Raw genomic sequence first — 57,029 nt, forward strand, 5'->3', positions numbered from 1 at the left:
GAGCACGGGGAGTCTGCGCCACCCACGGAGCCGGAACCCGTGGGAGGTTCCGGACTCTAACCGTCCGCCACCGCGGCGTGACCGCTCCGGAGGGAAACTTCCCTCCCCCGAGGGAACCGGCGCTCCCGTCACCTTCGACCGGCGCCCCGGTGGCTCACCAGTCGCCGCGTGACGAGGAGCTCCCCGTGAACTTGCGCACGACGTAGATCAGACCGCCGACCAGGGCGACGAATATCAGCGCCTTGAACAGCAGACCGATCACGAACCCGACCACCGTCGCTATCAGGCCGCCGAACACGACCAGGGCGATGACCGGCACCGCGACCCACTTCACCCACCACGGTAGCCCCGCGAAGATCTCTCGCATCGCCCTCGTCCTTTGCGTCTCGTGCGTTGTCGATGTTCCGCACTCGATGCTAGGGCCGCGGAGGGGCTCCGCGGGGGTCGCGCATCCCTTGTCCTCCCCTGACCCGTCCCCTAGGGAACCCTGGGAAGCGGGCTCACGCCTCGGGCGGAGAGAACACGACGAGCACCCGGAGGTCCTCGCTGATGTGGTGGAACTTGTGGGGGACCCCGGCCGGCACGTACACGACGCTTCCCCGCGCGACCTCGGTCGTCTCCGGTCCGACCGTGAGCGAGGCCCGGCCGCTGACCACGAGGTACACCTCGTCCTGGTGGTGCGGCTGCTGCGGGTCGTGCCCGCCCGCGTCGAGGGCGTACAAGCCGACCGACATGTTCCGCTCGCGCAGGAACTGTAGGTAGGCACCCTCGTTGGCGGCGCGTTCCGCCTCCAGTTCGTCCAGCCGGAATGCCTTCATCGCCGCTGCCGCCCTCGCCTCACTGCTCGCAGTTCCCCTGCCCGCCGTCGCACCGCCCGCCACTCGTCCGGCCGGGGCCCGTCCGGTCTGCCACGATCAGACACATGATGAATTTCCTAGTCAAGACGATCGTCAACGCGGGCGCGCTGGCCGTCGCGGTGTGGCTCCTCGACAAGATCACCCTGACCGGTCACAGCACGGCCGCGAAGGCCGGCACGCTGATCGTCGTCGCGTTGATCTTCGGCTTGGTGAACTGGCTGGTCAAGCCGATCGTTAAGGTGCTCACCTTCCCGCTCTTCATCCTGACCCTGGGCTTGATCACCCTGGTCGTGAACGCGCTGATGCTGCTGCTGACCTCCTGGGTGTGCGGCAAGCTCGACCTGAGCTTCCACGTGGAGGGCTTCTGGACGGCCGTCCTCGGCGGTCTGATCATCTCGGTCGTCTCCTGGGCGCTGCACGTCGTCCTGCCCGACGAGGACTGAGCGCGCCATGACCTACCGCGTCTGCTTCGTGTGCACCGGCAACATCTGCCGCTCCCCGATGGCCGAATCCGTCTTCCGCGCGCGCCTGGCCGAGGCCGGTCTGGCGGACCTGGTGACGGCCGACAGCGCCGGTACCGACGGCTGGCACGAGGGCGAGCCGGCCGACCCGCGCACCGTCTCGGTGCTGGAGGAGCACGGCTACGACAGCGCGCACATCGCCCGCCGGTTCCTGCCGTCGTGGTTCGCCCGCCTCGACCTCGTGATCGCCCTCGACGCCGGTCATCTGCGGGCCCTGCGGCGGCTCGCACCCACCGAGGAGGACGCGCGCAAGGTCCGTCTGCTCCGCTCCTACGACCCCGCCGCCGGTGACGACCTCGACGTCCCCGACCCGTACTACGGGGGCCGGGACGGCTTCGAGGAGTGCCTTGAGATGGTGGAGGGGGCGAGCGCCGGTCTGCTCACCGCCGTACGGAACGAACTGGAGGAACGGGCAGCATGAGCGATGGCACGAAGGACGAGGACCGTACCGGTGACGGCACGCGCGCGGTACGGGCCGGGCTGCCCGAGCCCGTCAAGCACGAGCCGACCCTGCCCGGACCGGTGTTCGCGGCCCACTTCCACCTGCCCGGCGAGGTGACGGGGCCGTACCTGTACGGGCGTGACGACAATCCGACCTGGACGCTGCTGGAGCGGGCCATCGGCGAGCTGGAGGCGCCCGGACGGGAGGACGTCGAGACACTGGTCTTCGCCTCCGGCATGGCGGCGATCTCCTCCGTGCTGTTCTCGCAGCTGCGGGCCGGGGACGCGGTCGTGCTGCCGTCCGACGGCTATCAGGTGCTGCCGCTGGTCGGGGCCCAGCTGGAGGCCTACGGCATCGAGGTGCGCACCGCACCGACCGGCGGCGACGCACAGCTGGAGCTGCTCGACGGGGCGCGGCTGCTGTGGATCGAGTCCCCGTCGAACCCGGGGCTCGACGTCTGCGACATCCGGCGTCTCGCGGAGGCGGCACACGCGTGTGGCGCGCTGGTCGCCGTCGACAACACCCTCGCCACCCCGCTCGGGCAGCGTCCGCTGGAACTGGGTGCCGACTTCTCCGTGGCCAGCGGCACCAAGCAGCTGACCGGGCATGGCGATGTCCTGCTCGGCTACGTCGCCGGCCGGGACACCGGGGCGATGGCCGCCGTGCGCCGCTGGCGCAAGATCGTCGGTGCGATCTCCGGACCCATGGAGTCCTGGCTCGCGCACCGGTCCATCGCCACGCTCCAGCTGCGCGTCGACCGGCAGAACGCGACGGCTCGCACGGTCGCGGAGGCGCTGCGGCAGCGGCCCGAGGTCGCCGATCTGCGCTATCCGGGGCTGCCCGACGACCCCTCGCACAAGGTCGCGGAGCGGCAGATGCGCCGCTTCGGCTGCGTGGTGTCCTTCACGCTGCCCACGCGCGCGCGTGCCGAGCGTTTCCTCGAGGCGCTGCGCCTGGTGGAGGACGCGACGAGCTTCGGCGGGGTGCGGTCCACGGCCGAACGCCGCCGCCGCTGGGGCGGGGACGACGTCCCGGAGGGATTCATCCGCCTCTCCGTCGGCGCGGAGGACCCGGAAGATCTCGTAGCCGACATCCTGCGCGCGCTGGACGAGTCCGCCGACTAGGCGTTCGCACGCTCGTCCTCGTCGCCATCGCCGTCGCCGTCGCCAGAACGGTCCGAGCCTCCCCCCTCGTGGCTCGGACCGCCTGCGGCTTTCGCATGCGAAAGGCCGTACGCACAAGGTTAGTTGACTCTGCGTCAGTGTCCAATCACTGTAACGACAGAAACCTGTCGACAATATTTTTTGGCCGGCGGCCGAGAGCGGGCCGGCCGACGGGCCCTCGTCGCGGAGGCTGAACCTGGCCGCCCCTCCGAGTCGGGGTGCACGCACTGCGGTCGGGTCGTGGCGCTTTGCGATGTTTCACGTGGAACCAACCGGGCCACATTTCTCCCATGACCGTCCGACCCGTGGTCAAGCGCACCGCCCGTGCCGTTCTCCTGGACGGTGACGACCTGATCCTGATCAAGCGCACCAAGCCCGGCGTCGATCCCTACTGGGTCACCCCCGGTGGCGGGGTCGAGCCCGGCGACTCGACCGTCGTGGACGCCCTGCACCGGGAGGTGTACGAGGAACTGGGCGCCAAGATCACTGACGTGGTGCCGTGCTTCGTGGACACCGTGGAGCACATCGGCGAGGACGGTGGTGCCACCGGCGTGAAGGTGCAGCACTTCTTCGTCTGCCGACTGGAATCCATGGACCCGGCCCTGCGCCACGGTCCGGAAGTGGAAGAGCCCACCGGTGAGTACGAGATCGTCCGCGTCCCGTTCACCCGTGTCGGCATCGCCTGCGTCCACCTCGTTCCGCTCTCCCTGCGCCACTACCTGGACGGGAACATCGAGGGAGTACGCGCCATGCACGCCCCTGACCTGGGCTGAGCGCGATCGCCCGTACCGACGGGGCTACCGCGCCGGCCCGACCAGCTCATATGCCTCCCACAGATCCCGTCCCGTGTAGGAGTGAGTCGCCAGACGCGTCAGACGGGCATCGGCGTTGACCGCCACGGACACCGGCACGACGGCGAACAGCTCCTGGTCCGAAGACGAGTCGCCGTACGCCACGCAGTCCGCTCGCGCCACGCCGAACTCCACGCACAACCGTTCCGCGATGGTCACCTTGGCCGCGGCGTTGAGTGCTCCGGTCGGGTCGATGGGCTCGGTGAACGGCACGGCCGGGAAACGGGAGCCGTGCGCCGCGTGGGCACCCCAGTCGAGAAGGCGCTCCACGAAGAAGGAGGGTGACAGGGACACCACCGCGCAGTATTCACCCGCGCTCCTGATCTCCGCCCAGACCTCGCGGATCCGGGCCAGCCACGGAGCCGCCTCGAACGCGGCCCGGGCATGAGCCTCGGTGAGGCCGGCCCACAGCTCGTACACCTGTGCCGCGTACTCCGGCGGCCCGATCCGCCCCTCCGCGATCGCCCGGTCCAGCGCCACCGTCTCGGTCTCCAGGCCCAGCTGGCGGGAAATCTCCACGGGAGCGGTGGTGCCGTGCAGCAGTGTGCCGTCGAGATCGAAGAGGTGAAGTCTTGTCATGGCCCTGAGGTTAGCGATTCGGCCGGTGGGCCGACTCCCGATGTTCCACGTGAAACATCGGTGGCCAAGAGTGGTGCACAGAGTCAGGAGATGACCAAAAGCACGTGCGTCCGTGTCGAAACGGGTGGACGACAGGGGCATCGTTCGGACAGCCTGACCTGCGTGCCGACTCCTTCCCTCGCCGCTCTGCCCATCCGCCGCCTGACACTTCGCGATCTCGCCGCCTGTGCCGACCTGTCCGAAGACCGGGGGTGGCCACGCGAGGAACACAAGTGGGGCTTCCTCCTCACAGCCGGGAAGGGGTTCGGCATCGACGACCCCGAGGGTGGCCTCGTCGCCGCGTGCGTGGTCACGGAGTACGGGGCGTGGGGACGGCCGGATCTCGCCGCCGTCGGCATGGTCCTCGTGGCCGGACGTCATGGCCGTCAGGGCGTGGGCCGCCGCCTGATGCGGCATGTCGTGTCGTCCATGGGGACCACTCCGCTGACCCTGCACGCCACACCGCACGGTCGTCCGCTCTACGAGGAGCTGGGCTTCAAGGTGACGGGCCGGGCCGAGATGCTGAGGGGCCGCTTCACTCCCGGCGGCCCGGAGTCCGGTCCCGCCACCCGCGCCGCCACCGCGGAGGACATCCCGGCGATCGTGCGGCTCGACGAGGAAGTGTTCGGCACCGACCGCACACCTCTCATCACCCGGTTGCCTGCCTTCGCCGACCAGCTGCGGGTCGCCGAGGAGGACGGTCGGCTCATCGGTTACACGGCGGCTTGGCCGAACATGGACACCCATGTCGTCGGCCCGCTGATCGCCCGGGACACCGAAACCGCCAAGGCACTCATCGTTTCGCTCGCGGCGCATACCGAGCGTCCCCTGCGCACCGACATCGACGTGCGTCACGAAGAGCTGCTGACCTGGGCTAAGGAACGGGGGCTGGCCTCCGTGGCCTTCAACTCGGTGATGACCTACGGCATCGCGGATCTGCCGGGGGACTGGACCCGGCGGTTCGCACCGCTGACGGTCGCCGCGGGCTGACCCCGCGGGACGCGACCGGCCCCGCCGCCGGGAGCGGCGGGGCCCAGGCCCGGTGACCGGCTCAGGCGAGTGCCTGTACGGCCGCGGTGGCGAAGCCGTGGTCCTGCTCCGGCGCGCCGCCGCCGACACCGACCGCACCGATCAGCCGGCCGCCCCGGTGGACCGGAACACCGCCCGCGATGAACAGCAGGGGCCGGTCGAGGGCCGTGGGCAGGGTGTGGAAGAGACCGCCGGGCTGGACGGCCTCGACGAGGTCGGCAGTGGGCGCGTTCAGCTGGAGGGCCGTGTACGCCTTGCGGGTGCTGGTCTCACCGGAGATCAGGACGGCCCGGTCGTCCCGGCGGAAGGCGAGCAGGTGGCCGCCGGCGTCCAGGACGGTGACGCTGACGGTGACTCCGGCCTCCTCGGCCGCCTGGCGAGCCGTGGCGACGAGCAGTTCGGCGTCCTCGGTGGTGAGCGGGGTGACGGCGGTGGTACTCATGGAGGTGTCTCCTTGGATGGTGCTGTGGTGGATGGCTGCCGTACCGGGGAAGCGTCCCGGTACGGACGTCTGGGGGGTACGGGTGGTGAGTCGTCCGGGGGACGGGCGGCTCAGTGGTGGACGGCCGTCCGCCGGTCCGCCGGCGTCCCGGAGGTGGCCACGGCGCTGAGCTCACCGTCACGGCGTTCCAGGGCGGCGGAGACGAAGGCGAGGACCAGTGCCGCCGCGGCGAGGGCGGCGCCCACCCAGTTGGGGGCGGTGTAGCCGAAGCCGGCCGCGATCACGAGACCGCCGAGCCAGGCGGACAGGGCGTTGCCCAGGTTGAAGGCTCCGATGTTCACGGCCGAGGCCAGCGTCGGAGCACCGTGCGCCTGGTCGAGGACGCGCTTCTGGAGCGGCGGCACGGTCGCGAAGCCCAGGGCGCCGATCAGGGCGATGGTCACCGCGGCGGCGATCTTGTTGTGGGCGGTGAGGGTGAAGAGCCCCAGGACGACGGCGAGGGCGCCCAGGGAGACGTACAGCATCGGCATCAGGGCGCGGTCGGCGAACTTGCCGCCGATGAGGTTGCCACCGACCATGCCGAGACCGAACAGGACCAGCAGCCAGGTGACCGAGCCATCGGCGAATCCGGCGATGTGGGTCATCATCGGCGCGATGTAGGTGATGGCCGCGAAGACGCCGCCGAAACCGAGGACGGTCATCGCCATGGCGAGCAGGACCTGGGCGTTCTTGAAGGCGGCCAGCTCGTGCCGCAGGTGCACGCCTTCGGGACGGGGCAGTTCGGGGACGAGCTTGGCGATACCGGCGAGGCCGACGGCGCCCAGGGCGGCGACGACGGCGAAGGTGACCCGCCAGCCGACGTGCTGGCCGATCAGCGTGCCCAGCGGTACGCCGATGACGTTGGCCACGGTGAGCCCCGTGAACATCATGGCGATGGCGCCGGCCTTCTTGTCCGGTGCGACCAGCTCGGCCGCGACGACCGAGCCGATGCCGAAGAAGGCACCGTGGGCGAGCGAGGCGACCACACGGCCGATGAGCATGACGGCGAAGACCGGGGCCACGGCGGAGAGCAGGTTTCCGACGATGAAGAGACCCATCAGCAGCATCAGCATGCGCTTGCGCGGGACCTTGGTGCCGAGCACGGTCATCAGCGGAGCGCCGATGACCACGCCGAGCGCGTACCCGGTCACGAGCAGGCCCGCCGTGGGGATGGAGACCCCGAAATCGCCCGCGACCTCGGGCAGCAAGCCCATGATCACGAACTCGGTCGTTCCGATTCCGAAGGCCCCGATCGCGAGGGCCAGAAGCGCGAGAGGCATGGAGGGACACCTTCCCAAAGGATTGCAGGAGCGCTTTGCGTGCGTTCACAATAGTTGCAGACGCGGGATAAAAGCAAGCGCCGACTATTGCGTCGGTGCTCTACCCTTGTGGTGGAGCCGCTCCGAGACGGAGGAAACGCCAATGACAGCGACGGACCCTGCGCTCACCGCTCTTGCCCAGGGCTGGTGCGCCCTTTCTGCGCTGCACGGAAGGATCGAGGCGCACATCGAGCGCGCCCTTCAGGGCAAGCACGATCTGAGCGTGCGCGAGTACTCGCTGCTGGACGTGCTCAGCAGGCAGCACGCCGGTCAGGGGGGACATCTCCAGATGAAGCAGGTCGCCGACGCGGTCGTGCTCAGCCAGAGCGCCACCACACGCCTGGTGACCCGGCTGGAGGACCGCGGCCTGCTGGAGCGGTATCTGTGCCCCACCGACCGGCGCGGCATCTACACCAATGTGACCGCGGCCGGACTGAGTCTCCTGGAGGAGGCGCGGCCCACCAATGACGCCGCACTGCGCGAGGCCCTGGACGACGCGGCGAAGAACCCCGAACTGGCTCCGCTGGTGAGGGTGGTGGAGTCGCTGAGTATGCCCGCATAGGGTGCCCGTATGGGAGACCTTGTCATACGCGCCGCGACCGCCGATGACCTTCCGGCGATCGTGGCGATGCTCGCCGACGATCCACTCGGCGCCCAGCGCGAGTCACCCGGCGACCTCACGCCGTACCGGGCCGCGCTGGAACGCCTGGCCGCCGACCCGAACCAGCACCTCGTGGTCGCCGTGCGCGAGGGACGTGTGATCGGGAGCCTGCAACTGACGATCATTCCCGGGCTCTCGCACCAGGGCGCCACCCGCGCGCTCATCGAGGCGGTACGGATCCACGCCGACGAGCGGGGCAGCGGCCTGGGCAGCCGGCTCATCGAGTGGGCGGTCGACACCTCCCGGCGGCTCGGCTGCCGGATGGTGCAGCTGACGTCCGACAAGACGCGCACCGATGCCCACCGCTTCTACGAGCGTCTGGGCTTCACCGCCTCGCACGAGGGCTTCAAACTGCGGCTCTGACCGGCTCCCTGAACAGGGGGTGTTTCACGTGAAACACCCCCCTGATACGGCCAGGGATCAGCCGAGACCCCGCCAGCCCTCCGGGTGCACACCCCCGGGCACCGGGGCCTCGGGGTCGTACGGCTGGCGGGTGAACACGAACGAACCGAGGTCCAGGTGGCTCACGGACCCGTCCGAGCGCCGTACGGGACGCAGCAGCTCACCCGCGTAGTAGCCCTCCAGGCCCGTCCAGGTGCCGTCGCCGTTCCTCTGGAAGCGAGCCCTGCGGCCGCCCCCGGTCAGCGGTGCAAGTGAGATCAGCCCGTCGGCGGTCGCGCGCAGGCCGAAGGCATGGGTGCCCCAGTACCACTGCCCCACCAGTTCCAGCACCGCCGGATCCACCTCGCGCAGCGGCCGCCAGGGCTCGGGGATACGGGGTTCCGCCTCGGCGACGATCCGGACGAGATCCGCCCCCACGGTGCCCAGGACCGGCCCGCTGGTGCAGTTGGCGAGTACCACCGCCGCGACGTCGTCCGCCACGCTGATGGTGAGGTTCGCCAGGAAGCCCGGCAGCGAACCGGAGTGCCCGACGAGCAGCCGGCCGTCCCGCCGCTGCATCTGCATGCCCAGGCCGTAGGTGACCCCGTCCACCACGTCCGCGGCCTCGGCCGGCGCCGCCGGGGTGCGCATCTCCTCCACCGACCGCGCGCTCAGCACCCGGTCGTCTCCCCGGGCCAGGAAGACGGCGAACCGCGCCAGGTCCCCGGTGGTCGACCAGAGCTGACCGGCCGGTGCCATCCGGCCCAGGTCCTCCAGCGGTTCGGGCAGCAGCGCGTCGGCCCACGGGTGCACGGCCCATCCGCCCACGTGGGGCGGCTTGGGCCGTGTGCTCGTCCGGTGCAGGCCGAGCGGCTCCAGGATCTCGTCGCGCAGCACCTCCTCCCAGGGAGCGCCGCGCACCTTCTCCACCAGAGCACCGAGCACCGTGTAACCGGGATTGGAGTAGTGGTGCCGCCTGCCGACGGGGTGCAGCAGCGGCTGTTCGCCCAGTACATCGGTGAGTTCGGGCCGCAGCGAGCCCGGTGTGCGCTCCCACCAGGGCGCCGGCGATTCGGCCGCCAGCCCTGCGGTGTGGGCGAGCAGTTCCGCGATCGCCGCCTCCCCCGCGCCCGTGCCCGGCAGGTGCTTCTCCAGCGGGTCACCGAGGTCGAGCAGACCCTCGTCGCGCAGCCGCATCACCAGCACGGCGGTGAACGTCTTGGTGATGGACCCGATCCGGTACTGCACGTCCTCGTCCGGCGCATGCCCGTCGACCGAGGTACGCGCTCCGTGCCACACGGCCCGCCCGTCGCGGACGACCGCGGCGACCAGCGACGGAGCCCGGCCTTCGGACTGCGCGACGGCGATCCGGTGCAGTAGGGCCCGCCGGGTGCCCGGGAGCAGGGCTTCCTGAGTTGTCGTCATGGCTCCAGTCCACCGGTTGCGGAGCCTGACGTCGAATCCATTTGCCGGGCACGGGTGCCCTTGACCTGCTGGAGGTTCTCAAGCCCTCCGTCCTGGGACGGTGCCGTGGTCCGGCCCCCACGCGCTGTTCTGCCGACGGGAGAAGACGGGCCCGGCCGGGCCCGGTCGTCACTACAGTCCCGTCCCATGACGACGGTCACCACACGCACGGTCGCCTACCCGGCCGACGGCCTGACGATGTTCGGACACCTCGCGCTCCCCGCCGGTACCGGCCGCCGGCCCGCGGTCCTGCTCGGGCCCGAGGGCCCCGGCCTGAACGACGTCCAGCGCCACCGGGCCGATGCCCTCGCCGAACTGGGGTATGTGACCCTGGCCTTCGACCTCCACGGCGGGCGCTGGTTCACCGATCCGCAGGAGATGCTGGAGCGCGTGAACCCGCTGCTCGCCGACCCCGACCGGATGCGGGGCATCGGCCATGCGGCCCTCGAGGTGCTGCGCGCCGAACCGCGGACCGACCCCGATCGGATCGCCGCCATCGGCTACGGCACCGGGGGCGCGATCGCACTGGAGCTAGGGCGCGACGGCGTCGATCTGCGGCTGATCGCGACAGTCAACGCACTGACCACGGGCCGGCCGGGCGAGGCGGCGCGCATGCGCTGCCCGGTGTGGGCCGGGATCGGATCGGAAGACCCGATCATGCCGCCCGCACAGCGGGACGCGTTCACCGCCGAGATGCAGGCCGCGGGCGTCGACTGGCGTCTCGTGGTCTACGGCGGAGCCGAGCACGCCTTCCACCACCCACCGGTCGACCACGCCGTTCCTCCCGGAGTCGGCTACCACCCGCGGCAGGCGGAGCGGGCCTGGCGCGACATCGTCGGCCTGCTCGCCGAGTGCGTGCCGCTGGCACCCTGACGGCCGCAGAGGCCGCGCGTTTCCCGATGCGACTCGGCTTCACCGTCAGGGCAGCAGGACGACCTTTCCGAGGTTGGCACGGGCTTCGATGATCTCGTGCGCTCGTGCCGCCTCAGCCAGCGGAATCCGGGCGTGGACGACCGGTTGCAACTGTCCGGACATGGTCAGCTTCCACAGCTCCTCGCCATGCTGGTCATAGAGTTCACGCTGCGTGTCGGCGAACCTCGCCATGGTGAGCCCGGTGATGGTTTTCGACCCTGCCAGGAGGTCGAAGGCGGGAACGGTGCCGCCGCCCGAGTTGAAGAAGACGAGTCGCCCGCCGGGTGCGAGGGCCGAGAGGGCGCGTGGGAGCAGATCTGCGCCCACTCCGTCCAGGACCACGTCGACCGGCTCCCCCCAGTGCTCGCTGTCGTAGGTCACTATTTCGTCGGCACCGAGACCGCGGAGGAACTCCGCCTTGGCGTCCGAGCTCACGGCCGCGACGACCCGTCCAACGCCCTGAAGCTTGGCCAGTTGGACCGCGAGATGACCCACTCCGCTCGCGGCGCCCGTGATCAGGACCGACTCGCTCGCAAGAGGGCGGGCCGTGGCGAGGGCGGCGAAGGCGACGTGTCCACTGCGCACCAGCGCGACGGCTTGGATGGCGCTCGCTCCGTCCGGTATGCGGCTCGCCATGAAGCTGGGGGAAATCACCAGTTCGGAGTACGAGCCGCCGCGGAAAGTGAGCGACGTGACGCGGTCGCCGACTTCGAAATCCGTCACGTCCGGGCCGAGTGCGATCACCGTTCCGGCGATCTCGCCTCCAAGCACTCCCGGCAGCGGCGTGTTGCCGTCTTCGCCTCGAACCTTGCGTACGGAGGGAAGGGTTACCCCGATGGCTTCCGTACGAACCAGCAGTTCCCCAGGGCCGGGCTCGGGAGCCTCCGCGTCTTCGACGCGCAGCACTTCCGGACCGCCGTACTCATGGAAACGAACGCGCCGCATGCAGACCTGCAAGTCATTGGGAGACCCAACGATACTGAAGGATCATAGGGGCTCCCAATGAATTTCTGGCTAGTCTGGCTCCATGTCCGAGACCACCCGCGCTCCCGCCCGTATTCGCTCCCTCCCCAGCTGGCTCCTGGGCCGTGCCGCAGCTCGGGGGCACCGGCTCGTCGCCGAGGCTCTCGCTCAGGTGGGCATGCGGATGATGCACCATGCCGTCCTGTCGGCCGTCGCCGAACTGGGCCCCGTATCGCAGGCCGAGCTGGGCCGCAGCCTGAGCATCGATCCCAAAGACATGGTCGCGATCCTCAATGACCTCCAGAACGACGGCCTCGTGACCCGGGCGCCGGACGCCAAGGACCGTCGCAAGAACGCCATCTCCCTTTCGCCGGGCGGGCAACGTCGCCTGCTGCGAACGGAGGAACTGGGCCGTCAGGCGAACGACGAACTGACCGCCGCCTTGACGCCTGCCGAGCGAACCCAGCTCATGGGTCTCCTCGCGCGCATCGTCCAGCAGGAAGAGCCCTGCGCCGAGACATCTCCAAGGGGCGAATAGCGGCTTCGTCACTCCTGGGAAGACGGCGAGGCAGCCGCTCCGCCCTCAGGCCGGCCGGCGCCCCGGGTGCGGCCGCCGTGCCCGGAGTCCGGCACCCACAGCCCGGCGGATCAGGTCTGGGCCATGTCCACGAAACGGGAGTAGTGGCCCTGGAAGGCGACCGTGATGGTGGCCGTGGGGCCGTTTCGGTGCTTGGCGACGATCAGGTCGGCCTCGCCCGCGCGGGGGGACTCCTTCTCGTACGCGTCCTCGCGGTGCAGCAGGATGACCATGTCGGCGTCCTGCTCGATGGAACCGGACTCGCGCAGGTCGGAGACCATCGGCTTCTTGTCGGTGCGCTGCTCGGGACCACGGTTGAGCTGGGAGAGCGCGATCACCGGGATCTCCAGCTCCTTGGCGAGCAGCTTGAGGTTACGGGACATGTCCGAGACCTCCTGCTGACGGCTCTCCGCGCGCTTGGAGCCACCGGACTGCATCAGCTGGAGGTAGTCGATGACGACCAGCTTGAGGTCGTTGCGCTGCTTCAAACGCCGGCACTTGGCCCGGATCTCCATCATCGACAGGTTCGGGGAGTCGTCGATGTACAGCGGTGCGGCCGACACGTCCGGCATACGGCGGGCGAGCCGTGTCCAGTCCTCGTCGGTCATCGTGCCGGACCGCATGTGGTGCAGGGCGACGCGTGCCTCGGCGGACAGCAGACGCATCGCGATCTCGTTGCGGCCCATCTCGAGCGAGAAGATCACGCTCGGCAGGTTGTGCTTGATGGAGGCGGCCCGCGCGAAGTCCAGCGCGAGGGTCGACTTACCCATGGCGGGACGGGCCGCGATGACGATCATCTGCCCGGGGTGGAGGCCGTTCGTCAGCGAGTCGAAGTCGGTGAAACCGGTGGGCACGCCCGTCATCTCGCCGCTACGCGAGCCGATCGCCTCGATCTCGTCGAGAGCGCCTTCCATGATGTCGCCGAGCGGGAGGTAGTCCTCGCTGGTGCGCTGCTCGGTGACGGCGTAGATCTCGGCCTGGGCGCTGTTGACGATCTCGTCCACGTCCCCGTCGGCCGCGTATCCCATCTGGGTGATGCGCGTACCGGCTTCGACCAGGCGGCGCAGGACGGCCCGCTCGTGGACGATCTCCGCGTAGTACTCGGCGTTCGCCGCCGTCGGCACCGTCTGGACGAGGGTGTGCAGATACGCGGCACCACCGACCTTGTTGATCTCACCGCGCTTGGTGAGTTCGGCGGCGATGGTGATCGGGTCGGCCGGCTCGCCCTTGGCGTAGACGTCCAGGATCGCCTGGTAGATCGTCTCGTGCGCGGGCTTGTAGAAGTCGTGGCCCTTGAGGATCTCCACGACGTCGGCGATGGCGTCCTTGGACAGCAGCATGCCGCCCAGCACGGACTGCTCGGCGTCCAGGTCCTGGGGCGGCACCCGCTCGAAGGAGGAGGAGCCGCCCTCCCAGGAGCCGTTGTCCCGGCCCCGGTCGTGCTGCTCATCCCGCCCCCGGCCGCCGTCACCCCGCCGGCGGGAGGCCGGCAGACGATCGCTGGGTCCGCTGTCGGCCCACGGATCGTCCAAGGGCTCGGAAATACTCACCGAGCCACCTCCTCCCGTCCGCACGGCGGACCTCGCCGTGGCCTCTTTTGTACGGCACGACACTGACAAACAAGAGGCCCGACTCCGCTACTGACGCATCGGATTCATGACGGTTCCCGGGCCGGAAGAAGGACACCTGCCGGGCCGCGGGAAGGAGCGGGCGCCGGACCACGGTAGGCCCGTCGGCACCGTCAGCCAATCTGGTTATCCACAGGCCATGTGGACGACCGGCCGGATGCTGTGGAGAACTCGCCGAAACCTGTGCACGACCCGGTGGACAGCCCTGTGAACAAGCCCTCCCTTCCCCCAGGGCCACGTCGCTGACCTGCGCTTATGTGATCCACCGGCTGTGCAGAAGAAAAACTTTCCCACTCGGGGCAAGATCACTTCGAACGGTGCGCGAAAGGACACACCCTGAGACGAAAAGTAAGGACCACAGGTCAATTGCATCTATTACCTGTGGACGATTACATTGATGCCCATGACACAGGCTCCAGAGATCCCCCAGGCCACCCGGCGGCGGCACGACCGAGAGATCGTCGCGCTGGCCGTCCCGGCCTTCGGTGCTCTCGTCGCCGAGCCTCTCTTCGTCATGGCGGACAGTGCGATCGTCGGCCATCTCGGGACTGCTCAGCTCGCCGGTCTGGGCGTCGCCTCGGCGCTGCTGACCACGGCCGTGAGCGTCTTCGTCTTCCTCGCCTACGCCACCACGGCCGCCGTGGCCCGCCGGGTCGGTGCCGGCGACCTCGCGGCGGCGATCCGGCAGGGCATGGACGGCATCTGGCTGGCCCTGCTGCTCGGTGCCGCCGTCATCGCCGTCGCCCTGCCCCTGGCCCCCGGGATCGTGGACCTCTTCGGCGCGTCCCCGACCGCAGCTCCCTACGCCACCACCTATCTGCGCATCTCCGCGCTGGGAATCCCCGCCATGCTCGTCGTCCTGGCCGCGACCGGGGTACTGCGGGGGCTCCAGGACACCAGGACCCCCCTCTACGTGGCCGTCGCTGGCTTCGTCGCCAACGCGGCCCTCAACGCGGGACTCGTCTACGGGGCCGGACTCGGCATCGCGGGTTCGGCCTGGGGCACGGTCATCGCACAGTGCGGCATGGCAGCCGTCTACCTCACGGTGGTCGTACGCGGGGCCCGGCGGCACGGCGCGTCCCTCCGGCCCGACGCGGCCGGTATCCGGGCTTCCGCCCAGGCCGGCGTTCCCCTCCTCGTCCGAACGCTGTCCCTGCGAGCGATGATCATGATCGCCACAGCGGTCGCGGCCCACCTCGGGGACGTCGACATCGCCGCGCACCAGATCATCCTCTCCTTGTGGAACCTGCTGTCCTTCGCGCTCGACGCCATTGCCATCGCTGGGCAGGCCATCATCGGCCGCTATCTCGGTGCGGACGATGCCCAGGGAGCGCGTCAGGCCTGTCGCCGCATGATCCAGTGGGGGATCGCGACCGGCGCCGTACTGGGACTGCTCGTCGTGGTCACGCGACCGCTCTTCCTGCCGCTGTTCACCAGCGACCCGGGGGTGACGGACGCGGCGCTGCCTGCTCTGCTGCTCGTGGCTCTCTCGCAGCCCATCTGCGGGATCGTCTTCGTCCTGGACGGGGTGCTGATGGGCGCGGGCGACGGCCCCTATCTGGCCGGAGCGATGGTCGTCACCCTGGTGGTGTTCGCTCCGGTGGCCCTGCTCGTCCCCACCCTCGGCGGCGGACTCACCGCGGTGTGGGCCTCGATGACATTGATGATGGCGATCCGCATGCTGACCCTGTGGCTGCGGGCCCGCTCCGGCCGGTGGATCGTGACGGGCGCGACCCGCTGACCGTTTCACGTGAAACAAGCCGCGATGACCGCCCCTGGTCACGGGCATCGGACATGCGAGAGGGCCGCACCCTCGACGGGTGCGGCCCTCTCAGCGGCTCAGACGAGCACAGCGATCACGCGGCGATCAGGCCGCGACGACCTCGATGTTGACCTTGGCGGCAACCTCGGGGTGCAGACGCACGGACGTCTCGTGGGCGCCCAGGGTCTTGATCGGGACGACCAGCTCGATGCGGCGCTTGTCGACCTCGGGGCCACCGGAAGCCTTGATCGCGGACGCGATGTCGGCCGGGGTGACGGAACCGAAGAGACGGCCGGCGTCGCCGGAGCGGACGGCCAGACGGACCTTCACGCCCTCGAGCTGAGCCTTGACCTGGTTGGCCTGCTCGATGGTCTGGATCTCGTGGATCTTGCGAGCGCGGCGGATCTGCTCGACGTCCTTCTCGCCGCCCTTGGTCCAGCGGATAGCGAACTTCCGCGGGATCAGGTAGTTGCGAGCGTAACCGTCCTTGACGTCGACGACGTCGCCCGCGGCACCGAGGCCGGAAACCTCGTGGGTGAGGATGATCTTCATGAGTTGGTCACCCTTCCCTTAGCGCGCGGTGGAGGTGTAGGGCAGCAGCGCCATCTCACGGCTGTTCTTGACGGCCGTGGCGACGTCACGCTGGTGCTGCGTGCAGTTGCCGGTCACGCGACGGGCACGGATCTTGCCGCGGTCGGAAATGAACTTCCGCAGCATGTTCGTGTCCTTGTAGTCCACGTACGTGACCTTGTCCTTGCAGAAAGCGCAGACCTTCTTCTTAGGCTTGCGCACAGGCGGCTTCGCCATGGTGTTTCTCCTGTGTGATCAAGAAGTTCGGGTAACGACCCACCCTCGACCGGGCCCGGTCCCGACGGACCGGATCACGGCTTAGAAGGGGGGTTCGTCCGAGTAGCCGCCACCGCCGCCGGAGCCGCCGCCCCAGCCGCCGCCACCCTGGTTGCCACCGGCGGGAGCGCCGGTCGCCCACGGGTCGTCGGCCGGAGCACCGCCGCCCTGACCGCCGCCGGAGCCACCGCCCCAGCCGCCGCCCTGGCCGCCACCGCCGCCGTAACCACCCTGGCCACCCTGGCCGCCGCGACCGCCACCGGCGGTCTTGGTGACCTTCGCCGTGGCGTTGCGCAGGCTGGGGCCGACCTCGTCGACGTCCAGCTCGTAGACCGTGCGCTTGACGCCCTCACGGTCCTCGTAGGACCGCTGCTTCAGCCGGCCCTGCACGATGACGCGCATGCCTCGCTGGAGCGACTCGGCGACGTTCTCCGCCGCCTGACGCCAGACCGAGCAGGTCAGGAAGAGGCTCTCGCCGTCCTTCCACTCGTTCGTCTGGCGGTCGAAGGTACGGGGAGTGGACGCGACACGGAACTTCGCGACCGCCGCACCGGACGGGGTGAAGCGCAGCTCGGGGTCGTCGACAAGATTGCCGATGACCGTGATGACGGTCTCGCCTGCCATGGGGGAACCTCTCGGCGGGTTTGCTGCTCTGGCTGCTGGTTGCTGCTACTCGAATCCCGAGATCAGCTGAGCGGGAAAGCTCAGTGGGTCTCGGGGCGGAGGACCTTGGTCCGGAGGACCGACTCGTTCAGGTTCATCTGGCGGTCGAGCTCCTTGACGACCGCAGGCTCGGCCTGAAGGTCGATGACCGAGTAGATGCCCTCGGGCTTCTTCTTGATCTCGTAGGCGAGACGACGACGGCCCCAGGTGTCGACCTTCTCAACCTTGCCGCCACCGTCACGGACGACGGACAGGAAGTTCTCGATCAGCGGGGAGACCGCACGCTCCTCGACATCGGGGTCGAGGATGACCATCACCTCGTAGTGACGCATGTGGAACCCACCTCCTTTGGACTCAGCGGCCACGGTCGTTCCGTGGCAGGAGGGTTGTGATGCGTACGCAACGGTATCGGCCACCACTGACAATCGGGGTTCCCTCGGGAAGCCGGGCAGTGTGACCTTGACAGGTCTGGGCAGACACCAGTGCAGACGGTAAAGACTACCCGCACACCCGCTTCCGGTTGAAATCCGTCCGTCGGGAACGACAATCTGTACACAAAGGGTATGTACGGCGCTACGATGCGCCGCCTTCCGCAGGAGGTGCCCATGGCACAGGCATTGCGACCCAACACCGCCGGTTCCCTCTTCGCCACGGACGGCAGGTCCCATCCGCTTCAGGACGCCCTGATGGCGGTGACGCTCGCCCTGGGCCTGCTGTCCTTCATCACGTCCTTCTTCCACAGCCTCCACCTGCTGACCTCGTGGGCCGGCCTGGTGGCGCTGATCACCGGCGTCTGGGGGCAGTGGATCTCGGTGACGACGCGGGAGCGGTTCGGCCTGATCCTGGGTCTCGGTGCCGCGGGGATCGGTTTCCTCATCGGCATGGCGCACGGCGGCCTGTTCGGCGGGATCATCGGCTGACCCGACCGGCCCCAAGCCCCGTACGCCCAGTCGGGGCGCTCGGAAGGCGCAGTAGGCTTCGGCGCGAGAGCCGGAGCCCCTGAACCCATGGGGACACACCAGCCCGAGGAGCGCCCCGAATGAGCCTGACCCTGAGGACCATCAGTCGCGAGCAGCATCTGGCCTTCATCCAGAGCATGCCGGCGGCGAGCCACATGCAGGTCCCGGCATGGGCCGATGTGAAGGCGGAGTGGCGCTCGGAGAACCTCGGCTGGTTCGACAAGAGCGGCCAGTTGGTCGGCGCGGGCCTGGTTCTCTACCGCCAGCTTCCCAAGATCAAGCGCTACCTCGCCTACCTGCCCGAGGGCCCGGTCATCAACTGGTACGCGCCGAACCTGGACGACTGGATCCAGCCGATGCTGGCGCACCTGAAGCAGCAGGGCGCCTTCTCGGTGAAGATGGGCCCGCCGGTGATCATCCGCCGCTGGAACGCGGACACGATCAAGCGGGGCATCCAGGACCCGGACGTGAAGCGGCTGCGCGACCTGGAGGCCGACTTCATCGAGCCGCGCGCCTTCGAGGTGGCCGACAAGCTGCGCCGCATGGGCTGGCAGCAGGGCGAGGACGGCGGCGCCGGCTTCGGCGACGTGCAGCCCCGCTACGTCTACCAGGTGCCGCTGGCCAACCGCTCCCTGGAAGAGGTCCACAAGAACTTCAACCAGCTGTGGCGCCGCAACATCAAGAAGGCCGAGAAGGCCGGCGTCGAGGTCGTCCAGGGCGGTTACCAGGACCTGTCCGAATGGCAGCGGCTCTACGAGATCACGGCCGTCCGTGACCACTTCCGCCCCCGCCCGCTGTCGTACTTCCAGCGCATGTGGACGGCCCTCAACACCGAGGACCCCAACCGCATGCGGCTGTACTTCGCCCGTCACAACGGCGTGAACCTCTCCGCGGCCACGATGCTGATCGTCGGCGGGCACGTCTGGTACTCCTACGGCGCCTCCGACAACATCGGCCGCGAGGTGCGCCCGTCGAACGCGATGCAGTGGCGGATGCTGTGCGACGCCTACGCGCTCGGCGCCACCGTCTACGACCTGCGCGGTATCTCCGACTCGCTGGACGAGACCGACCACCTCTTCGGTCTGATCCAGTTCAAGGTCGGCACCGGCGGCCAGGCCGCCGAGTACCTCGGCGAATGGGACTTCCCGCTGAACAAGCTGCTCCACAAGGCGCTCGACATCTACATGTCGCGCCGCTGAGCCGCGCGGCCGTTTGATTCCATAGCCTTCACAGCTTTCCACCTCTGATCCACCCAGCCACGAGAAAGGTTCCGGGTCCGGCCATGGCGCTCACGCTCTACGTCGACACCGCGCGCTGGCGGGCGCACCACAAGCACGTGCAGGAGCAGTTCCCCGGGCTCGTCCCGGTCTGCAAGGGCAACGGCTACGGTTTCGGACACGAACGGCTGTCGGAGGAGGCCACACGGCTCGGTTCCGACATGCTCGCCGTCGGCACGACCTACGAGGCCGCGCGCATCAAGGACTTCTTCAGCGGCGATCTGCTGGTGCTGACGCCGTACCGGCGGGGCGAGGAGCCGGTCCCGCTGCCCGACCGGGTCGTCCGCTCGGTGTCGTCCATCGACGGTGTGTACGGGCTCGTGGGGGCCCGTGTCGTCATCGAGGTGATGTCCTCGATGAAGCGGCACGGCATCAGCGAGCAGGATCTGCCGCAGCTGCACCAGGCCATAGAGAACGTCCGGCTGGAGGGCTTCGCCATCCACCTGCCGCTGGACCGCACCGACGGCTCGGACGCCGTCGAGGAGGTCATCGGCTGGATGGACCGGCTGCGCGCGGCGCGGCTGCCGCTGCACACGATGTTCGTCAGCCACCTGAAGGCGGACGAGCTGATCCGGCTCCAGCAGCAGTTCCCGCAGACCCGGTTCCGGGCCCGTATCGGCACCCGGCTGTGGCTGGGGGACCACGACGCCACCGAGTACCGCGGTGCCGTCCTGGACGTCACGCGTGTGGCGAAGGGCGACCGGTTCGGCTACCGGCAGCAGAAGGCGGCCTCGGACGGCTTCCTGGTGGTCGTGGCGGGTGGTACGTCGCACGGGGTGGGCCTGGAGGCCCCGAAGGCCCTGCACGGCGTCATGCCGCGCGCCAAGGGCGTCGCACGGGCCGGGCTCGCCACGGTCAACCGGAATCTCTCTCCGTTCGTGTGGGGCGGCAAGCAGCGCTGGTTCGCCGAGCCGCCGCACATGCAGGTGTCGATCCTGTTCGTGCCCTCGGACGCCCCCGAGCCGAAGGTCGGTGACGAGCTGGTGGCCCATCTGCGGCACACCACGACGCAGTTCGACCGCCTCGTGGACCGCTGACCCCGTCCAGGACAGCCGGAAGGCCGTATCCGGAGTACCCGGATACGGCCTTCCACGCGTCCGGCGGTCCGCCGTGCCGCGAGCATCATGCCAGTTCGCTCAGAGCGAACGGTCGTCGTGGGTCAGGGTCTCGGGGCGGCCCCAGTCCACCTGCGGCGCCTCGAACGCGGCGGTGTGTTCCAAAGGCGGCGGGGCCGCCGCGCCGAACACGAACGCGTCCTCCGCGCCGTCGAGCACCCCGCCCGAGGGATCGTCGTCGCCGGACCGGCGCACCACGTCCCGCTCCGGCATGAGGATGTCCCGTACGACGAGGGCGCACAGGTACAGCGTGCCCAGCAGGTGGATGACGATCGCCCAGTGGTAGCCCTGCGTCGGCAGGCCCTTGTGGGCGTCTCCGCTGGTCGTGTAGGCGAGGTACATCCAGATACCCAGGAAGTACGTCACCTCGCACGCCTGCCAGATCAGGAAGTCCCGCCACTTGGGCCGGGCGAGGACCGCCAGCGGCACCAGCCACAGGACGTACTGCGGGGAGTAGACCTTGTTGGTGAGCACGAAGGCGGCCACCATCAGGAAGGCCAGCTGGGCGAAGCGCGGCCGGCGCGGGGCCGTGAAGGTGAGCACGGCGATGCCGAGGAAGCAGAGCACGACCAGCACCGTCGCCGCGTCGTTGACGAAGCCGGTGGTGGGAGGGTGGCTGGAGTTCTGCGCCCAGATCAGCCAGAAGGAGCCGAAGTCGACACCCCGCTCCTTACTGAAGGTGTAGAACTTCGCCCAGCCTTCGCGGATGTGGAACCCCGTCGCATCGTGCGCGAGCATCACGGGCAGGTTCACCACGAGCCAGGCGCCCACCGCGCCGCCGGCGGCCTGGACGTACGCGCGCCACTTGCCGGCCCGCCAGCACAACACCAGCAGCGGACCGAGCAGCAGGACGGGGTACAACTTGGCGGCCGTGGCGAGCCCCAGGAGGACACCGAAAGCGAGAGCCCGGCCCCGAGACCACATCAGCATCGCGGCGGCCGTGAGCGCCACCGCCAGCAGGTCCCAGTTGATGGTCGCGGTCAGGGCGAGGGCAGGAGCCAGGGCGACCAGCAGGGCGTCCCAGGGGCGCCGGCGATGGGTGCGGGCCACGCAGACGGCGATGACGGCGGCGCACACCATCAGCAGCCCGGCGTTGACGAACCAGTACCACCGCTCCTGGTGCTGGATGGAGCCGCTGTGCGGGGTCAGCCAGGAGGCCACCTCCATGAACACGCCGGTGAGCACGGGGTATTCGAGGTAGTCCATGTCGCCGGGGAGCTTGTCGAAGTACGGCACGAGGTGGTCGGCGAATCCACGGCCCTGGTAGAGGTGCGGGATGTCCGAGTAGCAGGCGTGCGTGTACTGGCTGCTCGCGCCGAAGAACCAGGCGCTGTCGTAGCAGGGTGCCTTCTGGACCAGGCCGAGGGCGAACATGCCGATCGCCACGAGCGCCACGACCCGGACCGGGGTCCACCAGGAGGTGCCGAGCAGGGCATGTCGTCCCAGAGGCCCGCCGATCAGCTCACTGCCGGCGGCGGCGACCTCGTCCTCCCTGGTCGGCTGCACCGGTTCTGCCGCGGCGGGCCGCACGGGCTCGGGCTCGTGCTGACTCGCGGGCATCATCTCTGCACTGGGCATGGGGCACATCCTGCCGTACCGGTCCGGGAAGCCGTACCCGTCTCGAATCACGCCGAGGGCCGCCGCACCGTGTGGGTGCGGCGGCCCATGTTTCACGTGAAACGCCTCTGGCGGGCCAAAAGGCCGCCAACCGGGTGGATCACCGGGTCAGCCGTTCTGGCCTCCGAAGAAGCCTCCGTTGCCATTGCCGTTGCCGTTGCCATTGCCCTGAGTGGGATCGGTCCCGGTCGTCTCCGTTCCCGTGGGCGTCGGAGTCGTGCCTCCGTCGACGCCGCCCGTGTCCGTGCCACCGATGTCGGTGCCGCCGCCGTTGTGGCCGCAACCGTTGCCCCACCCGAAGCCGCAGGACTCGCTCGCCGAGGGCGACGGCGTGGTCGTCGTCTTGCTCGGTGTCGGGGTCGGCGTGTCGCTCGGCGACGGGGGCGGCGTGTAGGTGGCGCTCGGGGTCGGGGTGGGGGCACCCACCTCGTCCTTGACCGTGCCGATCTCGGTGGCCTTCGGGAATCCGGGGTCGTTCTCGCCCTGGAGAGCGGCCTTCATGTACTCGGTCCACACCAGCGTCGGGATGTCACCACCGTGGATGGAGTCCGTGTTCGCGGTGCCGTTCATGGACAGCAGCTTGTGGTCCTTGGGGTTCTCGCGGAACATCGCCACCGAGGTGGACAGGTGCTGGGTGTAGCCGACAAACCAGGCCGACTTGTTCTCGTCGGTGGTACCGGTCTTGCCCGCCGCCGTACGGCCGAGAGCCTTGGCGTTCTTGGCCGTACCGTTCTGGATCACGTTCTCCAGGACGTCCGTGATGTTGTTGGCGATGTTCGGGTCCAGTGCTTCCTTGGGGGCCGGCTTCGGCTTGACGAAGCTGGGCGCGTCCGAACCGTTCACCTTCACGCCGGTCACGGAGTACGGCTCGACCTGCTCACCGGACGCGGCGAAGGTCGCGTAGGCGTCGGCCATACGGATCGCGCTGGGGGTGGACGTACCGATGGCGAAGGACGGGTTGAGGTCCGGCGCCATGCTCTGCTTGAGGATGCCGGTGGATTCGGCCACGTCCCGGACGTGCGTCATCCCGACATCGACACCGAGCTGCACGAACGGCGTGTTGACGGACTGCTCCATCGCCTTCCGGAGCGTGATGTAACCCCAGGGGTGATCACTCTCGTTGTTCTGGAAGAAGTACGAGTTGTCCTTGTTGAGGTAGTACGTACCGTCCGGCTTGCGGACCTTGAGGTGGTCGTTGCCGTTGTACTTGCTCAGCGGGGAGACACCCTCGCCGCCGGAGTTGTAGGTGCCGTACTTCATGGCGGCGGCGAGCACGAACGGCTTCCAGGTCGAACCCACGGGGACACCGGAGGTGTCGGCGTTGTTGGTGAAGTGGCCGTTCTCGTAGCCGTCACCGCCGTACAGCGCGACGATCGCCCCGTCCCTGGGCTTCACCGAGGCCGCGCCGAACTGCACGAACTTGTCCAGATCGCGCCGCTTGGGGTCGAGACGCTCCTCCTGGACGTTCTTCACGGCCTTGGCCAGCGCGTTGACCTTGCTCTTCTCGAAGGTCGTGTAGATCTGGTAGCCGCCCTTGTCGAACTGCGCCTCCGTGATGTCGGAGTGGGCGAGGACGTACTTCTTCGCCGTGTCGACCAGGTAGCTGACCTGCCCGTTCATGCCCTTGGTCGCCTTGCGGCCGTCAGGCTTGGGGTACTGCTTGATGGCCTTCTGGTACTGGGCGTCGGTGAGGTGCTTGTCCTTGTGCATCTCGCCGAGGATCCAGGCCCAGCGGCGCTTGGAGCGCTCAGTGTTGGCCTGCGGGGTCGCCGACTTGTCGAGATCCTGGTTGCCCGCGGGGTCGTAGTACGTCGGACCCTTGAGCAGCGCGGCCAGGACCGCGCACTCGCTCGGCTCCAGGTCCACCGCGTTCTTGCCGTAGTAGGTCTGCGCCGCGGCCTGGATGCCGTACGCGCCCCGGCCGAAGTACGAGGTGTTCAGGTAGCCCTGCAAGATCTTGTTCTTGTCGAGCTTCGCACCCACCTTTATGGAGATGAACATCTCCTTGAACTTGCGCGTGAGCGACTGTTCCTGGCTGAGGTAGGTGTTCTTCACGTATTGCTGGGTGATCGTCGAGCCACCCTGAGTCTGGCCGCCCTGCGCCATGTTGACCATGGCGCGCGCGATGCCCATGGGGTCGACGCCCGAGTCGTCGTAGAAGGACTTGTTCTCGGCGGAGATCACCGCGAACCGCATCGCCTCGGGGATCTGGTCGATGCTGACGTTCTGCCGGTTGATGCCGGTACCCGTGGCCACCATCTGGGTCTTGTCGGCCCAGTAGTAGACGTTGTTCTGCGACTTGGCCGCGTCGTTCTCGTTCGGGATCGAGACCATCGCGTAGCCGACGCCGACCATCACCACCAGGCTGCCGACAAAGCCGATGAACAGCCCGCTGACCAGCTTCCATGACGGTACCCACCGCCGCCAGCCGTCCTTACCGGCCCTGGGGTAGTCGATGAAACGCTTCTTGCCGGGAGCCGTCGTCGCGCGGCCCCTGCCGCGCCCCGGGCCGGTCGGCCCGCCCGGACCGCCGCGCCGGCCACCGGGACCGGTGTTGTCGGCCGTTCTGCGCCGGCCGCCTTTCTGCGCCGCGCGGCGGGCCTCCGCACGGCCACCGTAGGGACGCTCCTCACCTTCCGACCCCCTGGAGTCCGCCCCTTGGGAACGGGACCCATAGGAGTCGGCAGGAGATCCGGTGGCGCCTCGCGGTGCCGCACGGCGGCCGGAGGACGAGCCGGGTTGGCCGCGTCGGGCCGCGGCACGTCCGCCTTCCTGCGGCTGCGGCGGTTTGCGACGGTGCTCGCTCATCGAACGATTACTCCTCGGGCAGGCGCACCCGTGCGCGCCTGGAACGGCGGCTGGTTTCCGGTCCCCCCGAAGTACGGATGTGGTCGGTTCCGCATTCACCCGTACTGCACCGGGGAGGAGGACGCTCCCCAGGCGTCACGCGGTTCCCGGTGGTGTCCATGCCGCACAGACTACGCACCGCCAAAACCCACCGAGCCTCGAAGTTCACCCCAAATCAGGCAACTTGCCTCGTATGAATCGGTGATGTGATCCCGTTCACCGCCCTCCCCCTTGTCGCGTGCGAGAGGCCGTTCTATCGTCGTGATGTATCGAACCGATACATCAGCGCGAGATAAAAAGCTGACAGGCACTGCGAGACCTGCGGAACCGACCCGCGGGGCCGAGAGGAGGCGACGATGAGCCGGCGCTCCGGCATCCTTGAGTTCGCCGTGCTCGGCCTGCTGCGGGAGTCCCCGATGCACGGCTACGAGCTGCGCAAACGGCTGAACACGTCGCTGGGTGTGTTCCGTGCGTTCAGCTACGGGACGCTGTACCCCTGCCTCAAGGCCCTGCTCGCCGAGGGCTGGCTGATCGAGGAGCCCGGGAACACCCACGACGACGCACTCGCCGCTCCCCTCGCCGGACGTCGCGCCAAGATCGTTTATCGGCTGACGGCGGAAGGCAAGGAGCATTTCGAGGAACTGCTCTCGCAGACCGGCCCGGACGCCTACGAGGACGAGCACTTCGCCGCGCGGTTCGCCTTCTTCGGGCAGACCTCGCGCGATGTGCGCATGCGTGTCCTGGAAGGCCGGCGCAGCCGACTGGAGGAGCGCCTGGAGAAGATGCGCGCCTCGCTGGCGCGCACCCGGGAGCGCCTCGACGACTACACGCTTGAGCTCCAGCGCCACGGGATGGAGTCCGTGGAGCGCGAAGTGCGCTGGCTGAACGAGCTCATCGAGAGCGAGCGGGCCGGGCGGGATCTGCGGAGTTCCGCGTCCGGGGAGTCCGCTCAGCAGGACACCACCACTGGATCGACGGGCGGCCTGCCCCGTCACGGGGACACCCCCGGGACGGATACGCCCGGAGACACCGCCACGTGAGACCCGGTCAGGGCCTCACTCGTACACACAGGGAGCAACCGGAATGGGTTCGGTTCGCGTAGCCATCGTCGGCGTGGGCAACTGCGCCGCCTCGCTGGTGCAGGGAGTCGAGTACTACAAGGACGCCGACCCGGCGTCCAAGGTCCCCGGCCTGATGCACGTGCAGTTCGGTGATTACCACGTGCGCGACATCGAGTTCGTCGCCGCCTTCGACGTCGACGCCAAGAAGGTCGGCCTGGACCTCGCGGACGCCATCGGCGCCTCCGAGAACAACACCATCAAGATCTGCGACGTGCCCAGCACCGGTGTCACCGTCCAGCGCGGCCACACCCTCGACGGCCTCGGCAAGTACTACCGCCTCACCATCGAGGAGTCGGCCGAGGAGCCGGTCGACGTCGTCCAGATCCTGAAGGACAAGCAGGTCGACGTCCTGGTCTGCTACCTGCCCGTGGGCTCCGAGGACGCGGCGAAGTTCTACGCCCAGTGCGCCATCGACGCCAAGGTCGCCTTCGTCAACGCCCTCCCGGTCTTCATCGCCGGCACCAAGGAGTGGGCGGACAAGTTCGCCGAGGCGGGCGTCCCGATCGTCGGTGACGACATCAAGTCCCAGGTCGGTGCCACCATCACGCACCGCGTCATGGCGAAGCTGTTCGAGGACCGCGGTGTCGTCCTCGACCGCACCATGCAGCTGAACGTCGGCGGCAACATGGACTTCAAGAACATGCTCGAGCGCGAGCGCCTGGAGTCCAAGAAGATCTCCAAGACGCAGGCCGTCACCTCCCAGATCCCCGACCGGGACCTCGGCGAGAAGAACGTCCACATCGGCCCGTCCGATTACGTGGCCTGGCTGGACGACCGCAAGTGGGCCTACGTCCGTCTGGAGGGCCGCGCCTTCGGTGACGTCCCGCTGAACCTGGAGTACAAGCTCGAGGTCTGGGACTCCCCGAACTCCGCGGGTGTCATCATCGACGCCCTGCGCGCCGCGAAGATCGCCAAGGACCGCGGCATCGGCGGCCCGATCCTGTCGGCCTCCTCGTACTTCATGAAGTCCCCGCCGGTCCAGTACTTCGACGACGTGGCCCGCGAGAACGTCGAGAAGTTCATCAGCGGCGAGGTCGAGCGCTGAGACGCTGAGCACCGCTCGCACGAGAACGCTCCTGCCAGGGCTGTGAAGGTCCCCGGGTCCGTCGACCCGGGGACCTTCCGCATGTGTGAGGCTGTCGCCCATGCCCGTCGTGCGTGACCTGCGTCTGCTGTGGTGCCTTCGGCACTTCCGGCACCTGCTGTGCGTCCGTCTGCTGTCCCAGGGTGCCGACGGTGTCTACCAGATCGCGCTCGCCGCGTACGTCGTCTTCTCCCCGGAGAAACAGACCTCGGCCGCCGCCGTCGCCTCGGCGATGGCGGTTCTGCTGCTCCCCTATTCCCTCGTCGGCCCCTTCGCCGGAGTCCTGCTGGACCGCTGGCGGCGCCGACAGGTCTTCCTGTACGGCAATCTGCTGCGCGCCCTGCTCGCCGCGGGCACCGCCGGGCTGATGCTCGTCGGCGCCCCCGACTGGCTCTTCTACGTCTCGGCCCTGTGCGTCACGGCCGTCAACCGGTTCGTCCTCGCCGGACTGTCCGCCGCGCTGCCCCGGGTGGTCGTCGCCGAGCGCCTGGTGCTCGCCAACGCGCTCTCACCGACCGCCGGCACGCTCGCCGCGACCGTCGGGGGAGGTCTGGCCTTTGGCGTACGGCTCGTGGCCTCGGACTCCGACGCCGCGGTGGTGCTGCTCGGCGCCTGTCTGTACCTGTGCGCGAGCCTCGCCTCGCTCCGTCTGCCCCCCGGCCTCCTCGGTCCCGACCGGCACCCGGTGCGACCGCGGCTGAGGGCGGCGCTCGCCGCGACCACACACGAGCTGATCGAGGCCGTCCGGCACCTGGTCGCGCCCCGGCGCAGGGCCGCGGCCTGGGCATTGGGCGCGATGACGCTGATGCGCTTCTGCTACGGCGCGCTCCTCGTCCTGCTGCTCATGCTCTGCCGCTACGCCCTCTCCACCAGCACCGAGGAGGGGCTCCGGCTGCTGGGGCTGGCGCTGGGCCTGTCCGGCGCCGGCTTCTTCGCGGCCGCCGTGGTGACCCCATGGGCGGCGGGACGGCTCGGGCCCGCCCGCTGGATCGTGGTGTGCTCCGCCACGGCGGCGGTCCTGGAACCGGCCCTGGGGCTTCCGTTCGCCACGGCTCCGCTCATGGCCGCGGCCTTCGTGCTGGGTTTGATCACCCAGGGCGCCAAGATCGCCACGGACACCATCGTGCAGGCCGGTGTCGACGACGGGTTCCGGGGACGGATCTTCTCCGTGTACGACGTGCTCTTCAATGTCGCGTTCGTCGGCGCCGCCGGAGTGGCGGCCCTGATGCTGCCGCCGGACGGGAGATCAGCGGTACTGGTGATCCTCGTCGCCCTCGTCTACGGCACGGTGGCGGTGACTCTCGCCCGCGCCGGACGGCGCTGAAACAGAACGAAGGGCGACGTTTCACGTGAAACATCGCCCTTCGGCGCTGCCGGTTCGGTGATGTTTCACGTGAAACGTCACCGGCATCCTGCTCAGCCCTGCGCGGCCCACCACTCCTTGAGCGCGGCCACCGCGGCGTCGTGCCCCATGGGGCCGTTCTCCAGGCGCAGCTCCAGCATGTGCTTGTACGCCTTGCCCACGGCCGGACCGGGACCGACCTCCAGGATCTCCATGATCTGGTTGCCGTCGAGGTCGGGGCGGATGGCGTCCAGCTCCTCCTGCTCCTTCAGCTGCGAGATGCGGTCCTCCAGGCCGTCGTAGGCCCGGGACAGCATCGCCGCCTTGCGCTTGTTGCGCGTGGTGCAGTCGGAGCGGGTCAGCTTGTGCAGTCGGTCCAGCAGCGGACCCGCGTCACGGACGTAGCGGCGGACCGCCGAGTCCGTCCACTCCCCGGTGCCGTAGCCGTGGAACCGCAGGTGGAGTTCGACCAGCTGCGAGACGTCCTTCACCAGCTCGTTGGAGTACTTCAAGGCGGTCATGCGCTTCTTGGTCATCTTGGCGCCGACCACCTCGTGGTGGTGGAAGGAGACCCGGCCGTCCTCCTCGAAGCGGCGGGTGCGCGGCTTGCCGATGTCGTGCAGCAGCGCGGCCAGACGCAGGGTGAGGTCCGGTCCGTCCTGCTCCAGCGCGATCGCCTGCTCCAGGACGATCAGCGTGTGCTCGTAGACGTCCTTGTGCCGGTGGTGCTCGTCGCTTTCCAGACGCAGCGCCGGCAGCTCGGGCAGGACGCGATCGGCGAGCCCGGTGTCGACGAGCAGCGTCAGGCCCTTGCGCGGGTGCGCGGAGAGGATCAGCTTGTTCAGCTCGTCCCGGACCCGCTCGGCCGAGACGATCTCGATGCGCTCGGCCATCTCCGTCATGGCGGTGACGACCTCGGGCGCGACCGTGAAGTCCAGCTGCGCGGCGAACCGGGCGGCCCGCATCATCCGCAGGGGATCGTCCGAGAAGGACTCCTCGGGCGTGCCCGGCGTCCTCAGCACACGTGCGGCGAGATCCTCCAGGCCACCGTGCGGATCGATGAACTCCTTCTCCGGCAGCGCCACGGCCATCGCGTTGACCGTGAAGTCGCGTCGGACCAGATCCTCCTCGATGGAGTCGCCGTAGGAGACCTCCGGCTTGCGCGAGGTGCGGTCGTACGCCTCGGACCGGTAGGTGGTGATCTCGATCTGGTAGCCGCCCTTGTGCGCGCCGACCGTGCCGAAGGCGATGCCCACCTCCCAGACGGCGTCCGCCCAGGGACGGACGATCTTCAGTACGTCCTCGGGGCGGGCGTCGGTGGTGAAGTCCAGATCGTTGCCGAGCCGGCCGAGCAGCGCGTCGCGGACCGATCCGCCGACCAGGGCGAGCGAGAACCCTGCGCCCTGGAATCGGCGGGCGAGATCGTCGGCGACGGGGGCCACCCGCAGCAGTTCGGCGACCGCGCGCTGCTGCGCCTGGCTCAGGGCGGAGGAATTGTCTTCGTTGGCGTTCGGCACAACAGAAGAGGGTACGTGGCTCGCGCGACCGGGGCGCCCGCAGGAAGGCGGGGGACAGCTCCCGGCATACCCGCCGCAAGCGCTGCTCTTGCGGCGTTCGGCCGCTCTCCGCTCGATACTGGATATAGAGGACGGACCACGGCCGTCCTCACGATCTTGTGGAGGAGACCGCGGCACTTCCGTTCAGCGCGCATCGTTACCATGCGTGGACGCACATTCCGACGACCACTGACGACGAGGGACGGGCGAGCGCGTGGCCGAGGCGGCTGACTTCCAGGGGACCAGTGCCTCACCTGCCCGCTGGTGGCTGCGGCGCGCCGGAGCGTTGCTCACCGGAGCGCCGCTGCTGGCCGGTCTGCTCCAGCTGCCCGCCGCCGCCCCCGCGCAGGCCGCGTCCTCGGACGCGGTGTCCGTCTCCGTGGACTCGCTCAGCCCCAGCGCCCCCACGGACGGCGACACGCTGACCGTGTCCGGCACGGTGACCAACAACGGCAAGCGGACCGTCACCCAGGCCCATGTGGGTCTCCAGGTGGGTTCCCCGCTGACCAGCCGCTCGGCCATCGACTCCGTGGCCCGCCACTCCGACGAGGTGCAGGGTGCCTCCGGGTCACAGGTCGGCGACAAGTACGAGGAGAAGTTCGCCAAGCTCGCCCCGGGCGTCGCCGAGCACTTCACCCTCTCCGTCCCCGTGGACAAGCTCGATCTCGGCGCGGACGGGGTCTACGAGCTCGGGGTCACCCTGTCCGGCCAGACCTCGGCCCGGTCCTGGGACCAGGTTCTGAGCATCCGGCGGACGTTCCTGCCGTGGCAGCCGTCGGACGCCGACACCAAGACGAAGACGACGTTCCTGTGGCCGCTGCTCTCCACGGTGCACATGACGGCCAAGACGGGTGCGGGCGACCTCCAGACGCCGGAGTTCCTCGACGACGACCTGGCCGAAGAGCTGGCACCCGGGGGCCGGCTGGCCCAGATGGTGGAGCTGGGCAAGGACCTCGACGTCACCTGGGTGATCGATCCGGACCTGCTGGCCTCGGTCGACGCGATGGCCGTCGGCAACTACCGGATCCAGGCCGCCGACGGCACCAGCACGCCCGGCTCACGGGAGAACCAGGCGGTCGCCAAGCAGTGGCTGGCCGGCCTCCAGAAGGCGGTGGCGGGCAAGGAGGTCGTCGCGCTGCCCTTCGCCGACCCCGACCTCGCCTCCCTGGCGCACAACGGCACCAGCGTCACCGGCTCGCTCAGCCATCTCAAGGACGCCACCGACGTGGCGGCGACCACCGTCAAGACCGTGTTGCACGTCACACCCAGCACCGACTTCGCCTGGCCGGTGAACGGCGCGGTCGACCGGTCGATCATGAAGGTCGCGACATCGGCCGGAGCCGACCGGGTGATCGCCCGCAGCGACAGCCTCCAGGAGACCGGCGGGCTGCCCTACACGCCGTCCGCCGCCCGCCCGGTCGGCGGCGGCACCACGGCCGTGGTCGCCGACGCCCGGCTGTCCACGGCGTTCCAGGGCGACCTGACGAAGGCGGGAACGGCCACCCTCGCCGTACAGCGGTTCCTGGCCCAGAGCCTGGAACTCAACGAGCAGACGGACAAGCAGCGCAGTCTCCTCGTCGCCCCGCAGCGCATGCCCACGGCGAGCCAGGCGCAGGCGATGGCGGCGGCGCTGAAGGCGCTCCAGGGCGGCACCTGGTCGCAGCCCCAGGACCTCACCGCGACCTCCAAGGACAAGCCGGATCCGGGTGCCACCACCCGCATCCCGTCGGCGTCCGCCTACCCCTCCTCGCTGCGCCGGCAGCAGCTGCCGAGGACGGCCTACGAGCAGATCGCCCGCACGCAGGACATGCTCGACAGCTTCCGGGTGATCCTCACCGACCAGTCCCGCGTGGTGACCCCGTTCGGGCGGGCCATAAACCGGGAGATGTCCACGTCGTGGCGTGGCCGCGGCGGTGCGGCGGAGGGATACCGCGGCGGTGTGGAGGCATGGCTCGACGAGCTGACCGACCAGGTCAAGCTGATCGACAAGTCCGAGACCAAGCTCTCGGGCCGCAGCGCCACCATCCCGGTGACGGTCCAGAACAACCTCGTCCAGCCGGTCGGCCACCTGGTGCTGCGTCTTGAGTCGACCATGCCGACCCGTCTGGAGATCGGCGGCAAGGCCTACTCCGAGCAGCGCGTGGAGATCTCCGGCGGACACAGCCAGTCGGTGAAGTTCACCACCTCGGCCAACGCCAACGGCCGGGTCGCGGTCACCGCCCAGTTGTACACGCAGGACGGCCGCGCGTACGGCGACCCCGTCACCTTCGACGTGAAGGTCACCGAGGTGACGCCCACCGTGATGCTGGTCATCGGCGGCGGCGTCCTGCTGCTCGTCCTCGCCGGCTTCCGGATGTACACCCACCGCAAGCGCGCCGCCGCCCGGCAGGCGGACGAGGGCGGCCCGGGCACGGCGGCCGAGGGCCCGGACGAGCCCGGGAACCCCGGAGCGCCCGGGGACCGTCTCACCGAGGAGTCCGACTGCGCCGCCGGGGCAGACGGCCCGGGGCAGCCGAGTGACCCTGCACCGGACACCGCACCGGAAAGCCCCGACCCGTCCGGGACGGGTGAGAGAGTGGACCGTTGAGCGATGTCGTGGCCGGTGGGCCCGGGACGATGAGGTGGGGTAAGCATGAACGCGCCGTACGACGGTGACCACGGCCAGGGCGCGGCCGGCTCGGGCCACCCCGCGCCACCGCCCGAGCCCGGCCAGGTGCCGCCGCAGCACGCTGCGGACATGTACTTCCAGGACGCCTACGAGCAGGACCCCTACCGGGCGCACGACCTGGCCGCCCAGGATCCGGTCGCCGAGGCGCTGTACGACCGCGCCGCGCACCCGCCGCCGCCCCCCGGGTCGTACGAGCCGCAGCAGCAGCCGTACGCACCGCCCGCCCAGTCGCCCTACGCCCCCGACCCGCGGGTGTGGGCGCAGACCCCGGCGCCTGAGCCGGGGGCCGCCTCCCCGTACCTGCCGTACGGCGACGACCCGCGCACCACGCAGTTCGTGGGCGTCGACGACCTGGTCGCGCACTCCGGCGAGGAGTACCACGAGCCGGACGCCTTCGCGCACCTCTTCAAGGACCAGCAGCACAGCGGCGGGCACCAGCCCATGGACCCGCCGGCCGCGGCCGGACCGGGCGGGGTGCACGGCGCCGCCGGCCAGTACCCGCCGGCGCAGGGCCACAGCCCGCGGCAGGGCTACCCGTACGCCGGTGCCGCCTACGCGGCGGGTCCTTCCGCCGCCGGGTACCCGGGGCAGTCGCCGGTCCCGGCCCCCGCCGCCGCTCCCGACCCCGCCGGTTTCGCCGGCTCCGTCGAGCCGGACGCCACCGCGGTCGCCGACGCCCCCGCGGCCCCCGCCAAAAAGGGCGGGCGGGCCGCCGGGCTGATGAAGTCCAGCGCCGTCATGGCGGCGGGCACGATGGTCTCCCGGCTCACCGGTTTCGTCCGCTCCGCGCTGATCGCCGCCGCACTGGGTCTCGGCTTCCTCGCCGACTCCTTCCAGGTGGCCTACCAGCTGCCGACGATGATCTACATCCTCACCGTCGGCGGTGGTCTGAACTCCGTGTTCGTGCCGCAGCTGGTCCGCTCGATGAAGGAGGACGAGGACGGCGGCGAGGCCTTCGCCAACCGGCTGCTGACCCTCGTGATGGTGGCGCTCGCCGCGCTGACCGGGCTCGCGATGTTCGCCGCGCCGCTGCTGGTGCGGCTGCTGGCCAATCCCGTGGCCAGCAATCCGGCGGCGAACGAGGTCGCGGTCACCTTCACGCGCTACTTCCTGCCCTCGATCTTCTTCATGGGCATTCACGTGGTGATGGGTCAGATCCTCAACGCGCGCGGGAAGTTCGGCGCGATGATGTGGACCCCCGTCCTGAACAACATCGTCATCATCGTGACGCTGGGCATGTTCATCTGGGTCTACGGCACCGCCGCCAACTCCCACATGGACGTCACCAGCATCCCGCCGGAGGGCCAGCGGCTGCTCGGTGTCGGTGTGCTGCTCGGCCTGGTGGTCCAGGCGCTGGCGATGATCCCCTACCTGCGCGAGACCGGCTTCCGGATCCGGCTGCGCTTCGACTGGCGGGGCCATGGCCTGGGCAGGGCCGCGATGCTCGCCAAGTGGACGGTCCTGTTCGTCCTCGCCAACCAGGCGGGCGCCATGGTCGTGACCCAGCTGTCGACCGCGGCCGGCGCGGACTCCGGCGTCAAGGGCACCGGTTTCGCCGCCTACGCCAACGCCCAGCTGATCTGGGGTCTGCCGCAGGCCATCATCACCGTGTCGCTGATGGCCGCCCTGCTGCCGCGCATCTCGCGCTCGGCCTCCGAGGGCGACGCGGGCGCCGTCCGCGACGACATCTCCCAGGGCCTGCGCACCACCGCGGTCGCCATCGTGCCCATCGCCTTCGGGTTCGTCTCGCTCGGCGTCCCGATGTGCACGCTGATCTTCGGCTCCGCCGGTACCGGCGCCGCCACCAACATGGGATACATGCTGATGGCCTTCGCCCTCGGCCTGATCCCCTACTCGGTGCAGTACGTCGTCCTGCGTGCCTTCTACGCCTACGAGGACACCCGTACCCCCTTCTACAACACGGTCATCGTGGCCGCGGTCAACGCCGGCGCCTCGGTGCTCTGCTACTTCCTGCTGCCGCCGCGCTGGGCGGTCGCCGGCATGGCCGCCGCCTACGGCGTCGCCTACGCCACCGGAGTGGGCGTCGCCTGGCGCCGGCTGCGCAAGCGGCTCGGCGGGGACCTGGACGGGGCCCGGGTGCTGCGCACATACGCCCGGCTGGGCATCGCCTCGGTGCCGGCCTCCCTGCTCAGCGGGGCGACCTGCTACGGCGTCGGGCACACCCTGGGCCTGGGCGTCGTCGGCTCCTTCGCCGCGCTGATCGCCGGCGGTGCCGTCCTGTTCGGCGTCTTCTTCGTCGCGGCCCGCCGGATGCGCATCGAGGAACTGAACTCGCTCGTGGGCATGGTGCGCGGGCGCCTGGGTCGGTGAGGCGGGGGTAGGCGCACAACCATCGTCCGACGCCGTGTGTCGTGCATAGCGGCGGACTGTGGGCACAATTGGTTTCGGCGTCGGACAGCGTGCAACGGATGGGGAGGCAGGGACGACGGTGGCGGAACGGAGCACGGCTGCCGTCGACGTGGCAGACAACAGCGGTGAGCAACCGCTGACCGCCAAGGCGGACCAGTCCACGGCCGACGGGGTGGCCAAGAACCCGGAGCGGGACACGGACAGCGACGAGACACAGGGAAGCGGCGGTACCGAGGGTCCCGGACGGAAGGCCTCCCCTCCGGAGTTGCACAGCGGTCACAAGCTCGCCAGACGCTACCGACTGGAGGAGTGCGTCACCCGTCTGGACGGATTCAGCAGTTGGCGTGCGGTCGACGAGAAACTGCGCCGCGCCGTCGGCGTCCATGTCCTGCCCGCGGACCACGCCCGGGCCCGTTCCGTCCTCGCCGCCGCCCGTTCCTCCGCGCTCCTCGGCGATCCGCGCTTCGTCCAGGTCCTCGACGCCGTCGAGGAGAACGACCTCGTCTACGTCGTCCACGAGTGGCTGCCCGACGCCGTCGAACTGTCCGCCCTGCTCGCCGGCGGCCCGCTGGAGCCGCACGACGCCTACCAGATGGTCAGTCAGGTGGCCTCCGCCATGGCCGCCGCGCATCGGGAGGGCCTCGCCCACCTGCGGCTGAACCCGAACGCCGTACTGCGCGCCTCCACCGGTCAGTGGCGCATCCGCGGCCTGGCCGTGAACGCGGCGCTGCGGGGCATCAGCTCCGAGACCCCGCAGCGCACCGACACCGAGGCGATCGGCGCCCTGCTGTACGCGGCGCTGACCCAGCGCTGGCCGTACGAGAACGACGCGTACGGCCTGTCGAGCCTGCCCAAGGACATCGGTCTCATCGCACCGGACCAGGTACGGGCCGGAGTCCACCGCGGCCTGTCCGAGCTGGCCATGCGTGCCCTCGCCAACGACGGAGCCACCGCGTCGCGGCACGAGGCGCCGTGCACCACTCCGGAGGAGCTGGTGAAGGCGATCGGCGAGATGCCGCGCATCCGCCCGCCGGAGCCGGCGTTCACGGCTCCGCCGGAGTACCAGCGCACGACCTACCAGCAGGGCACCTACGGCCGCCAGACACCGCTTCCCGGTGCCACACAGCCCATCGTGCCCCCGCCGCCCCCGCTCCAGAGCCGGACCGGCAAGGCGCTGAAGTGGGCGGTGTCCGCGCTGCTCATCGCCGCGCTGGGACTGGGCAGCTGGCAGCTGGCGGACGCGTTGATGGACCGGGCGGACAAGTCGGACGACACCAACAACACGCAGACGCAGGACAGCGGCGACAAGAGCCCCGCGAAGCCGGTGTCCGACAAGCCGATCGCGATCCGGAAAGCCCGGGACTTCGACCCGTTCAGCTCGGACGGTTCGGAGAAGCCGGGTGACATACCCAAGGCGTACGACAACAGCCCGGCCACCTACTGGCAGACGGACTTCTACCTGAGTCCGAAGTTCGGCAACTTGAAGTCGGGCGTCGGCATCATCCTCGACCTCGGCAAGACGCAGCACGTCGGCAAGGTGACGGTCACGTTCGTGGGCCAGACCTCGGTCGAGCTCCGGGCCGCTGGCGCCGACGCCAGTTCGCAGCCGACATCGTTCGACGCCTACGACAAGGTCGCCGACGGCTCGGGCACCACCGTGGTGCTCAAGCCCGGCAAGGCACTCCAGAGCCGGTACCTCCTCGTCTGGCTGACCGAGCTGCCGGCGGACACGGACGGCACCTGGCGGGGCCGGGTGGCGGACATCAAGGTGACCAGCTGAGACACGGAAAAGGGTGGGGCCTCCCCGGATGACGGAGGAGGCCCCACCCCTTTCCGTGTCCGGTCCGTCGACCGGCCGCCGGGCGGGTCGAGCGCCCTTGACTGCCCCCATCCGACAACAAAAACTGTTGCCGTCGGGGTAAGGCCGGGGCGAGAGGTGATCACATCGACACCGAGGTGACGGACGCGGACCTGCTCGCCCGCCACGTGCGAGGCGACCCCGAAGCCTTCGGCGAGATCGTACGGCGCCATCGGGACCGTCTCTGGGCCGTCGCCCTGCGGACCCTGGGGGACCGCGAAGAGGCCGCTGACGCGGTCCAGGACGCCCTCGTGTCGGCCTACCGGGCCGCCCACACCTTCCGAGGGCAGTCGGCGGTCACCACGTGGTTGCACCGGATCACGGTGAACGCCTGTCTGGACCGGGCCCGTAAATCAGCCTCACGGAAGACGGCTCCGGTCGACGACACCGAGCGGCTGGAGCACCTGCTGGAGCCGCACGAGTCCGCCTCGGCACCGGCCGAGCGCGAAGACCTGCACCGCCAGCTCCTCGAAGCACTCGGCACCCTCCCGCCGGAGCAGCGGGCGGCTCTGGTCCTGGTGGACATGCAGGGCTATCCCGTGGCGGAAGCCGCACGCATCCTCGACGTTCCGACAGGAACGGTGAAGAGCCGGTGCGCCCGTGGCCGGGCCAGGCTGCTGCCCCTGCTCACCCATCTACGGCCCGAAGGCTCCGGAGACGCACGATCGGGTGGTGCGGGGAGCGGGAGAGAAAGCGGTCCGGAACGGAACCTGGGCCGGAGGTCGTCCGTCCCACCGGCGCCGGGGTCACCGCACGGGCCCCCCGAAGACAGAGGACCGAACGATTCAGCCGTAGTGAAGGGTGGAGGTGGGCGAGCGTGACATCGACGACGGACACGGCCGGACACCCGGACGTCGTGGAGATCTCCGACCTCACCGAGGGCCTGCTTCCGCCGGGCCGCAGCAGGGACGTGCGACGCCATCTGGACGCCTGCGGCCTGTGCGCGGACGTGTATGCCTCGCTGGAGGAGATACAGGGCCTGCTCGGATCCGCACCGGAGCCGGAGCCCATGCCGGACGATGTCGCCCAGCGCATCGACGCCGTCCTCGCCTCCGCAGCCGCGTGCGGCGTCGGGGCCGGGAACAGGACGAGCCATGTTTCACGTGAAACATCGCTCTCCCGGGATCATCTCGCCGAGCGTCCTGCCCTGCCCACCGAGCGCCCCGCCGAGCTCTCCACCGACCGACCTGCCGGGCGTCCTCGCGCGGCGGCCGGACCAGGCCGGAAGGGCGCCCAGCGCGGCCGGCGTCGCGGCCGGTTCGTCCTGGGCGCCGTACTCACGGCAGCGGTTCTCGGTACCGGAGGTCTGCTCGTGGCGTCGTTCGGGGACGACCCCGGGCACCCGGCGGCCCACGGGACGTCGACCGCCTCCGCCGGCGCGTTCTCCGGTGACAGCGTGCAGAACCAGGTACGCGCCCTCCTCATCGCGAAGAAGGGGCTGCCTCAAGGCAGCGAGCAGCCTCGGCAGCCTTCCGACGGCCAGGCGAACCCGCCGGGAACGACCGGGCGGCCGAACACCCTGGTGCAGACCGCGGTTCCGGTCCCCGACTGTGTCCGGGGAGCGCTCCACCAGAACGCTGACGTCCTTGCCGCCAAGACGGGGACCTACGCGGGCACGGCCGCCTACCTCGTCGTCGTGGCCGACGCTCGCGACAGCGAGCGGGTCACGGCCTATGTGGTCGACGCGGCCTGTGTACAGCAGCAGACCGGGGCGGCCGGCCGGGTTCTGCTGAAGCAGTCCATGGCGCGTTCCTGAGCCTGTGGGAACGCTTTCCGGACGTCACTCCGTCGGACATTCCCGGGCGCGCGTGTGCCCGGACACACCGGGAATGCGGGGCCCGTAGGATCCGTTGGGTGGGGTGAGAGTCCCGAAAGGTGCTCCGCCCGGTCGACTGACGCAGACCAGAGACGAGGAATCAAGCCGTGAGCGACGTCCGTAACGTGATCATCATCGGCTCCGGGCCCGCAGGCTACACGGCGGCGCTGTACACCGCCCGTGCGTCGCTGAAGCCCCTGGTGTTCGAAGGCGCCGTCACCGCGGGTGGCGCGCTGATGAACACCACCGAGGTCGAGAACTTTCCGGGCTTCCGCGACGGCATCATGGGTCCGGACCTCATGGACAACATGCGTGCCCAGGCCGAGCGCTTCGGTGCCGAGCTGATTCCGGACGACATCGTCTCCGTCGACCTGACCGGTGAGATCAAGACCGTCACCGACACCGCGGGCACGGTCCACCGGGCGAAGGCCGTCATCGTCACCACCGGCTCCCAGCACCGCAAGCTGGGCCTGCCGAACGAGGACACGCTCTCGGGTCGCGGCGTCTCCTGGTGTGCCACGTGTGACGGGTTCTTCTTCAAGGACCAGGACATCGCCGTGATCGGCGGCGGTGACACCGCGTTGGAGGAGGCCACCTTCCTCTCGCGGTTCGCCAAGTCCGTGACGATCGTCCACCGCCGGGACACCCTCCGCGCCTCCAAGGCGATGCAGGAGCGCGCCTTCAGCGACCCGAAGATCAAGTTCATCTGGGACAGCGAAGTCGCCGAGATCCAGGGCGGACCGAAGCTCTCCGGCCTGAAGCTGCGCAACGTCAAGACCGGTGAGCTGTCCGAGCTGCCCGCGACGGGTCTGTTCATCGCGATCGGCCACGACCCGCGCACCGAGCTGTTCAAGGGCCAGCTGGACCTCGACGAGGAGGGCTACCTGAAGGTCGCCGCTCCGTCCACCCGCACCAATGTGACCGGCGTCTTCGCCGCCGGTGACGTGGTCGACCACACCTACCGTCAGGCGATCACCGCGGCCGGCACCGGTTGCTCCGCCGCTCTGGACGCCGAGCGATTCCTCGCCGCCCTCGCGGACGAGGACAAGGCGGAGCCCGAGAAGACCGCCGTCTGACCTTCCCCCCTTCCCCGCCCCACCGCGTAACCAAGGTAAGGAGCCCACTGTGGCCGGCAACCTGAAGAGCGTGACCGACGACTCCTTCGATCAGGACGTCCTCAAGAACGACAAGCCCGTTCTGGTGGACTTCTGGGCGGCCTGGTGCGGCCCGTGCCGCCAGATCGCCCCGTCCCTCGAGGCGATCGCCGCCGAGTACGGCGACAAGATCGAGATCGTCAAGCTGAACATCGACGAGAACCCGGGCACGGCCGCCAAGTACGGCGTCATGTCCATCCCCACCCTGAACGTCTACCAGGGTGGCGAGGTCACCAAGACCATCGTCGGCGCCAAGCCCAAGGCCGCGCTCCTCCGCGACCTCGACGAGTTCATCACCAAGTAATGCTTCGCGTGACCGACTGACGTTTCACGTGAAACACGGATGGGCCAACCCCTCGGGGTTGGCCCATCCGCATGGGACGGCCTGCCGTCCAGGACTACAACGGTCGCAGCGCGGGCTCCTTCTGGACCGCTCCCAGGAGCCGGTCCAGCGCCATCTCCACGTCTTCCTTCCAGGAGAGCGTGGAGCGCAGCTCCAACCGGAGCCGAGGGTGGGTGGGATGCTGCCGGACGGTCTTGAAGCCGACGGCCAGCAGATGGTCGGCGGGCAGCAGACAGGCGGGCTGCTCCCAGCGGGAGTCACCGAACGCCTCGACCGCCTTGAACCCCCGGCGGAGCAGATCCTTGGCGACCGTCTGCACCAGCACCCGGCCCAGGCCCTGCCCCTGATAGCCCGGCAGCACGAGCCCCGTCATCAGCTGGACGGCGTCCGGCGAGACCGGGCTCGTGGGAAAGGCCGTGGAACGCGGGACATAGGCCGGCGGGGCGTAGAGAACGAAACCCGCCGGTACGTCATCGACGTACACGATCCGGCCGCATGACCCCCAGTCCAGCAGGACGGCGGAGATCCAGGATTCCTTCTCCAGCGCGGAGGTGCCCGCCTTCAGCGCTGCCTCGCCGCTGACGGGGTCCAGTTCCCAGAAGACACAGGAGCGGCAGCGGTCGGGAAGATCCTGAAGATTGTCCAGCGTGAGCGGCACGAGCCGACGCCCCATGAAGGCTGTTCCTCGCTTCCTTCGCCCGCCGCATCGCGAGCGGCTCTCTCCACTCCCCGATGCTTCTGCTGTTCCGGTGGATGTGCCCTTCCTGATCGCATCGTATCCACGATCGGTTTCACTCGATACCGCCTCAAAGCAAAGAGCGGGCCGTGTTCCGGTACACACCGGACACGGCCCGCTTCACCGCTCTTCCAGGCTCGAGCGCACTGGGATCAGTCGTGCGTCTCCCCGTCGGTGCTTTCCTGAAGGCTCTTCTGGAGGGCCAGCTTCTCGCCCGGGGCGAGGGAGCTGAGGATCCTTTCCAGATCGTCCGCGGAGGCGAACTCGACGGTGATCTTGCCCTTCTTCTGCCCCAGCTCCACCTTCACCCGCGTCTCGAAGCGGTCCGAGAGCCGGGTGGCCAGTTCGTTCAGCGCCGGGGAGGGAACGGAGCCGGCCCGCGGCCCCCGGGAACGCGAAGCCTTCTGGGGCCGCGAGCCCATCAACGTCACGATCTCTTCCACGGACCGCACCGACAGCCCCTCGGCCACGATCCGGTGCGCCAGCCGGTCCTGCTCCTCGGAGTCCTCCACGGCCAGCAGCGCACGGGCGTGGCCTGCCGAGAGGACTCCTGCGGCCACCCGCTTCTGGACGGTCGGCGACAGCTTCAGCAGACGCAGCGTGTTGGAGACCTGCGGACGGGAACGCCCGATCCGGTCGGCCAGCTGGTCGTGCGTGCAGCTGAAGTCCTTCAGCAGTTGGTCGTAGGCGGCGGCCTCTTCGATCGGGTTCAGCTGCGCCCGGTGCAGGTTCTCCAGCAGCGCGTCCAGGAGGAGCTTCTCGTCCTCTGTGGCCCGGACGATGGCCGGGATGGCCTCCAGGCCGACCTCGCGGCAGGCGCGCCAGCGCCGCTCACCCATGATCAGCTCATAGCGGCCGGGCCCGGTCTGCCGCACCACGACGGGCTGGAGGAGACCGACCTCCTTGATGGAGTCGACCAGCTCCTGGAGGGCGTCCTCGTCGAAGATCTCACGCGGCTGGCGCGGGTTCGGCGTGATGGCGTCCAGGGGGATCTCGGCGAAATGGGCCCCCATCGGAGGCGCCGGCACCTCGAAGGCCGGGCCCTCGGGCTCCTGTGCGACGGGCGGCAGCGTGGCCACCTTCGCTGCGGCCACCCCTCGGTCGCTCGTCAGCACCGGGACGGCCGTGGGGGAGCCGGACGCCGCGCCACCCAACGCCGCCTGGGCCGGGGCCTTTTCGGTCGGGGCCGCCGGAATCAGCGCGCCAAGACCACGGCCCAGACCCCTCCGTCGCTCACTCACTGGATCCCCTCCACCATGTTCCGGTCGTTCTGAGCGCCGATATGGGCCTGGCTCGCGTCATAGCTGATGCCAACACCCCTCAGCGCGATTTCTCGGGCCGCCTCGAGATACGAGAGGGCACCGCTCGATCCAGGATCGTAAGTCAGCACCGTCTGCCCATAACTCGGCGCCTCGGAGATACGGACCGAACGGGGAATGCTCGTCCGCAGCACCTCGTCACCGAAGTGACTGCGCACCTCTTCCGCGACCTGGGAGGCGAGACGCGTCCGGCCGTCGTACATGGTGAGCAGGATGGTCGAGACGTGCAAGGTCGGGTTGAGGTGCCCCCGTACCAGGTCGACATTGCGCAGGAGTTGGCCGAGCCCCTCCAGCGCGTAGTACTCGCACTGGATCGGGATCAGCACCTCGGCACCCGCGACGAGCGCGTTGACCGTCAGCAGGCCGAGCGAGGGCGGGCAGTCGATGAGGATGTAGTCCAGCGGCTGCTCGTACGCCTGGATGGCCCTTTGCAGCCGGCTCTCGCGGGCGACCAGCGACACCAGCTCGATCTCCGCACCGGCGAGATCGATGGTGGCGGGGGCACAGAAGAGTCCTTCGACGTCAGGGACGGGCTGGACCACCTCGGCGAGCGGCCTGCTCTCCACCAGGACGTCGTAGATGGACGGCACATCGGCGTGGTGGTCGATCCCCAGGGCGGTGGACGCGTTGCCCTGCGGGTCGAGGTCGATCACCAGGACGCGACCACCGTGCAGAGCCAGCGAAGCGGCGAGGTTGACGGTCGTCGTCGTCTTCCCCACACCGCCCTTCTGGTTGGCGACCACGACGATTCGGGTCTGCTCCGGCCGCGGGAGGCCTTCGCCCGCGCGGCCGAGAGCCTCCACCGCCAGTTGGGCCGCACGACCGATAGGAGTGTCGTCCATCGGGGGCGGTGTTTCACGTGAAACATCCGCCCCCATCGACTCGGTACGGGGACCGGGGACCGGATCGGTCATCGGTCCCGCGATGTTGGCGTCGGACCGCAAGGATTCACTCTCCTCGACTTCAGGCTCGCGATGAACAGAGCCTCCCATGTCTTCGGGGTGGTGAACCAGTGAGGCCTGGTGTTCTGTGGAGAAATCCACCTCTGTGGACAACTCCGTACCTTCCGAGAGGGACAGGGCCTCCGGTGAGGCAGGGCCTTCTCCCAGGGCGCCGAGAGGCTTGCGGTCGCGAGGTTCGGCCGCAGCGCGGCCACGACTGATGATGCCGTGCAGCAGTGAGCGACGTTTCACGTGAAACACGATGCACAGCGGCTGCGACCGGACCTCTGCGACACTCCGGCTCGCGTGGTTCGGGCAGCTTGTGTGGAGTACGTCTCGTCGTCAGGACGGATCAGTGGGCCCGTCCTGACGACCGAGCGAACGATGGCGCTCTCGGCTCACCGACGCCGACGGGCGCGGCCGGTACGGGCGGCCTTGGCCCTCTTGGCGGCGAAACGCACACCACCCGGGCTCTCGCCGACCTCGACCCGCACCACGGTGGAGAGCGGATCCACCACGCCTTCACCCACATGCAGGATGGACGTCTCGACCGCGCCGAGCTTGCTGAGCGCGGTGGCGGAGGCCTTCAGCTCCTCCTCCGCGGTGTCGCCCTTGAGCGCGAGCATCTCGCCGTACGGGCGCAGCAGCGGGATGCCCCAGGTGGCCAGGCGGTCCAGCGGCGCCACGGCCCGGGCCGTCACCACATGGACGGGCGGCAGCTTGCCCAGGACCTCCTCGGCACGGCCGCGGACCACGGTGACATGGTCCAGACCGAGCAGTTCGACGACCTCGGTGAGGAAGTTGGTGCGCCGCAGCAGGGGCTCCAGCAGGGTGATGTTCAGGTCGTCGCGGACCAGGGCCAGCGGGATGCCCGGCAGCCCGGCGCCGGAACCGACGTCGCAGACCGTGACCCCCTCGGGGACGGCCTCGGAGAGCACCGCGCAGTTCAGCAGGTGCCGCTCCCACAGGCGGGGCACCTCCCGCGGGCCGATCAGGCCCCGCTGCACGCCCGCCTCGGCGAGCAGTTCCGCATAGCGGACCGCATCGGCGAAGCGATCACCAAACACTTCCCGCGCCTGCTCGGGCGCGGGGGGAAGCTCCGCTGCCTCCGTCACGGGGACCGTCCTTCCGTACAGCGCCGGCGCTTCGCGCGCCGACCACCAGAACTACCAGGCTGACAAAGTTCGGCCCCGCCTGTCCTGCTCAACAGACGGGGCCGGTGGAACCTAGGGGCCGATCAGGCGGGCAGCACGACGACGAAGCGCTGCGGCTCCTCGCCCTCGGACTCGCTGCGCAGCCCGGCGGCCTTGACCGCGTCGTGCACGACCTTGCGCTCGAACGGGGTCATCGGCTTGAGCTTCACGGGCTCACCCGTGCTCTTCACGTCGGCGGCGGCCTTGGCGCCCAGCTCGGACAGCTCGGACCGCTTCTTGGCGCGGTAGCCCGCGATGTCCAGCATCAGCCGGCTGCGGTCGCCGGTCTCCCGGTGCACAGCCAGGCGCGTCAGCTCCTGAAGCGCCTCCAGCACCTCGCCGTCCCGGCCGACCAGCTTCTGGAGGTCACGGCTGCCGGAGTCGCTGATGATCGACACGGAGGCACGGTCGGCCTCGACGTCCATGTCGATGTCACCGTCGAGGTCGGCGATGTCCAGCAGACCCTCCAGGTAGTCCGCCGCGATCTCACCCTCCTGCTCCAGGCGGGTGAGGGTGTCTGCACCCTCGGCAGCGGCGGAGGTGGTGCCTTCCGTCACGGGATGGGCTCCTTCTTACTTCTTGGACGGGGACTTGGGCCGCTGCGGGCCACCCTTGCGCTGGCCGGACTGGGCCTTGCTACGGGTGCCGGAGCCGGGCTTCTGGGGCTGCTGAGCAGCCGCGGGCTTGGCGTCCTGCGGCTCGGCGTCACGAGGCTCGTCGGACTTCTCCAGCGACGGGGAGTCGCCCGCCTGCCTGGTCCCGCCGGACTGACGCTGGGACTTGCTCTGCCGCTTGGGCTGCTGGCGCCGGGGAGCGGTGGCGGTGGCCGTGGTGGTGCCGTCGGCGGCAGCGTCCTCGGTCTGCGCCGGGGCCTGGGCCACGCTCTTCGTCACGGTGCCGTCGGCCTGGGCGGCGAGACCGGCCTTGCTCAGCGAGTTGATGAACTTGCGCTCGAACTCGTTGCGGTCACGGCCCTTGGCGACGATCGCCTTGACGATGGTCTTCTCGCTGCGCCGGCTGATCTTGCCGTGGTGCGTGACGTGCTTGGTCAGGCGCTCCAGGTAGGCGGCCTGGGCCTTGGAACCCGGGGTCGGGTTGTTGTGGATGACGTACATCTGCTGGCCCATGGTCCACACGTTCGTGGTCAGCCAGTAGATGAGGACACCGACCGGGAAGTTGATACCGAAGACGGCGAACATGATGGGGAAGACGTACATCAGCATCTTCTGCTGCTGCATGAACGGCGTCTTCACCGTGGTGTCGACGTTCTTCGTCATCAGCTGGCGCTGCGTGTAGAACTGCGACGCCGACATCATGACGATCATGATCACGGTCACGATCCGGACGTCGGTGACCGAGGCGCCCAGCGCGTGGATCGTGTCGGCGCCGTCCTTGAACTTCGCGGCGAGCGGAGCCCCGAAGATGTGCGCCTGACGGGCGCTGGCCAGCAGCGGGTCGTTGATGACACCGATGGTGTGGCCCGAGGCGATGCCGTTGAGCACGTGGTACAGGGCGAAGAAGAACGGAGACTGCGCCAGGATGGGAAGGCACGAGGAGAGCGGGTTGGTACCCGACTCCTTGTACAGCTTCATCATCTCTTCGGACTGACGCTGCTTGTCGTTCTTGTAGCGCTCCTGGATCTTCTTCATCTCGGGCTGGAGCGTCTGCATGGCCCGGGTCGCCTTGATCTGCTTCACGAAGAGCGGGATCAGGCAGATGCGGATCAGGATCACCAGGGACACGATGGACAGGCCCCAGGCCCACCCGGTGTCAGGTCCGAAGATCGCCCCGTACACCTTGTGGAACTGGACGATGACCCAGGAGACGGGCCAGGTGATGAAACTGAAGAGGCTGGCAATCGTGTCCACTAATCATGCTCCTTGGGCATGGGACGAGGTCTCTGCGGCCGGGCTCGGAGGAAGCTCGGAAGGAGACTTCGCTCCGGTGGCCGGTTCGGCGGCGGAGGGCCCGCCCTTGCGTGCGCTCCAGGCGTCGCGCAGCATTTCGTGCCACCGCGGGCGCTTGCGGGGTGGAACGTGGTCCACACCGCCCAGCGACCACGGATTGCACCGGAGGATGCGCCAGGCGGTGAGTGCCGTGCCCTTGATCGCACCGTGCCGGTCGATGGCCGTGTAGCCGTAGTGGGAGCACGACGGGTAGTACTTGCACACCGGCCCCAACAGCGGACTGATCGTCCACTGGTACAGCTTGATCAAGGCCAGCAGCGGGTACTTCATCGCGCGCCCCCTCCCAGCAGCCGCTCGAGGGCGGCGTCCAGGTCTCGGGCCAGCTGTGCGTGGTCTGCGTCGCCCGCTCCGGGCAGCGCTCGTACGACTACCAGGCTACCGGGGGGGAAAAGGGCGACTCGGTCACGCATCAGATGGCGCAGTCTGCGCTTCACTGTGTTGCGCACGACCGCACCACCCACAGCCTTGCTGACGACGAAACCCGCACGCGTCGGGGGAGCGCTCTCCCCTGGCGCGTGCGGGTCCGTGGCACCGCTACGAAGATGGACGACGAGCGTCGGGCGGCCTGCCCGGCGGCCCCGTCGCACCGCGGTCGCGAAGTCCTCGCGCCGCCTCAGCCGGTTCTCGGTGGGCAGCACGATGTCATGACCTGATCGGGATCAGGCGGACAGACGGGCGCGACCCTTGCTACGGCGGGACGCGAGAATCGCGCGGCCGGCACGGGTGCGCATACGCAGCCGGAAGCCGTGGGTCTTCGCGCGACGACGGTTGTTCGGCTGGAAAGTGCGCTTGCTCACTCGGGGGCTCCAGAAAGAATCGGTAGTGGCGGGGTGCCGTCCTGGCTGTCACCGTGCGCCCACGAGTAGCTCGCGTCACGCCCGAGTGCACCGCTTCCCGATCACCTGTAAGTGATCTGTGCCCATCGGAGGCAGGCGGCAGCAGCCATCGACAACTCGACCTGGTTACGGTACGCGGGGCTGCGCCATCCGGTCAAACCGAGGGTCGTCGGGGGACACTATCCACAGGCTGGGGACAACGACTTGAACCGTACCGGCCGCGCTGACTACCGTGGCTGAACTCCGATTCGTTCCCATATCCCCGCCCGACCTGATTTTCATCCCGACCCGTCCCTGAACCACACGTTCGTGGGACCTGTGAGAGAGCGTGCCCTGTGGCTGACGTACCTGCCGATCTTGCCGCAGTGTGGCCGCGAGTACTGGAGCAGCTCCTCGGCGAGGGCCGCGGACAGGGCGTGGAGGCGAAGGACGAGCACTGGATCCGGCGCTGCCAGCCGCTCGCGCTGGTCGCGGACACCGCCCTGCTCGCCGTACCGAACGAGTTCGCGAAAGGCGTGCTGGAGGGCCGTCTCGCGCCGATCGTCAGCGAGACCCTGAGCCGTGAGTGCGGCCGGCCCATCCGGATCGCCATCACCGTGGACGACTCTGCGGGCGAACCACCGGCCCCCGCCGCGCCGCAGCCGTCGCAGCCGTCGCAGGCGCCCCAGTCGCCGCAGTCGCGCTACGAGGAGCCGGAGCCGCCCTCGGGCCCGTACGAGGGCTACGGCCGCCACCGCGGCGCCGAGCAGCCCCCGGGCACCGAACCGCGCCCCGACCAGCTCCCGCCCTCCCGCCAGGACCAGCTCCCCACGGTCCGGCCGGCCTACCCGTCCGAGTACCAGCGCCCCGAACCCGGCGCCTGGCCGCGCCCCGGGCAGGACGAGTACGGCTGGCAACAGCCCCGGCTCGGCTTCCCCGAGCGCGACCCCTACGCCTCCCCGTCCTCCCAGGACGGCTACGGCTCCGGCGCGGACGCGTACGGCTCCTCGTCCCGGGACTACCGCCCGCAGGGCATGCACCGGCCGCCGTACGAGCAGCAGCGCGGTGACTACGACTCCGGGCGGGGCGACTACACCCCGTCCCGGGCCGAGTACGACCAGCGCGACCCGGTCCGCCGCGAGCTGCCCGAACCGCCGGCGCACCGCGGCACCGGCCGGCCGGACGCCCCCTCGGCGAGCGGCCCCGGCACGCCGGCCGCGCAGTCGGCGGCCTCGGGCGGCGCGGGCGAACCGACGGCCCGGCTGAATCCGAAGTACCTGTTCGACACGTTCGTCATCGGCGCCTCCAACCGGTTCGCGCACGCGGCGGCGGTCGCGGTCGCCGAGGCACCGGCGAAGGCGTACAACCCGCTGTTCATCTACGGGGAGTCGGGGCTCGGCAAGACCCATCTGCTGCACGCGATCGGGCACTACGCGCGCAGCCTCTACCCGGGCACGCGGGTGCGGTACGTCAGCTCGGAGGAGTTCACCAACGAGTTCATCAACTCGATCCGCGACGGCAAGGGCGACAGCTTCCGCAAGCGCTACCGCGAGATGGACATCCTGCTCGTCGACGACATCCAGTTCCTCGCGGACAAGGAGTCGACGCAGGAGGAGTTCTTCCACACCTTCAACACCCTGCACAACGCCAACAAGCAGATCGTGCTCTCCAGCGACCGGCCGCCCAAGCAGCTGGTCACGCTGGAGGACCGGCTGCGGAACCGTTTCGAGTGGGGTCTGATCACCGACGTCCAGCCGCCCGAGCTGGAGACGCGGATCGCGATCCTGCGCAAGAAGGCGGTGCAGGAGCAGCTGAACGCCCCGCCGGAGGTGCTGGAGTTCATCGCCTCCCGGATCTCGCGGAACATCCGTGAGCTGGAGGGCGCGCTGATCCGGGTGACGGCGTTCGCCTCGCTCAACCGGCAGCCGGTGGACCTGGGCCTGACGGAGATCGTCCTGAAGGACCTGATCCCCGGGGGCGAGGACTCGACGCCCGAGATCACCGCGACGGCCATCATGGCGGCCACCGCGGACTACTTCGGGCTCACGGTCGAGGACCTGTGCGGCACCTCGCGCGGCCGCCAGCTGGTCACGGCCCGGCAGATCGCGATGTACCTGTGCCGCGAGCTGACCGACCTGTCGCTGCCGAAGATCGGCGCGCAGTTCGGCGGCCGTGACCACACGACCGTCATGCACGCCGACCGCAAGATCCGCGCGCTGATGGCCGAGCGGCGCTCGATCTACAACCAGGTGACCGAGCTGACGAACCGCATCAAGAACGGCTGACCGGCGGCCGGCAGGCGGCCGCCGCACCGTCGTGCACCCACCGACGCCCAGGGCGCTCCCGGGACACCACGTCCCGGGGGCGCCCTGTCGCGTTCGCTCCCGCCCTGTGCCCACCCCGGCACCGGCAACGACGGCGACAGTGACAGCGACGGCGGCAGAGGGGCGGGCAGGGCGGGGACGACCGGGTGGGGACGACCGGGTGGGGACGACCGGGTGGGGAACCGTCCGCCGGGAGCTGCGGGAGCGTGCCCGGCCGGTTCCGGAGCCGCTTTCCGGGTGCCGGGCCCGTGTGTCCACGGGCTGTGGAGCGTCCCCCGTCCGCCACCGGCTGTTCGATTTCCCGCCGGGTTACGGCCACTCTCCACAGATTCGGTGACTTTCTTCCGTCCACATGCTGGGGACTGCGAAGTTGTCCCGATCTCTGTCCACAGGCAACCGGCCCGCGCGCTGTTCGCCCAGCTCAGATGCCTGTGGAATCGTGGACGAACGATCTCCACAAGCTGTGGACAACCGGTTGACCCCCAGGCTGTGGACAGAGTTGTCCACCGGTGACCCACAGGCTGGGGGCGGTTGTCCCCAGCAATCGCCGGCTTCTCCACATGGCTGTCCACTGTTCGGCAACCCGGCGCCCCCGCTCACCGCGTCGAGTGAAAGGCGTCACAGGAAGCTGCCGGATTGGGCTGTGGGAAACCGGGGTATTCCTGGGGACACAGCTGGGGAGAACTGCCCTCAGCCTGTGGGCGCTGTGTGCAGAACTTTCCGTTCTCCACAGACGACCCAGGTTGTCCACTGCCTCCACCCACAGGGCCAGTGGATAAAAAACCCGCGCTGAGCTGGGCAAACGTGGTTATCCACGGTATCCACAGGCCCTACTACTACTCCCGACTAGAGAGAGTTCGGCAACCGTTTCGAAGCGGGAGCTGTGCACAACTCGCCGTCTCGCGCCCGGCTGCCCCTCGGTCCGACTTGACCCCGACGGGCACCTACTGTCAGTGCCGTGCGTCAGACTGGTCCCCGGCGTCCTTCCCGTCCCAGTGGGCGGTGACGCCGAGTCGGAGGACTCAGTAGCAACAGCAGGAGGCGGCTTACGGTGAAGATCCGGGTGGAACGCGACGTACTCGCGGAGGCAGTGGCCTGGGCGGCACGCAGCCTCCCGGCCCGTCCGCCGGCGCCGGTCCTCGCCGGCCTGCTGCTGAAGGCCGAGGACGGCCAGCTGAGCCTGTCGAGCTTCGACTACGAGGTCTCCGCACGGGTGAGCGTCGAGGCGGAGGTCGACGAGGAGGGCACCGTCCTCGTCTCCGGCCGGCTGCTCGCCGACATCTCCCGCGCGCTCCCCAACCGGCCGGTGGAGATTTCCACAGACGGTGTACGGGCGACCGTGGTCTGCGGGTCCTCGCGCTTCACCCTCCACACCCTGCCCGTGGAGGAGTACCCGGCGCTGCCGCAGATGCCGAGCGCGACCGGCACGGTGCCCGGCGAGGTCTTCGCCGCCGCCGTCTCCCAGGTGGCCATCGCCGCCGGCCGTGACGACACGCTCCCGGTGCTCACCGGTGTGCGCATCGAGATCGAGGGCGACACGGTCACCCTGGCCTCCACCGACCGCTACCGCTTCGCGGTCCGCGAGTTCCTGTGGAAGCCGGAGAACCCGGACGCCTCCGCCGTCGCCCTGGTCCCCGCCAAGACGCTGCTGGACACCGCGAAGTCGCTGGGCGCCGGGGACAGCGTGACGCTGGCGCTGTCCGGCTCCGGTGCCGGTGAGGGCCTGATCGGTTTCGAGGGCGCCGGGCGGCGTACGACCACGCGTCTGCTCGAGGGCGACCTGCCGAAGTACCGGACGCTGTTCCCGACCGAGTTCAACTCCGTCGCCGTGATCGAGACCGCGCCGTTCGTGGAGGCGGTCAAGCGTGTCGCCCTGGTCGCCGAGCGGAACACCCCGGTGCGGCTGAGCTTCGAACAGGGCGTGCTGATCCTGGAGGCCGGGTCCAGCGACGACGCACAGGCTGTGGAAAGGGTCGACGCCCAGCTGGAGGGCGACGACATCTCGATCGCCTTCAACCCCACGTTCCTGCTGGACGGTCTGAGCGCGATCGACTCGCCGGTGGCGCAGCTGTCGTTCACGACCTCCACGAAGCCGGCCCTGCTGAGCGGCAAGCCCGCGGTGGACGCCGAGGCCGACGACGCGTACAAGTACCTGATCATGCCGGTGCGGCTCAGCGGCTGACCGTTCGTCCACAGGGTGTGCGCGGTGCCGGGTGCCTTCGCGGGTGCCCGGCACCGCGACCCACGGGGGCCGGGTCGCTCCCCCGAGGCGGGGTACGCGGTGGCCGCGGAGCACGGGCGGTACGCATGAGCGCGTATGCCCACAACCGTGCGTGAAGCGTGCGGTTTAGGCTCGGCTCGGCACCAAGGTGCCTGTCCCGCCACAGCGACCTAAGGAACACAACTGATGGAGCTCGGTCTCGTCGGCCTCGGCAAGATGGGCGGCAACATGCGCGAGCGGATCCGCCGCGCCGGCCACACCGTCATCGGGTACGACCGCAACGCGGACGTCGCGGATGTCCACAGCCTGGAAGAGCTGGTGGGCAAGCTCGAGGCCCCGCGCGTGGTGTGGGTGATGGTCCCCGCCGGTGAGCCCACCCAGTCGACCGTCGACCGGCTCGGCGAGCTGCTGGAGCCCGGCGACGTGGTCGTGGACGGCGGCAACTCCCGCTGGACGGACGACGAGAGGCACGCCGAGGAGCTGGCCGCCAAGGGCATAGGCTTCGTCGACTGCGGCGTCTCCGGTGGCGTCTGGGGCCTGGAGAACGGGTACGCGCTGATGTACGGCGGCGACGCCGAGAACGTCGCCAAGGTGCAGCCGGTCTTCGACGCGCTGAAGCCGGAGGGCGACTTCGGCTCGGTGCACGCCGGCAAGGTCGGCGCGGGCCACTTCGCGAAGATGGTCCACAACGGCATCGAGTACGCGATGATGCAGGCGTACGCCGAGGGCTGGGAGCTGCTGGAGAAGGTCGACTCCGTCACCGACGTCCGCGAGGTCTTCCGGTCGTGGCAGGAGGGCACGGTCATCCGGTCCTGGCTGCTGGACCTCGCCGTGAACGCCCTCGACGAGGACGAGCACCTCGAGGGCCTGCGCGGTTACGCCCAGGACTCCGGTGAGGGACGCTGGACGGTGGAGGCCGCGATCGACAACGCGGTGCCGCTGCCGGCGATCACCGCGTCGCTGTTCGCGCGGTTCGCCTCCCGCCAGGAGGACTCGCCGCAGATGAAGATGATCGCCGCGCTGCGCAACCAGTTCGGCGGGCACGCCGTGGAGAAGAAGTAATCCACAGGGTCGCTCCGCGATCCACAACCACCGAGGGAGGTCGGCGGGACGACCATGCACGTCACGCATCTTTCGCTGGCCGACTTCCGCTCGTACGCCCGGGTCGAGGTCCCGCTCGACCCGGGCGTCACCGCCTTCGTCGGCCCCAACGGGCAGGGCAAGACCAACCTGGTGGAGGCGGTCGGGTACCTGGCGACGCTCGGCAGTCACCGGGTCTCCTCCGACGCCCCGCTGGTGCGCATGGGCGCCGAGCGGGCGGTGATCCGGGCGCAGGTCCGGCAGGGCGACCGGCAGCAGCTGATCGAGCTGGAGCTGAACCCGGGCCGGGCCAACCGGGCCCGTGTCAACCGGTCCTCGCAGGCCAGACCGCGGGACGTGCTGGGCATCGTACGGACGGTGCTGTTCGCGCCCGAGGACCTGGCGCTGGTGAAGGGGGACCCGGGTGAACGGCGGCGGTTCCTCGACGAGCTGATCACCGCGCGCTCGCCGCGCATGGCCGGTGTGCGCTCCGACTACGAGCGCGTCCTCAAGCAGCGCAACACCCTGCTGAAGACGGCCGCCCTCGCCCGCCGGCACGGCGGCCGGTCCATGGACCTGTCCACGCTCGACGTGTGGGACCAGCACCTCGCGCGCGCGGGCGCGGAGCTGCTCGCCCAGCGGATGGACCTCATCGCCGCGCTCCAGCCGCTCGCCGACAAGGCGTACGAGCAGCTGGCACCCGGCGGCGGCCCCATCGCGCTGGAGTACAAGCCGTCGGCGCCGGGCGAGGCGCACACCCGCGAGGAGCTGTACGCCCAGCTGACGGCGGCGCTCGCCGAGGCGCGCAAGCAGGAGATCGAGCGGGGCGTGACCCTCGTCGGCCCGCACCGGGACGACCTGGTCCTCCGGCTCGGCCAGCTGCCCGCCAAGGGCTACGCCTCGCACGGCGAGTCCTGGTCCTACGCCCTCGCCCTGCGGCTGGCCTCGTACGACCTGCTGCGGGCCGAGGGCAACGAGCCGGTGCTGATCCTGGACGACGTCTTCGCGGAACTGGACGCCCGGCGCCGGGAACGGCTCGCGGAGCTGGTCGCGCCCGGCGAGCAGGTGCTGGTCACCGCCGCCGTGGACGACGACGTACCCCGGATGCTGGCCGGCACCCGGTACGCGGTGGCCGGTGGCACGGTGGAGCGCGGATGAGCACCGGGGACCCCGCGCCGCGGGACCGGAACCCGCAGGACCGCACCGCGAAGGGCGGGAACGCGAAGGGCCGGAAGGCCGAGGAGCCCTCCGGCGTCGACCTCGCGCGCGTGGCGTTGCGCGCCGCGAAGGAGCAGGCACGCGCGCGCGGGGACGCGGCGCGGCAGCGCAAGCAGGCGCGGCGGGGCGGCGGCCTGCGTTCCGGCGCGCGCGCCGACGGCCGCGATCCGCTGGCGCTGGGCGCGGCGATCAACCGGCTGATCACCGAACGCGGCTGGGAGACCCCCGCCGCGGTGGGCGGGGTGATGGGCCGCTGGCCGGAGATCGTCGGCGAGGACCTGGCCAAGCACTGTGTGCCGCAGCGGTACGACGAGGACGAGCGGGTGCTGACCGTCCAGTGCGACTCGACGGCCTGGGCGACGCAGTTGCGGGTACTCGCGCCGACGCTGGTGGCCCGGCTCAACGAGGACCTCGGGCACGGCAGCGTACGGATGATCAAGGTGCTCAACCCCGGCGGCCAGCCTCGCCGGTACGGCCCGTTGCGTGCGCCGGGGAGCACCGGACCCGGTGACACCTACGGCTGAGGGGCCCGTCCGGCCGCCCGGTGACCGTCCCGCGCCCACCTCGGTGCCCGGCTCGGCGCCCGGCTCCGGGGCCGTCCGGCGGGCCGTCGGCGCACGGCTGACATGCCGCCGACACCGGGCCGACGCGGGGGTGACGTACCTCACTTCACAGGGGACCGTCGGGGCGCCTCCGCACCTGCGCGCACCGGCGCGGACAGCGGCCGGACGGCTTCCGCACCGCCTTCTGACCCGCCGGTAGCCACGGGTTGACGGCTCGAAGCGCTGAGTGCCGCTGTGAGCCCCTTGGAGCCCCCATCCGTATATCGGGACCCGGCGGAGACCGGTTGAGGGCGGCACATGCGGTCTCAGGTACCCGCAAACCCCCATCGATGTCAGTGCTACCGGTAGACTGGAAGCCAATCCCGCCCCAATGTGGGGACCGCCCGGGAAAAGCTGAGCAACGCTGATCAAGGCTTACCAACGCAACATGCCGCAGCCGCTCCGGCAACCTGCCGACGAGCCCGGCTCGTGCTGTGCCAGAAAGGGCGCTTCGTGGCCGATTCCGGCAACCCCAACGAGAACATCCCGTCCACCGACGCCGGCGTGAACGGCGAGGCCACCGAGTCCGGCGCGGTCTCCGCCTCCTATGACGCCAGTGCCATCACCGTGCTCGAAGGGCTGGACGCGGTCCGCAAGCGGCCCGGCATGTACATCGGCTCCACGGGCGAGCGCGGTCTGCACCACCTGGTGTACGAGGTCGTCGACAACTCGGTCGACGAAGCGCTGGCCGGTTACGCGGACACCATCGACGTGACGATCCTCGCCGACGGCGGGGTGCGCGTGGTCGACAACGGGCGCGGCATCCCGGTGGGCATCGTGCCCTCCGAGGGCAAGCCGGCCCTCGAGGTCGTGCTGACCGTGCTGCACGCGGGCGGCAAGTTCGGCGGTGGCGGGTACGCCGTCTCCGGCGGTCTGCACGGTGTGGGCGTCTCCGTGGTGAACGCGCTGTCCACGAAGGTCGCCGTCGAGGTGCGCACGGACGGCCACCGCTGGACGCAGGACTACAAGATGGGCGTCCCGACGGCCCCGCTGGTCAAGCACGAGGCGATCGAGGAGACCGGCACGTCGGTCACCTTCTGGGCCGACCCGGAGATCTTCGAGACCACCGAGTACTCCTTCGAGACGCTGTCGCGGCGCTTCCAGGAGATGGCGTTCCTCAACAAGGGCCTGACGATCCGGCTCACCGACGAGCGCGAGTCGGCGAAGGCGGTGGCCGGCGCGGACGAGGCGGGCGCCGACGAGAAGGCCGAGGTCAAGACCGTCACGTACCACTACGAGGGCGGCATCGTCGACTTCGTGAAGTACCTGAACTCCCGCAAGGGAGACGCGGTGCACCCCACGGTCGTCGCGCTGGAGGCCGAGGACCGGGACAAGAGCCTGTCCCTCGAGGTCGCCATGCAGTGGAACAGCGGCTACAGCGAGGGCGTGTACTCGTTCGCCAACATCATCCACACCCACGAGGGCGGTACGCACGAGGAGGGCTTCCGGGCGGCCCTCACGAGCCTGATCAACAAGTACGCGCGGGACAAGAAGCTGCTGCGCGAGAAGGACGACAACCTCACCGGTGACGACATCCGCGAGGGTCTGACCGCGATCATCTCGGTCAAGCTGAGCGAGCCCCAGTTCGAGGGCCAGACGAAGACCAAGCTGGGCAACACGGAGGCCAAGACCTTCGTGCAGAAGGCGGTCTACGAGCACCTCAACGACTGGCTGGACCGCAACCCGGTGGAGGCCGCGGACATCATCCGCAAGGGCATCCAGGCGGCCACCGCGCGCGTGGCGGCCCGCAAGGCGCGCGACCTGACCCGTCGCAAGGGCCTGCTGGAGACGGCGTCGCTGCCCGGCAAGCTGGCCGACTGCCAGTCCAACGACCCGGCCAAGTGCGAGATCTTCATCGTCGAGGGCGACTCCGCCGGCGGTTCGGCCAAGTCCGGCCGGAACCCGCAGTACCAGGCGATCCTCCCGATCCGCGGCAAGATCCTGAACGTGGAGAAGGCCAGGATCGACAAGATCCTCCAGAACCAGGAGATCCAGGCGCTGATCTCGGCCTTCGGCACGGGCGTGCACGAGGACTTCGACATCGAGAAGCTGCGCTATCACAAGATCATCCTGATGGCGGACGCCGACGTCGACGGCCAGCACATCAGCACCCTGCTGCTGACCTTCCTGTTCCGCTTCATGCGGCCGCTGGTCGAGGCCGGGCACGTGTACCTGTCCCGCCCCCCGCTGTACAAGATCAAGTGGGGCCGTGACGACGTGGAGTACGCGTACTCGGACCGCGAGCGCGACGCACTGATCGAGATGGGCCGCCAGCGCGGCAAGCGCGTCCGCGAGGACTCCATCCAGCGCTTCAAGGGCCTCGGCGAGATGAACGCCGAGGAGCTGCG

General features: G+C 69.5%; 53 protein-coding genes (1 of these 53 only partly in view). 29 read left to right on the forward strand and 24 right to left on the reverse strand.

Annotated features, from left to right (window positions below; all coding sequences use genetic code 11):
- Positions 1-154 precede the first annotated feature (154 nt).
- Both IF37_RS0103675 and IF37_RS0103680 read right to left on the reverse strand, forming a co-directional pair.
- Complete coding sequence (locus IF37_RS0103675; RefSeq protein WP_030735980.1) at positions 155-367, reverse strand: DUF5326 family protein; 213 nt, start codon at positions 365-367, stop codon at positions 155-157.
- 133 nt (positions 368-500) lie between these two features.
- Positions 501-818: a cupin domain-containing protein gene (locus tag IF37_RS0103680; RefSeq protein WP_030735983.1), complete on the reverse strand. Its 318-nt coding sequence runs from the start codon at positions 816-818 to the stop codon at positions 501-503.
- 104 nt (positions 819-922) lie between these two features.
- Between IF37_RS0103680 and IF37_RS0103685 the strand changes: the two genes are divergently transcribed.
- The 4 genes from IF37_RS0103685 to IF37_RS0103700 all read left to right on the forward strand — a co-directional run bounded on the left by IF37_RS0103685 (position 923) and on the right by IF37_RS0103700 (position 3,756).
- On the forward strand, positions 923-1,300 hold the full coding sequence (locus tag IF37_RS0103685) for a phage holin family protein (protein WP_030735986.1): 378 nt from the start codon (positions 923-925) through the stop codon (positions 1,298-1,300).
- Between the two features lie 7 nt (positions 1,301-1,307).
- Entirely contained in the window at positions 1,308-1,799 is a 492-nt protein-coding gene (locus IF37_RS0103690; protein ID WP_030735991.1) for a low molecular weight protein-tyrosine-phosphatase, read from the forward strand.
- A complete protein-coding gene (locus tag IF37_RS0103695) occupies positions 1,796-2,944 on the forward strand; it encodes a cystathionine gamma-lyase (protein WP_030735994.1) in 1,149 nt (382 codons plus the stop codon). Before IF37_RS0103690 ends, IF37_RS0103695 begins: the two co-directional genes overlap by 4 nt.
- Positions 2,945-3,273: 329 nt before the next feature.
- Positions 3,274-3,756 (forward strand): NUDIX domain-containing protein, encoded by a 483-nt coding sequence (locus tag IF37_RS0103700; RefSeq protein ID WP_030735997.1) that lies wholly within the window; start codon positions 3,274-3,276, stop codon positions 3,754-3,756.
- A gap of 24 nt (positions 3,757-3,780) precedes the next feature.
- Here IF37_RS0103700 and IF37_RS0103705 read toward each other — a convergent pair whose 3' ends face one another.
- Positions 3,781-4,413, reverse strand: coding sequence for an HAD family phosphatase (locus IF37_RS0103705; protein ID WP_030735999.1), 633 nt, complete (start codon positions 4,411-4,413; stop codon positions 3,781-3,783).
- 162 nt (positions 4,414-4,575) lie between these two features.
- Between IF37_RS0103705 and IF37_RS0103710 the strand changes: the two genes are divergently transcribed.
- Positions 4,576-5,442: a GNAT family N-acetyltransferase gene (locus tag IF37_RS0103710; protein WP_030736003.1), complete on the forward strand. Its 867-nt coding sequence runs from the start codon at positions 4,576-4,578 to the stop codon at positions 5,440-5,442.
- Positions 5,443-5,503: 61 nt separating this feature from the next.
- Here IF37_RS0103710 and IF37_RS0103715 read toward each other — a convergent pair whose 3' ends face one another.
- Positions 5,504-5,923 (reverse strand): heme-binding protein, encoded by a 420-nt coding sequence (locus IF37_RS0103715; protein WP_030736006.1) that lies wholly within the window; start codon positions 5,921-5,923, stop codon positions 5,504-5,506.
- 110 nt (positions 5,924-6,033) lie between these two features.
- The gene (locus tag IF37_RS0103720) at positions 6,034-7,242 is read right to left on the reverse strand and encodes an MFS transporter (protein WP_030736008.1); all 1,209 of its coding nucleotides are present in this window, start codon (positions 7,240-7,242) and stop codon (positions 6,034-6,036) included.
- 142 nt (positions 7,243-7,384) lie between these two features.
- Here IF37_RS0103720 and IF37_RS0103725 point away from each other — a divergent pair, with 142 nt between their 5' ends.
- Positions 7,385-7,843, forward strand: coding sequence for a MarR family winged helix-turn-helix transcriptional regulator (locus IF37_RS0103725; RefSeq protein WP_030736011.1), 459 nt, complete (start codon positions 7,385-7,387; stop codon positions 7,841-7,843).
- 9 nt (positions 7,844-7,852) lie between these two features.
- Complete coding sequence (locus tag IF37_RS0103730; RefSeq protein ID WP_030736014.1) at positions 7,853-8,305, forward strand: GNAT family N-acetyltransferase; 453 nt, start codon at positions 7,853-7,855, stop codon at positions 8,303-8,305.
- Positions 8,306-8,362: 57 nt separating this feature from the next.
- Here the strand turns inward: IF37_RS0103730 and IF37_RS0103735 are convergent, their stop codons facing one another.
- Complete coding sequence (locus tag IF37_RS0103735; RefSeq protein WP_030736017.1) at positions 8,363-9,748, reverse strand: serine hydrolase; 1,386 nt, start codon at positions 9,746-9,748, stop codon at positions 8,363-8,365.
- A gap of 186 nt (positions 9,749-9,934) precedes the next feature.
- Between IF37_RS0103735 and IF37_RS0103740 the strand changes: the two genes are divergently transcribed.
- On the forward strand, positions 9,935-10,660 hold the full coding sequence (locus IF37_RS0103740) for a dienelactone hydrolase family protein (RefSeq protein WP_030736019.1): 726 nt from the start codon (positions 9,935-9,937) through the stop codon (positions 10,658-10,660).
- A 45-nt stretch (positions 10,661-10,705) separates the two neighbouring features.
- On the opposite strand, the gene IF37_RS0103745 is transcribed toward IF37_RS0103740, so the two are convergent.
- A complete protein-coding gene (locus IF37_RS0103745) occupies positions 10,706-11,644 on the reverse strand; it encodes a zinc-binding dehydrogenase (RefSeq protein ID WP_030736022.1) in 939 nt (312 codons plus the stop codon).
- 82 nt (positions 11,645-11,726) lie between these two features.
- On the opposite strand from IF37_RS0103745, the gene IF37_RS0103750 reads away from it, so the two are divergent.
- Positions 11,727-12,200 (forward strand): MarR family winged helix-turn-helix transcriptional regulator, encoded by a 474-nt coding sequence (locus IF37_RS0103750; RefSeq protein WP_030736025.1) that lies wholly within the window; start codon positions 11,727-11,729, stop codon positions 12,198-12,200.
- A 110-nt stretch (positions 12,201-12,310) separates the two neighbouring features.
- Here the strand turns inward: IF37_RS0103750 and dnaB are convergent, their stop codons facing one another.
- Complete coding sequence (gene dnaB / locus IF37_RS0103755; RefSeq protein ID WP_030736027.1) at positions 12,311-13,789, reverse strand: replicative DNA helicase; 1,479 nt, start codon at positions 13,787-13,789, stop codon at positions 12,311-12,313.
- A 481-nt stretch (positions 13,790-14,270) separates the two neighbouring features.
- Between dnaB and IF37_RS0103760 the strand changes: the two genes are divergently transcribed.
- Positions 14,271-15,608, forward strand: a complete 1,338-nt coding sequence (locus IF37_RS0103760) for an MATE family efflux transporter (protein WP_030736029.1) — start codon at positions 14,271-14,273, stop codon at positions 15,606-15,608.
- 126 nt (positions 15,609-15,734) lie between these two features.
- Here the strand turns inward: IF37_RS0103760 and rplI are convergent, their stop codons facing one another.
- The 4 genes from rplI to rpsF all read right to left on the reverse strand — a co-directional run bounded on the left by rplI (position 15,735) and on the right by rpsF (position 17,470).
- The gene (rplI, locus tag IF37_RS0103765) at positions 15,735-16,181 is read right to left on the reverse strand and encodes a 50S ribosomal protein L9 (RefSeq protein ID WP_030736032.1); all 447 of its coding nucleotides are present in this window, start codon (positions 16,179-16,181) and stop codon (positions 15,735-15,737) included.
- A gap of 18 nt (positions 16,182-16,199) precedes the next feature.
- Complete coding sequence (gene rpsR / locus IF37_RS0103770) at positions 16,200-16,436, reverse strand: 30S ribosomal protein S18 (RefSeq protein ID WP_003949403.1); 237 nt, start codon at positions 16,434-16,436, stop codon at positions 16,200-16,202.
- Between the two features lie 81 nt (positions 16,437-16,517).
- A complete protein-coding gene (locus IF37_RS0103775) occupies positions 16,518-17,099 on the reverse strand; it encodes a single-stranded DNA-binding protein (protein WP_030736037.1) in 582 nt (193 codons plus the stop codon).
- Between the two features lie 80 nt (positions 17,100-17,179).
- Entirely contained in the window at positions 17,180-17,470 is a 291-nt protein-coding gene (gene rpsF, locus IF37_RS0103780) for a 30S ribosomal protein S6 (RefSeq protein WP_003991486.1), read from the reverse strand.
- A gap of 273 nt (positions 17,471-17,743) precedes the next feature.
- Here rpsF and IF37_RS0103785 point away from each other — a divergent pair, with 273 nt between their 5' ends.
- The 3 genes from IF37_RS0103785 to IF37_RS0103795 all read left to right on the forward strand — a co-directional run bounded on the left by IF37_RS0103785 (position 17,744) and on the right by IF37_RS0103795 (position 20,411).
- Complete coding sequence (locus IF37_RS0103785) at positions 17,744-18,058, forward strand: hypothetical protein (RefSeq protein ID WP_030736042.1); 315 nt, start codon at positions 17,744-17,746, stop codon at positions 18,056-18,058.
- 119 nt (positions 18,059-18,177) lie between these two features.
- The gene (locus tag IF37_RS0103790) at positions 18,178-19,296 is read left to right on the forward strand and encodes a peptidoglycan bridge formation glycyltransferase FemA/FemB family protein (protein ID WP_030736045.1); all 1,119 of its coding nucleotides are present in this window, start codon (positions 18,178-18,180) and stop codon (positions 19,294-19,296) included.
- Positions 19,297-19,379: 83 nt separating this feature from the next.
- Positions 19,380-20,411 carry an alanine racemase gene (locus tag IF37_RS0103795; protein WP_030736049.1) on the forward strand — a complete coding sequence of 344 codons (1,032 nt, stop codon included), beginning with the start codon at positions 19,380-19,382 and terminating at the stop codon, positions 20,409-20,411.
- 99 nt (positions 20,412-20,510) lie between these two features.
- On the opposite strand, the gene IF37_RS0103800 is transcribed toward IF37_RS0103795, so the two are convergent.
- Positions 20,511-22,067: a glycosyltransferase family 87 protein gene (locus IF37_RS0103800; RefSeq protein WP_030736052.1), complete on the reverse strand. Its 1,557-nt coding sequence runs from the start codon at positions 22,065-22,067 to the stop codon at positions 20,511-20,513.
- A gap of 147 nt (positions 22,068-22,214) precedes the next feature.
- Positions 22,215-24,914 (reverse strand): transglycosylase domain-containing protein, encoded by a 2,700-nt coding sequence (locus IF37_RS0103805; RefSeq protein ID WP_079165532.1) that lies wholly within the window; start codon positions 24,912-24,914, stop codon positions 22,215-22,217.
- Between the two features lie 395 nt (positions 24,915-25,309).
- On the opposite strand from IF37_RS0103805, the gene IF37_RS0103810 reads away from it, so the two are divergent.
- The 3 genes from IF37_RS0103810 (at position 25,310) to IF37_RS0103820 (ending at position 28,482) form a co-directional block, all read left to right on the forward strand.
- Positions 25,310-25,993, forward strand: coding sequence for a PadR family transcriptional regulator (locus tag IF37_RS0103810; protein WP_030736057.1), 684 nt, complete (start codon positions 25,310-25,312; stop codon positions 25,991-25,993).
- A gap of 43 nt (positions 25,994-26,036) precedes the next feature.
- The gene (locus tag IF37_RS0103815; RefSeq protein WP_030736061.1) at positions 26,037-27,119 is read left to right on the forward strand and encodes an inositol-3-phosphate synthase; all 1,083 of its coding nucleotides are present in this window, start codon (positions 26,037-26,039) and stop codon (positions 27,117-27,119) included.
- 100 nt (positions 27,120-27,219) lie between these two features.
- Positions 27,220-28,482 (forward strand): MFS transporter, encoded by a 1,263-nt coding sequence (locus IF37_RS0103820; protein WP_030736064.1) that lies wholly within the window; start codon positions 27,220-27,222, stop codon positions 28,480-28,482.
- A 92-nt stretch (positions 28,483-28,574) separates the two neighbouring features.
- Here IF37_RS0103820 and IF37_RS0103825 read toward each other — a convergent pair whose 3' ends face one another.
- On the reverse strand, positions 28,575-30,017 hold the full coding sequence (locus IF37_RS0103825; protein WP_030736067.1) for a CCA tRNA nucleotidyltransferase: 1,443 nt from the start codon (positions 30,015-30,017) through the stop codon (positions 28,575-28,577).
- 253 nt (positions 30,018-30,270) lie between these two features.
- On the opposite strand from IF37_RS0103825, the gene IF37_RS0103830 reads away from it, so the two are divergent.
- The 7 genes from IF37_RS0103830 (at position 30,271) to trxA (ending at position 40,226) form a co-directional block, all read left to right on the forward strand.
- Entirely contained in the window at positions 30,271-32,643 is a 2,373-nt protein-coding gene (locus IF37_RS0103830; RefSeq protein ID WP_030736071.1) for a DUF6049 family protein, read from the forward strand.
- Between the two features lie 45 nt (positions 32,644-32,688).
- Positions 32,689-35,055: a murein biosynthesis integral membrane protein MurJ gene (gene murJ, locus IF37_RS0103835; protein WP_030736074.1), complete on the forward strand. Its 2,367-nt coding sequence runs from the start codon at positions 32,689-32,691 to the stop codon at positions 35,053-35,055.
- Positions 35,056-35,173: 118 nt separating this feature from the next.
- Positions 35,174-36,874, forward strand: a complete 1,701-nt coding sequence (locus IF37_RS0103840) for a protein kinase family protein (RefSeq protein ID WP_030736077.1) — start codon at positions 35,174-35,176, stop codon at positions 36,872-36,874.
- A 164-nt stretch (positions 36,875-37,038) separates the two neighbouring features.
- Complete coding sequence (sigM, locus tag IF37_RS41495; RefSeq protein WP_079165533.1) at positions 37,039-37,773, forward strand: RNA polymerase sigma factor SigM; 735 nt, start codon at positions 37,039-37,041, stop codon at positions 37,771-37,773.
- On the forward strand, positions 37,770-38,708 hold the full coding sequence (locus tag IF37_RS0103850; protein ID WP_030736083.1) for an anti-sigma factor: 939 nt from the start codon (positions 37,770-37,772) through the stop codon (positions 38,706-38,708). Before sigM ends, IF37_RS0103850 begins: the two co-directional genes overlap by 4 nt.
- 167 nt (positions 38,709-38,875) lie before the next feature.
- Positions 38,876-39,844: a thioredoxin-disulfide reductase gene (trxB, locus tag IF37_RS0103855; RefSeq protein WP_030736086.1), complete on the forward strand. Its 969-nt coding sequence runs from the start codon at positions 38,876-38,878 to the stop codon at positions 39,842-39,844.
- Positions 39,845-39,893: 49 nt separating this feature from the next.
- Positions 39,894-40,226, forward strand: coding sequence for a thioredoxin (gene trxA / locus IF37_RS0103860; protein ID WP_030736089.1), 333 nt, complete (start codon positions 39,894-39,896; stop codon positions 40,224-40,226).
- Between the two features lie 94 nt (positions 40,227-40,320).
- Here the strand turns inward: trxA and IF37_RS0103865 are convergent, their stop codons facing one another.
- The 9 genes from IF37_RS0103865 to rpmH form a co-directional block, all read right to left on the reverse strand.
- Positions 40,321-40,938, reverse strand: a complete 618-nt coding sequence (locus IF37_RS0103865; protein ID WP_030736092.1) for a GNAT family N-acetyltransferase — start codon at positions 40,936-40,938, stop codon at positions 40,321-40,323.
- A gap of 215 nt (positions 40,939-41,153) precedes the next feature.
- Complete coding sequence (locus IF37_RS0103870; RefSeq protein WP_037855572.1) at positions 41,154-42,242, reverse strand: ParB/RepB/Spo0J family partition protein; 1,089 nt, start codon at positions 42,240-42,242, stop codon at positions 41,154-41,156.
- Positions 42,239-43,312 (reverse strand): ParA family protein, encoded by a 1,074-nt coding sequence (locus IF37_RS0103875; RefSeq protein ID WP_079165539.1) that lies wholly within the window; start codon positions 43,310-43,312, stop codon positions 42,239-42,241. The genes IF37_RS0103870 and IF37_RS0103875 overlap by 4 nt, the downstream gene beginning before the upstream one ends.
- A 347-nt stretch (positions 43,313-43,659) precedes the next feature.
- Complete coding sequence (rsmG, locus tag IF37_RS0103880) at positions 43,660-44,376, reverse strand: 16S rRNA (guanine(527)-N(7))-methyltransferase RsmG (protein WP_030736101.1); 717 nt, start codon at positions 44,374-44,376, stop codon at positions 43,660-43,662.
- A gap of 122 nt (positions 44,377-44,498) precedes the next feature.
- Entirely contained in the window at positions 44,499-45,011 is a 513-nt protein-coding gene (locus IF37_RS0103885) for a R3H domain-containing nucleic acid-binding protein (protein WP_030736102.1), read from the reverse strand.
- Between the two features lie 15 nt (positions 45,012-45,026).
- Complete coding sequence (yidC, locus tag IF37_RS0103890) at positions 45,027-46,322, reverse strand: membrane protein insertase YidC (protein WP_030736105.1); 1,296 nt, start codon at positions 46,320-46,322, stop codon at positions 45,027-45,029.
- Positions 46,323-46,325: 3 nt separating this feature from the next.
- A complete protein-coding gene (gene yidD / locus IF37_RS0103895) occupies positions 46,326-46,691 on the reverse strand; it encodes a membrane protein insertion efficiency factor YidD (protein WP_030736108.1) in 366 nt (121 codons plus the stop codon).
- Positions 46,688-47,059, reverse strand: a complete 372-nt coding sequence (rnpA, locus tag IF37_RS41500; RefSeq protein ID WP_079080991.1) for a ribonuclease P protein component — start codon at positions 47,057-47,059, stop codon at positions 46,688-46,690. Before rnpA ends, yidD begins: the two co-directional genes overlap by 4 nt.
- Before the next feature lie 21 nt (positions 47,060-47,080).
- A complete protein-coding gene (rpmH, locus tag IF37_RS41505; RefSeq protein WP_003956500.1) occupies positions 47,081-47,218 on the reverse strand; it encodes a 50S ribosomal protein L34 in 138 nt (45 codons plus the stop codon).
- A gap of 374 nt (positions 47,219-47,592) precedes the next feature.
- Between rpmH and dnaA the strand changes: the two genes are divergently transcribed.
- From dnaA to gyrB, 6 genes are all read left to right on the forward strand, one after another.
- Complete coding sequence (dnaA, locus tag IF37_RS0103905) at positions 47,593-49,521, forward strand: chromosomal replication initiator protein DnaA (RefSeq protein ID WP_079165534.1); 1,929 nt, start codon at positions 47,593-47,595, stop codon at positions 49,519-49,521.
- Between the two features lie 1,090 nt (positions 49,522-50,611).
- Positions 50,612-51,742, forward strand: a complete 1,131-nt coding sequence (gene dnaN, locus IF37_RS0103910) for a DNA polymerase III subunit beta (protein WP_030736117.1) — start codon at positions 50,612-50,614, stop codon at positions 51,740-51,742.
- 225 nt (positions 51,743-51,967) lie between these two features.
- Positions 51,968-52,843, forward strand: a complete 876-nt coding sequence (gnd, locus tag IF37_RS0103915) for a phosphogluconate dehydrogenase (NAD(+)-dependent, decarboxylating) (RefSeq protein WP_030736120.1) — start codon at positions 51,968-51,970, stop codon at positions 52,841-52,843.
- Between the two features lie 54 nt (positions 52,844-52,897).
- Complete coding sequence (gene recF / locus IF37_RS0103920) at positions 52,898-54,019, forward strand: DNA replication/repair protein RecF (RefSeq protein ID WP_030736123.1); 1,122 nt, start codon at positions 52,898-52,900, stop codon at positions 54,017-54,019.
- A complete protein-coding gene (locus IF37_RS0103925) occupies positions 54,016-54,603 on the forward strand; it encodes a DUF721 domain-containing protein (protein WP_030736126.1) in 588 nt (195 codons plus the stop codon). Before recF ends, IF37_RS0103925 begins: the two co-directional genes overlap by 4 nt.
- Before the next feature lie 507 nt (positions 54,604-55,110).
- Positions 55,111-57,029, forward strand: partial view of a DNA topoisomerase (ATP-hydrolyzing) subunit B gene (gene gyrB / locus IF37_RS0103930; RefSeq protein WP_030736131.1) — the 5' portion only. It continues 163 nt past the right edge of the window; 1,919 of the gene's 2,082 nt are visible here — the first part of the coding sequence; the start codon lies at positions 55,111-55,113; the stop codon falls past the right edge of the window.

This window comes from Streptomyces sp. NRRL S-31 (genome assembly GCF_000718775.1).
In the GTDB taxonomy this organism is placed as follows: Bacteria; Actinomycetota; Actinomycetes; order Streptomycetales; family Streptomycetaceae; genus Streptomyces.

Excerpts from the sequence above, each read along its gene's own strand:
- IF37_RS0103800 (WP_030736052.1), bottom strand. The coding sequence starts at position 22,067 with ATGCCCAGTGCAGAGATGATGCCCGCGAGTCAGCACGAGCCCGAGCCC.
- rpsF (WP_003991486.1), bottom strand. The coding sequence starts at position 17,470 with ATGCGTCACTACGAGGTGATGGTCATCCTCGACCCCGATGTCGAGGAG.
- IF37_RS0103680 (WP_030735983.1), bottom strand. The coding sequence starts at position 818 with ATGAAGGCATTCCGGCTGGACGAACTGGAGGCGGAACGCGCCGCCAAC.
- IF37_RS0103745 (WP_030736022.1), bottom strand. The coding sequence starts at position 11,644 with ATGCGGCGCGTTCGTTTCCATGAGTACGGCGGTCCGGAAGTGCTGCGC.
- IF37_RS0103750 (WP_030736025.1), top strand. The coding sequence starts at position 11,727 with ATGTCCGAGACCACCCGCGCTCCCGCCCGTATTCGCTCCCTCCCCAGC.
- IF37_RS0103810 (WP_030736057.1), top strand. The coding sequence starts at position 25,310 with ATGAGCCGGCGCTCCGGCATCCTTGAGTTCGCCGTGCTCGGCCTGCTG.
- IF37_RS0103705 (WP_030735999.1), bottom strand. The coding sequence starts at position 4,413 with ATGACAAGACTTCACCTCTTCGATCTCGACGGCACACTGCTGCACGGC.
- rplI (WP_030736032.1), bottom strand. The coding sequence starts at position 16,181 with ATGAAGATCATCCTCACCCACGAGGTTTCCGGCCTCGGTGCCGCGGGC.
- IF37_RS0103685 (WP_030735986.1), top strand. The coding sequence starts at position 923 with ATGATGAATTTCCTAGTCAAGACGATCGTCAACGCGGGCGCGCTGGCC.
- IF37_RS0103790 (WP_030736045.1), top strand. The coding sequence starts at position 18,178 with ATGAGCCTGACCCTGAGGACCATCAGTCGCGAGCAGCATCTGGCCTTC.
- IF37_RS0103775 (WP_030736037.1), bottom strand. The coding sequence starts at position 17,099 with ATGGCAGGCGAGACCGTCATCACGGTCATCGGCAATCTTGTCGACGAC.
- IF37_RS0103700 (WP_030735997.1), top strand. The coding sequence starts at position 3,274 with ATGACCGTCCGACCCGTGGTCAAGCGCACCGCCCGTGCCGTTCTCCTG.
- IF37_RS0103730 (WP_030736014.1), top strand. The coding sequence starts at position 7,853 with ATGGGAGACCTTGTCATACGCGCCGCGACCGCCGATGACCTTCCGGCG.
- IF37_RS0103785 (WP_030736042.1), top strand. The coding sequence starts at position 17,744 with ATGGCACAGGCATTGCGACCCAACACCGCCGGTTCCCTCTTCGCCACG.
- IF37_RS0103875 (WP_079165539.1), bottom strand. The coding sequence starts at position 43,312 with ATGGGAGGCTCTGTTCATCGCGAGCCTGAAGTCGAGGAGAGTGAATCC.
- IF37_RS0103740 (WP_030736019.1), top strand. The coding sequence starts at position 9,935 with ATGACGACGGTCACCACACGCACGGTCGCCTACCCGGCCGACGGCCTG.
- murJ (WP_030736074.1), top strand. The coding sequence starts at position 32,689 with ATGAACGCGCCGTACGACGGTGACCACGGCCAGGGCGCGGCCGGCTCG.
- IF37_RS0103865 (WP_030736092.1), bottom strand. The coding sequence starts at position 40,938 with ATGGGGCGTCGGCTCGTGCCGCTCACGCTGGACAATCTTCAGGATCTT.
- IF37_RS0103720 (WP_030736008.1), bottom strand. The coding sequence starts at position 7,242 with ATGCCTCTCGCGCTTCTGGCCCTCGCGATCGGGGCCTTCGGAATCGGA.
- IF37_RS0103690 (WP_030735991.1), top strand. The coding sequence starts at position 1,308 with ATGACCTACCGCGTCTGCTTCGTGTGCACCGGCAACATCTGCCGCTCC.
- IF37_RS0103795 (WP_030736049.1), top strand. The coding sequence starts at position 19,380 with ATGGCGCTCACGCTCTACGTCGACACCGCGCGCTGGCGGGCGCACCAC.
- IF37_RS0103820 (WP_030736064.1), top strand. The coding sequence starts at position 27,220 with ATGCCCGTCGTGCGTGACCTGCGTCTGCTGTGGTGCCTTCGGCACTTC.
- IF37_RS0103815 (WP_030736061.1), top strand. The coding sequence starts at position 26,037 with ATGGGTTCGGTTCGCGTAGCCATCGTCGGCGTGGGCAACTGCGCCGCC.
- IF37_RS0103925 (WP_030736126.1), top strand. The coding sequence starts at position 54,016 with ATGAGCACCGGGGACCCCGCGCCGCGGGACCGGAACCCGCAGGACCGC.
- IF37_RS0103675 (WP_030735980.1), bottom strand. The coding sequence starts at position 367 with ATGCGAGAGATCTTCGCGGGGCTACCGTGGTGGGTGAAGTGGGTCGCG.
- IF37_RS0103760 (WP_030736029.1), top strand. The coding sequence starts at position 14,271 with ATGACACAGGCTCCAGAGATCCCCCAGGCCACCCGGCGGCGGCACGAC.
- gnd (WP_030736120.1), top strand. The coding sequence starts at position 51,968 with ATGGAGCTCGGTCTCGTCGGCCTCGGCAAGATGGGCGGCAACATGCGC.
- IF37_RS0103735 (WP_030736017.1), bottom strand. The coding sequence starts at position 9,748 with ATGACGACAACTCAGGAAGCCCTGCTCCCGGGCACCCGGCGGGCCCTA.
- IF37_RS0103695 (WP_030735994.1), top strand. The coding sequence starts at position 1,796 with ATGAGCGATGGCACGAAGGACGAGGACCGTACCGGTGACGGCACGCGC.
- IF37_RS0103715 (WP_030736006.1), bottom strand. The coding sequence starts at position 5,923 with ATGAGTACCACCGCCGTCACCCCGCTCACCACCGAGGACGCCGAACTG.
- recF (WP_030736123.1), top strand. The coding sequence starts at position 52,898 with ATGCACGTCACGCATCTTTCGCTGGCCGACTTCCGCTCGTACGCCCGG.
- yidD (WP_030736108.1), bottom strand. The coding sequence starts at position 46,691 with ATGAAGTACCCGCTGCTGGCCTTGATCAAGCTGTACCAGTGGACGATC.
- IF37_RS0103725 (WP_030736011.1), top strand. The coding sequence starts at position 7,385 with ATGACAGCGACGGACCCTGCGCTCACCGCTCTTGCCCAGGGCTGGTGC.
- rpsR (WP_003949403.1), bottom strand. The coding sequence starts at position 16,436 with ATGGCGAAGCCGCCTGTGCGCAAGCCTAAGAAGAAGGTCTGCGCTTTC.
- IF37_RS0103805 (WP_079165532.1), bottom strand. The coding sequence starts at position 24,914 with ATGAGCGAGCACCGTCGCAAACCGCCGCAGCCGCAGGAAGGCGGACGT.